The 54082-nt window shown below is 64.7% G+C and carries 56 protein-coding genes, 1 tRNA gene and 2 pseudogenes (1 of these 59 cut by a window edge); 31 read left to right on the top strand and 28 right to left on the bottom strand.

The window, feature by feature from the left end; genetic code table 11:
- The 5 genes from EOA49_RS06945 to EOA49_RS06925 all read right to left on the bottom strand — a co-directional run.
- Positions 1 to 1781, bottom strand: the 5' portion of a protein-coding gene (locus tag EOA49_RS06945) for an aldo/keto reductase (protein WP_127243101.1). The gene continues 247 nt to the left of window position 1, outside the view; the window shows 1781 of its 2028 coding nt (coding positions 1–1781); its start codon is at positions 1779 to 1781; its stop codon lies beyond the left edge, outside the window.
- Between the two features lie 55 nt (positions 1782 to 1836).
- Positions 1837 to 2922 carry a sn-glycerol-3-phosphate ABC transporter ATP-binding protein UgpC gene (ugpC, locus tag EOA49_RS06940; protein WP_127239930.1) on the bottom strand — a complete coding sequence of 362 codons (1086 nt, stop codon included), beginning with the start codon at positions 2920 to 2922 and terminating at the stop codon, positions 1837 to 1839.
- A 12-nt stretch (positions 2923 to 2934) separates the two neighbouring features.
- Positions 2935 to 3771: a carbohydrate ABC transporter permease gene (locus tag EOA49_RS06935; RefSeq protein WP_127239931.1), complete on the bottom strand. Its 837-nt coding sequence runs from the start codon at positions 3769 to 3771 to the stop codon at positions 2935 to 2937.
- Positions 3768 to 4628, bottom strand: coding sequence for a sugar ABC transporter permease (locus EOA49_RS06930; protein ID WP_095827377.1), 861 nt, complete (start codon positions 4626 to 4628; stop codon positions 3768 to 3770). The genes EOA49_RS06935 and EOA49_RS06930 overlap by 4 nt, the downstream gene beginning before the upstream one ends.
- Before the next feature lie 267 nt (positions 4629 to 4895).
- On the bottom strand, positions 4896 to 6164 hold the full coding sequence (locus tag EOA49_RS06925) for an extracellular solute-binding protein (RefSeq protein WP_127239932.1): 1269 nt from the start codon (positions 6162 to 6164) through the stop codon (positions 4896 to 4898).
- Positions 6165 to 6270: 106 nt separating this feature from the next.
- Here EOA49_RS06925 and EOA49_RS06920 point away from each other — a divergent pair, with 106 nt between their 5' ends.
- Positions 6271 to 7137 carry a helix-turn-helix domain-containing protein gene (locus EOA49_RS06920; RefSeq protein WP_067323547.1) on the top strand — a complete coding sequence of 289 codons (867 nt, stop codon included), beginning with the start codon at positions 6271 to 6273 and terminating at the stop codon, positions 7135 to 7137.
- Positions 7138 to 7146: 9 nt separating this feature from the next.
- Here EOA49_RS06920 and EOA49_RS06915 read toward each other — a convergent pair whose 3' ends face one another.
- From EOA49_RS06915 to EOA49_RS06905, 3 genes are read right to left on the bottom strand one after another with little or no spacing between them, the layout of a single operon-like run.
- Positions 7147 to 8526, bottom strand: coding sequence for a HAMP domain-containing sensor histidine kinase (locus EOA49_RS06915; protein WP_127239933.1), 1380 nt, complete (start codon positions 8524 to 8526; stop codon positions 7147 to 7149).
- A 4-nt stretch (positions 8527 to 8530) separates the two neighbouring features.
- On the bottom strand, positions 8531 to 8911 hold the full coding sequence (locus tag EOA49_RS06910) for a YkvA family protein (RefSeq protein ID WP_127239934.1): 381 nt from the start codon (positions 8909 to 8911) through the stop codon (positions 8531 to 8533).
- A gap of 56 nt (positions 8912 to 8967) precedes the next feature.
- Positions 8968 to 9645: a winged helix-turn-helix domain-containing protein gene (locus EOA49_RS06905; protein WP_066991553.1), complete on the bottom strand. Its 678-nt coding sequence runs from the start codon at positions 9643 to 9645 to the stop codon at positions 8968 to 8970.
- Positions 9646 to 9919: 274 nt separating this feature from the next.
- On the opposite strand from EOA49_RS06905, the gene EOA49_RS06900 reads away from it, so the two are divergent.
- Together EOA49_RS06900 and EOA49_RS06895 are read left to right on the top strand one after the other, a co-directional pair.
- Entirely contained in the window at positions 9920 to 10474 is a 555-nt protein-coding gene (locus EOA49_RS06900; RefSeq protein WP_245460557.1) for an isoprenylcysteine carboxylmethyltransferase family protein, read from the top strand.
- A gap of 119 nt (positions 10475 to 10593) precedes the next feature.
- A complete protein-coding gene (locus EOA49_RS06895) occupies positions 10594 to 10779 on the top strand; it encodes a hypothetical protein (protein WP_127239935.1) in 186 nt (61 codons plus the stop codon).
- 39 nt (positions 10780 to 10818) lie between these two features.
- Here EOA49_RS06895 and EOA49_RS06890 read toward each other — a convergent pair whose 3' ends face one another.
- Entirely contained in the window at positions 10819 to 11037 is a 219-nt protein-coding gene (locus EOA49_RS06890; RefSeq protein WP_127239936.1) for a hypothetical protein, read from the bottom strand.
- A 91-nt stretch (positions 11038 to 11128) separates the two neighbouring features.
- The gene (locus EOA49_RS06885; RefSeq protein WP_127239937.1) at positions 11129 to 11890 is read right to left on the bottom strand and encodes a COG4280 domain-containing protein; all 762 of its coding nucleotides are present in this window, start codon (positions 11888 to 11890) and stop codon (positions 11129 to 11131) included.
- 204 nt (positions 11891 to 12094) lie between these two features.
- Here EOA49_RS06885 and EOA49_RS06880 point away from each other — a divergent pair, with 204 nt between their 5' ends.
- Together EOA49_RS06880 and EOA49_RS06875 are read left to right on the top strand one after the other, a co-directional pair.
- Positions 12095 to 13588 (top strand): aldehyde dehydrogenase family protein, encoded by a 1494-nt coding sequence (locus EOA49_RS06880; RefSeq protein ID WP_127239938.1) that lies wholly within the window; start codon positions 12095 to 12097, stop codon positions 13586 to 13588.
- 167 nt (positions 13589 to 13755) lie between these two features.
- Positions 13756 to 14775, top strand: a complete 1020-nt coding sequence (locus tag EOA49_RS06875) for an LLM class flavin-dependent oxidoreductase (RefSeq protein ID WP_127239939.1) — start codon at positions 13756 to 13758, stop codon at positions 14773 to 14775.
- 100 nt (positions 14776 to 14875) lie between these two features.
- On the opposite strand, the gene EOA49_RS06870 is transcribed toward EOA49_RS06875, so the two are convergent.
- The 3 genes from EOA49_RS06870 to EOA49_RS06860 form a co-directional block, all read right to left on the bottom strand.
- Positions 14876 to 15109, bottom strand: coding sequence for a hypothetical protein (locus EOA49_RS06870; protein WP_164746687.1), 234 nt, complete (start codon positions 15107 to 15109; stop codon positions 14876 to 14878).
- 70 nt (positions 15110 to 15179) lie between these two features.
- The gene (locus tag EOA49_RS06865; RefSeq protein WP_095776734.1) at positions 15180 to 15623 is read right to left on the bottom strand and encodes a carboxymuconolactone decarboxylase family protein; all 444 of its coding nucleotides are present in this window, start codon (positions 15621 to 15623) and stop codon (positions 15180 to 15182) included.
- Positions 15624 to 15735: 112 nt separating this feature from the next.
- Positions 15736 to 16812 carry a class I SAM-dependent methyltransferase gene (locus tag EOA49_RS06860; RefSeq protein WP_095825130.1) on the bottom strand — a complete coding sequence of 359 codons (1077 nt, stop codon included), beginning with the start codon at positions 16810 to 16812 and terminating at the stop codon, positions 15736 to 15738.
- 192 nt (positions 16813 to 17004) lie between these two features.
- Here EOA49_RS06860 and EOA49_RS06855 point away from each other — a divergent pair, with 192 nt between their 5' ends.
- The 5 genes from EOA49_RS06855 to EOA49_RS06835 all read left to right on the top strand — a co-directional run bounded on the left by EOA49_RS06855 (position 17005) and on the right by EOA49_RS06835 (position 22852).
- Positions 17005 to 18096: a helix-turn-helix domain-containing protein gene (locus EOA49_RS06855; RefSeq protein ID WP_127239941.1), complete on the top strand. Its 1092-nt coding sequence runs from the start codon at positions 17005 to 17007 to the stop codon at positions 18094 to 18096.
- A gap of 145 nt (positions 18097 to 18241) precedes the next feature.
- The gene (locus EOA49_RS06850) at positions 18242 to 19213 is read left to right on the top strand and encodes a sugar ABC transporter substrate-binding protein (protein WP_095776731.1); all 972 of its coding nucleotides are present in this window, start codon (positions 18242 to 18244) and stop codon (positions 19211 to 19213) included.
- Between the two features lie 105 nt (positions 19214 to 19318).
- Positions 19319 to 20821, top strand: coding sequence for a sugar ABC transporter ATP-binding protein (locus EOA49_RS06845; RefSeq protein WP_127239942.1), 1503 nt, complete (start codon positions 19319 to 19321; stop codon positions 20819 to 20821).
- Positions 20818 to 21834: an ABC transporter permease gene (locus EOA49_RS06840; protein WP_127239943.1), complete on the top strand. Its 1017-nt coding sequence runs from the start codon at positions 20818 to 20820 to the stop codon at positions 21832 to 21834. The genes EOA49_RS06845 and EOA49_RS06840 overlap by 4 nt, the downstream gene beginning before the upstream one ends.
- A gap of 16 nt (positions 21835 to 21850) precedes the next feature.
- Positions 21851 to 22852 carry a substrate-binding domain-containing protein gene (locus tag EOA49_RS06835; RefSeq protein WP_127239944.1) on the top strand — a complete coding sequence of 334 codons (1002 nt, stop codon included), beginning with the start codon at positions 21851 to 21853 and terminating at the stop codon, positions 22850 to 22852.
- Between the two features lie 169 nt (positions 22853 to 23021).
- Here EOA49_RS06835 and EOA49_RS06830 read toward each other — a convergent pair whose 3' ends face one another.
- A complete protein-coding gene (locus EOA49_RS06830) occupies positions 23022 to 24080 on the bottom strand; it encodes an ornithine cyclodeaminase (RefSeq protein ID WP_067323575.1) in 1059 nt (352 codons plus the stop codon).
- 2 nt (positions 24081 to 24082) lie between these two features.
- Positions 24083 to 25015 (bottom strand): arginase, encoded by a 933-nt coding sequence (gene rocF / locus EOA49_RS06825; protein ID WP_127243100.1) that lies wholly within the window; start codon positions 25013 to 25015, stop codon positions 24083 to 24085.
- Positions 25016 to 25147: 132 nt separating this feature from the next.
- Here rocF and EOA49_RS06820 point away from each other — a divergent pair, with 132 nt between their 5' ends.
- Together EOA49_RS06820 and EOA49_RS06815 are read left to right on the top strand one after the other, a co-directional pair.
- Positions 25148 to 25588: an Lrp/AsnC family transcriptional regulator gene (locus EOA49_RS06820; RefSeq protein WP_095799946.1), complete on the top strand. Its 441-nt coding sequence runs from the start codon at positions 25148 to 25150 to the stop codon at positions 25586 to 25588.
- Between the two features lie 228 nt (positions 25589 to 25816).
- Positions 25817 to 26110 carry a hypothetical protein gene (locus tag EOA49_RS06815; protein ID WP_127241448.1) on the top strand — a complete coding sequence of 98 codons (294 nt, stop codon included), beginning with the start codon at positions 25817 to 25819 and terminating at the stop codon, positions 26108 to 26110.
- A 67-nt stretch (positions 26111 to 26177) separates the two neighbouring features.
- Here EOA49_RS06815 and EOA49_RS06810 read toward each other — a convergent pair.
- Positions 26178 to 26252, bottom strand: a tRNA-Gly gene (locus EOA49_RS06810).
- Between the two features lie 207 nt (positions 26253 to 26459).
- On the opposite strand from EOA49_RS06810, the gene EOA49_RS06805 reads away from it, so the two are divergent.
- The 4 genes from EOA49_RS06805 to EOA49_RS06790 all read left to right on the top strand — a co-directional run bounded on the left by EOA49_RS06805 (position 26460) and on the right by EOA49_RS06790 (position 29228).
- On the top strand, positions 26460 to 26957 hold the full coding sequence (locus EOA49_RS06805; RefSeq protein WP_066991899.1) for a prolyl-tRNA synthetase associated domain-containing protein: 498 nt from the start codon (positions 26460 to 26462) through the stop codon (positions 26955 to 26957).
- An 86-nt stretch (positions 26958 to 27043) separates the two neighbouring features.
- Positions 27044 to 28039, top strand: a complete 996-nt coding sequence (gene trxA, locus EOA49_RS06800) for a thioredoxin (RefSeq protein WP_067323585.1) — start codon at positions 27044 to 27046, stop codon at positions 28037 to 28039.
- Between the two features lie 195 nt (positions 28040 to 28234).
- Positions 28235 to 28906, top strand: a complete 672-nt coding sequence (locus EOA49_RS06795) for an LON peptidase substrate-binding domain-containing protein (protein ID WP_067323587.1) — start codon at positions 28235 to 28237, stop codon at positions 28904 to 28906.
- Between the two features lie 79 nt (positions 28907 to 28985).
- Complete coding sequence (locus EOA49_RS06790) at positions 28986 to 29228, top strand: Trm112 family protein (protein WP_067323589.1); 243 nt, start codon at positions 28986 to 28988, stop codon at positions 29226 to 29228.
- 24 nt (positions 29229 to 29252) lie between these two features.
- On the opposite strand, the gene EOA49_RS06785 is transcribed toward EOA49_RS06790, so the two are convergent.
- Genes EOA49_RS06785 through EOA49_RS33360 form a run of 3 tightly spaced genes read right to left on the bottom strand, consistent with a single transcriptional unit; the run spans position 29253 to position 35102 of the window.
- Complete coding sequence (locus tag EOA49_RS06785) at positions 29253 to 32588, bottom strand: error-prone DNA polymerase (protein ID WP_127241449.1); 3336 nt, start codon at positions 32586 to 32588, stop codon at positions 29253 to 29255.
- A complete protein-coding gene (locus EOA49_RS06780; RefSeq protein WP_095827394.1) occupies positions 32585 to 34060 on the bottom strand; it encodes a DUF6504 family protein in 1476 nt (491 codons plus the stop codon). The genes EOA49_RS06785 and EOA49_RS06780 overlap by 4 nt, the downstream gene beginning before the upstream one ends.
- The gene (locus EOA49_RS33360) at positions 34002 to 35102 is read right to left on the bottom strand and encodes a hypothetical protein (protein ID WP_127243099.1); all 1101 of its coding nucleotides are present in this window, start codon (positions 35100 to 35102) and stop codon (positions 34002 to 34004) included. The genes EOA49_RS06780 and EOA49_RS33360 overlap by 59 nt, the downstream gene beginning before the upstream one ends.
- A 182-nt stretch (positions 35103 to 35284) precedes the next feature.
- Here EOA49_RS33360 and EOA49_RS06770 point away from each other — a divergent pair, with 182 nt between their 5' ends.
- On the top strand, positions 35285 to 35722 hold the full coding sequence (locus EOA49_RS06770; RefSeq protein WP_066991616.1) for a metallopeptidase family protein: 438 nt from the start codon (positions 35285 to 35287) through the stop codon (positions 35720 to 35722).
- A gap of 25 nt (positions 35723 to 35747) precedes the next feature.
- Here EOA49_RS06770 and EOA49_RS06765 read toward each other — a convergent pair whose 3' ends face one another.
- Both EOA49_RS06765 and EOA49_RS06760 read right to left on the bottom strand, forming a co-directional pair.
- On the bottom strand, positions 35748 to 35954 hold the full coding sequence (locus tag EOA49_RS06765) for a DUF1737 domain-containing protein (RefSeq protein ID WP_095776719.1): 207 nt from the start codon (positions 35952 to 35954) through the stop codon (positions 35748 to 35750).
- A gap of 56 nt (positions 35955 to 36010) precedes the next feature.
- The gene (locus EOA49_RS06760; protein WP_164749198.1) at positions 36011 to 36892 is read right to left on the bottom strand and encodes a CoA ester lyase; all 882 of its coding nucleotides are present in this window, start codon (positions 36890 to 36892) and stop codon (positions 36011 to 36013) included.
- A gap of 638 nt (positions 36893 to 37530) precedes the next feature.
- Between EOA49_RS06760 and EOA49_RS06750 the strand changes: the two genes are divergently transcribed.
- Genes EOA49_RS06750 through EOA49_RS06740 form a run of 3 tightly spaced genes read left to right on the top strand, consistent with a single transcriptional unit; the run spans position 37531 to position 40978 of the window.
- Positions 37531 to 38229, top strand: a complete 699-nt coding sequence (locus tag EOA49_RS06750; protein ID WP_067323595.1) for a response regulator transcription factor — start codon at positions 37531 to 37533, stop codon at positions 38227 to 38229.
- Positions 38217 to 39788, top strand: coding sequence for a HAMP domain-containing sensor histidine kinase (locus EOA49_RS06745; protein ID WP_127241993.1), 1572 nt, complete (start codon positions 38217 to 38219; stop codon positions 39786 to 39788). Before EOA49_RS06750 ends, EOA49_RS06745 begins: the two co-directional genes overlap by 13 nt.
- A 23-nt stretch (positions 39789 to 39811) precedes the next feature.
- The gene (locus EOA49_RS06740; RefSeq protein WP_127215299.1) at positions 39812 to 40978 is read left to right on the top strand and encodes an FAD-binding oxidoreductase; all 1167 of its coding nucleotides are present in this window, start codon (positions 39812 to 39814) and stop codon (positions 40976 to 40978) included.
- On the opposite strand, the gene EOA49_RS06735 is transcribed toward EOA49_RS06740, so the two are convergent.
- Genes EOA49_RS06735 through EOA49_RS06720 form a run of 4 tightly spaced genes read right to left on the bottom strand, consistent with a single transcriptional unit; the run spans position 40897 to position 43038 of the window.
- Positions 40897 to 41706, bottom strand: coding sequence for a DUF72 domain-containing protein (locus EOA49_RS06735; RefSeq protein WP_127243098.1), 810 nt, complete (start codon positions 41704 to 41706; stop codon positions 40897 to 40899). The two genes, EOA49_RS06740 and EOA49_RS06735, sit on opposite strands and share 82 nt — an antisense overlap.
- A gap of 42 nt (positions 41707 to 41748) precedes the next feature.
- Complete coding sequence (locus EOA49_RS06730) at positions 41749 to 42237, bottom strand: SRPBCC domain-containing protein (RefSeq protein ID WP_127240942.1); 489 nt, start codon at positions 42235 to 42237, stop codon at positions 41749 to 41751.
- Between the two features lie 34 nt (positions 42238 to 42271).
- On the bottom strand, positions 42272 to 42721 hold the full coding sequence (locus EOA49_RS06725) for an SRPBCC family protein (protein ID WP_066991633.1): 450 nt from the start codon (positions 42719 to 42721) through the stop codon (positions 42272 to 42274).
- Positions 42718 to 43038: a metalloregulator ArsR/SmtB family transcription factor gene (locus EOA49_RS06720; protein ID WP_127240943.1), complete on the bottom strand. Its 321-nt coding sequence runs from the start codon at positions 43036 to 43038 to the stop codon at positions 42718 to 42720. The genes EOA49_RS06725 and EOA49_RS06720 overlap by 4 nt, the downstream gene beginning before the upstream one ends.
- Positions 43039 to 43206: 168 nt before the next feature.
- Between EOA49_RS06720 and EOA49_RS06715 the strand changes: the two genes are divergently transcribed.
- Positions 43207 to 43821 (top strand): hypothetical protein, encoded by a 615-nt coding sequence (locus EOA49_RS06715; RefSeq protein WP_127240944.1) that lies wholly within the window; start codon positions 43207 to 43209, stop codon positions 43819 to 43821.
- 17 nt (positions 43822 to 43838) lie between these two features.
- Here the strand turns inward: EOA49_RS06715 and EOA49_RS06710 are convergent.
- Positions 43839 to 44263, bottom strand: a pseudogene (locus EOA49_RS06710) (GNAT family N-acetyltransferase).
- A 179-nt stretch (positions 44264 to 44442) separates the two neighbouring features.
- Between EOA49_RS06710 and leuD the strand changes: the two are divergent.
- The 6 genes and pseudogenes from leuD (at position 44443) to EOA49_RS06680 (ending at position 48725) form a co-directional block, all read left to right on the top strand.
- Positions 44443 to 45048 carry a 3-isopropylmalate dehydratase small subunit gene (leuD, locus tag EOA49_RS06705; protein WP_127240946.1) on the top strand — a complete coding sequence of 202 codons (606 nt, stop codon included), beginning with the start codon at positions 44443 to 44445 and terminating at the stop codon, positions 45046 to 45048.
- Between the two features lie 73 nt (positions 45049 to 45121).
- Positions 45122 to 46053 (top strand): annotated as a pseudogene (locus tag EOA49_RS06700) (hypothetical protein).
- 126 nt (positions 46054 to 46179) lie between these two features.
- Positions 46180 to 46563, top strand: coding sequence for a RidA family protein (locus EOA49_RS06695; protein ID WP_067323608.1), 384 nt, complete (start codon positions 46180 to 46182; stop codon positions 46561 to 46563).
- A gap of 62 nt (positions 46564 to 46625) precedes the next feature.
- Positions 46626 to 46979 carry a VOC family protein gene (locus tag EOA49_RS06690; RefSeq protein ID WP_066991913.1) on the top strand — a complete coding sequence of 118 codons (354 nt, stop codon included), beginning with the start codon at positions 46626 to 46628 and terminating at the stop codon, positions 46977 to 46979.
- A gap of 139 nt (positions 46980 to 47118) precedes the next feature.
- Positions 47119 to 48222 (top strand): 3-isopropylmalate dehydrogenase, encoded by a 1104-nt coding sequence (leuB, locus tag EOA49_RS06685; RefSeq protein WP_127243097.1) that lies wholly within the window; start codon positions 47119 to 47121, stop codon positions 48220 to 48222.
- A gap of 5 nt (positions 48223 to 48227) precedes the next feature.
- Positions 48228 to 48725: a GNAT family N-acetyltransferase gene (locus EOA49_RS06680; protein ID WP_127240947.1), complete on the top strand. Its 498-nt coding sequence runs from the start codon at positions 48228 to 48230 to the stop codon at positions 48723 to 48725.
- Here EOA49_RS06680 and EOA49_RS06675 read toward each other — a convergent pair.
- On the bottom strand, positions 48715 to 49422 hold the full coding sequence (locus EOA49_RS06675; protein ID WP_127215305.1) for a DUF805 domain-containing protein: 708 nt from the start codon (positions 49420 to 49422) through the stop codon (positions 48715 to 48717). The genes EOA49_RS06680 and EOA49_RS06675 overlap by 11 nt on opposite strands.
- A gap of 147 nt (positions 49423 to 49569) precedes the next feature.
- Here EOA49_RS06675 and EOA49_RS06670 point away from each other — a divergent pair, with 147 nt between their 5' ends.
- The gene (locus tag EOA49_RS06670; RefSeq protein WP_127240948.1) at positions 49570 to 50979 is read left to right on the top strand and encodes a glycosyltransferase; all 1410 of its coding nucleotides are present in this window, start codon (positions 49570 to 49572) and stop codon (positions 50977 to 50979) included.
- Between the two features lie 285 nt (positions 50980 to 51264).
- Positions 51265 to 52299 (top strand): aspartate-semialdehyde dehydrogenase, encoded by a 1035-nt coding sequence (locus EOA49_RS06665; protein ID WP_067323616.1) that lies wholly within the window; start codon positions 51265 to 51267, stop codon positions 52297 to 52299.
- Between the two features lie 262 nt (positions 52300 to 52561).
- Here the strand turns inward: EOA49_RS06665 and EOA49_RS06660 are convergent, their stop codons facing one another.
- On the bottom strand, positions 52562 to 52969 hold the full coding sequence (locus EOA49_RS06660) for an ACT domain-containing protein (protein ID WP_127240949.1): 408 nt from the start codon (positions 52967 to 52969) through the stop codon (positions 52562 to 52564).
- 141 nt (positions 52970 to 53110) lie between these two features.
- On the opposite strand from EOA49_RS06660, the gene EOA49_RS06655 reads away from it, so the two are divergent.
- Positions 53111 to 53521 (top strand): DoxX family protein, encoded by a 411-nt coding sequence (locus EOA49_RS06655; RefSeq protein WP_127240950.1) that lies wholly within the window; start codon positions 53111 to 53113, stop codon positions 53519 to 53521.
- A 235-nt stretch (positions 53522 to 53756) separates the two neighbouring features.
- Positions 53757 to 54020, top strand: a complete 264-nt coding sequence (locus tag EOA49_RS06650) for a YMGG-like glycine zipper-containing protein (protein WP_066991674.1) — start codon at positions 53757 to 53759, stop codon at positions 54018 to 54020.
- Positions 54021 to 54082 lie beyond the last annotated feature (62 nt).

The raw sequence follows: 54082 nt of genomic DNA, 5'->3' as shown, positions 1-54082 counted from the left end.
ACCAGCTCTTCATTGTCGGTGCGGTCGCGGCCAGCGCGGTCGGTGAAGAAGCCGCGGCCCTGGCTCGACCAGGCGAAGTTGGGCATCTGCCGCGCCGTCAGCCAAGCTTTCCAATCGTCGGTGGAAGAGGTGATGCAGCCGGCCCAGATCGGCTCCAGCATCTCGGCCAGCGAAAAATTGTTGGAAAGCGCGCCGGGCTTCTGCTTGCCGGTGCGTTCGGCATAGGCGATCGCCGCGTCCATACGCTCCATCGTCCAATTGGAGCCGCCGAACAGGCCGCGGATGCGGCCGGCCTTGACCTCGCGGTCCATGGCATCGACGAACTCGCCGACCGGCACGTCCGGATTGTCGCGATGCATGAAATAGATGTCGACATGGTCGGTCCGCAGCCGGTCGAGCGACTGGGCAAGCTGCTTGCCGATCACATCGGGATAGCAGAGCGGCGTGTGCGCGCCCTTGGCGATGATGACCGACTGCTGGCGCACGCCGCGATTGCTCAGCCATTGCCCGAGCAGCGTCTCGGTGTAGCCGGCGCCATAGACGAAGCCGGTGTCGAACAGGTTGCCGCCGGCTTCGAAATAAGCGTCGAGCAGGATCGAGCCCGAGGAGAAGGTGCGGAAATCCTCGAAGCCGAGCGCCAGGCGCGAGACGGGCTTCGGCAGGCCCGGAATCGCGCGTTTGCCGATGGCTGTGCCGTTGGCGCCGATCGGCCGGCCGGAGATGGTGTTGACGCGCTTAGCCGGCCTTTCGATCTCGTATTCCAGCCCGACGGCGGCGCGCCATTTGTCGAGAACGCGCAACGTGCCCAGGCTGTCGGTCCAGCCCATGCCCGGCCAGGCGAATTCCTGGCGGCCGGCCAGGATCGCCTCGTCGGCGGCGTCAACCTCGAAGGAATAGAGGTGGCGGGTCTCGTTGACACTGATCACCTCGCGCGTGCCGCCGGACCGGATCACCTCGATCCGGCCCGGTCCGACATCGCGGTTGCCACCGGCGAACCAGAAGTCCGGCACCTCGATTTGGCCGTTGGTGCCGAAAATGCGCAGGACATTGTCCTGGTTAAGCGAGATGCTGCACGAGACCTCGGCGACGATGCCGCCGGGGAAATGGAGCAGCGCCGAGGCCCATTCATCGACGCCGGACTGGCCGAGATGGCCCGCACCGACGACCTTGTCCGGCTCGAGGAAAGGCTTTCCCGCCGCGGCGCCGGCAATCAGCCGCGCCATCGAGACCGGGTAGCCGCCGACGTCGAGGATGCCGCCGCCGGCCAGCTCGTTGGCGTAGAGCCGGTGCTCCGGCATGAAGCCCGGCATAGGGAAGCCGAAGCTCGACTTGATCATGCGGACCTCGCCGATGGCGCCCGATTTGATCAGCTCGACCAGCTGCAGCGTCTGCGGATGCAGCCGGTACATGAAAGCTTCGCCCAGGAAGGTGCCCGCTTTTCGCGCCGCATGCATCATGGCGTCGGCCTCGAAGGCGGTGAGCGCCAGCGGCTTTTCGCACAGCACATGCTTGCCGGCCTCTGCCGCCTTGATCGCCCATTCGGCATGGCCTGGATGCGGGATCGAAATATAGACCGCATCGACGTCCTCGTCGGCAAGCAGCGCGTCATAGCCGTCAAGGATGCGCGCGCCCGGAAACGTCTCGGCAAGGCCCGGCTTGCCGGGATTGCGAGCGCCGAGCGCGACCAGCTCGCCGGTGCGCGACTGTGCCAGGCCGCCGGCAAAGGATTTGGCGATGCTGCCGGGTCCGAGAATGCCCCAGCGAATTTTTCCGGATGTCATGTCGAATTCTCCATGCGGTCGCCGCCACGCCTTCGCGATCGGGCAGAAAGGAAAGTCAGCGAATCCTGGCGCCTGTCTTGTCGAAGAGCAGCGAGCGCTCGGCCTTGATCGAGACGGTGAAGTGGTCGCTGCCGGCGCGCTGGCGCCTGGCCTCGCGCTCGATGATCAGCTCCTCCGGCCCGGCATCGGCGTAGACATAGCTGACCGAGCCCAGATGCTCGGCGACGTCGGCCTTCACCGGAATGTCGCAGTCGCCCTCGCCGGCCTCGAAGAAATGCTCCGGCCTGACGCCGAGCACGACCTCCGCGCCGGGCGCCGGCAAGGGGCCGCAGAGCGGCTTGCGCAGCCTGGCGCCGCCATGATTGACGAGCTCGACGGTCGCGGCGCTGTTGGACAAATCGACGACCTTCGCCGCGATGAAATTCATCTTCGGGGAACCGATGAAACCGGCGACGAAACGGTTGGCCGGATTGTCGTAAAGGTCGAGCGGGGCGCCGATCTGCTCGACATTGCCGGCCTTGAGCACGACGATGCGGTCGGCCAGCGTCATCGCCTCGGTCTGGTCGTGCGTCACATAGATCATGGTGACGCCGAGCTCCTTGTGCAGGCGCGAGATCTCGACACGCATCTGCACCCGCAGCTCGGCGTCGAGATTCGAAAGCGGCTCGTCGAACAGGAAGACCTGCGGCTCGCGCACGATGGCGCGGCCGATGGCGACGCGCTGGCGCTGGCCGCCGGACAATTGCTTCGGCCGACGCTGCATCAGCTCGTCTATGCAAAGAATTTCGGCGGCGCGCTTGACCCGCCGTTCGGTGTCGGCCTTCGGATTGCCGTTCATGCGCAGGCCGAAGCTCAGATTCTGCTCCACCGTCATGTGCGGATAGAGCGCGTAAGACTGGAACACCATGGCGATGCCGCGGTCGGCCGGCTCGACATCGTTGACCACCTTGCCGCCGATGGCGATCTCGCCGCCGCTGATGTCCTCCAGCCCGGCGACCATGCGAAGAAGCGTGGACTTGCCGCATCCCGAGGGGCCGACGAAGACGACGAACTCGCCATCGGTAATGTCGATATTGGCGCCATGGACGACCTCGAAGGTGCCGAAACGCTTGACGACATTGGTGAGGGTGACGGCGGCCATCTCGTTCCTATCCTATTTGACCGCGCCGGCGGCGATGCCGGCGATGAAATGGCGCTGCAGCAGCACGAAGACGATCAGCATCGGCACGGTCAGCATGACGGCGCCGGCCATGATGCCGCCCCAGGACACCTTGGTCAGGCCGATCAGGGTGCCGAGCGCCACCGGCGCCGTCATCGCGCCGGGCTGGCTGTTGATCAAAAGCGGCCAGAGATAGTTATTCCACGAGGCGAGGAAGAGGATGATGGCGAGGGCCGCCAGCATCGGCCGCGCCAAAGGCAGCGCCACGAACAGAAAGATGCGCCATTCCTTCACGCCTTCGACCCTCGCCGCGTCGAACAGCTCGGCCGGCATCATCGAAAAGGCCTGGCGCATGAAGAGCACGCCGATCGAATTGAACAGCGGCGGCACGATCAGCGCGATCCAGGTGTTGGCGAGCTGGAAGTCGCGCGCCACCATGATGAATTGCGGGATCAGCACCACGGCGTAGGGAAGCGTGATGGTGCCGAAGATGATCGCCACCACCATGCCCTTGCCGAGGAAGTCGTAGCGCGCCAGCGCCCAACCGGCCATCGAGGTGAGCAGCACCGAAAGAAAGGTGTAGGTCACAGCCACCGAGACCGAGATGCCGATCGCGCCAACGAAATTGGTGTCGCGCTGCAGATTGTTGAAATTGTCGAGGAAGCCGTCATGCGGCAGAAGCACGATGCCGGGGCTGAAGATGCCGTTGTCGGGCATGGTGGAGAACACCACCATCATCCACAGCGGGAACAGCCAGATCAGCGCCAGCGGCGTCAGGACGAGATGCAGCAGGATGCTGCGTCCGAGCCGCCTTTGCGAGCGCGAGGTCATTTCGGCTCCCTCGTCAGCCAGAGCTGCACTAGCGTGATGGCGATGGCGAGGCCCGCCATGGTGTAGGCGATCGCCGAGGCATAGCCGAAATTGAGCGAGCGGAAGCCCTGGCGGTAAAGCAAGAGGCCAAGGGTTTCGGTGCCGCCGCCCGGCCCGCCGCGTTCGGTGATCAGGAAGGGCTCGGTGAAGAGCTGCATGGTGCCGATGATCGACAGCACGGCGCAAAAGACGATGACCGGCTTCAACAGCGGCAGGGTGATGTAAAAGAACTGCTTCACCTTGCTGACGCGGTCGAGCGTGGCGGCCTCGTAGACGTCATCGGGAATGGATTGCAGGCCGGCAAGAATGATGATGGCGTTGTAGCCGGCCCAGCGCCAGGTCACCGCGATCATGATCAGTGCCATGGCCGGCGTGACGTTGGAGAACCAGTCGATCTTCTCCAGGCCGACGCTGCTCAACAGCTTGTTGACGATGCCGAAATCGAGGCTGAACATCAGCCGGAACACCGCCGAATAGGCGACCTCGCCGACCACGACGGGGGCGAAGAACGCAAAGCGGTAGAGGCCGCGCGCCTTGAGCAGCGGCGAATTCAAAAGCACCGCCATCACGACCGCCAGCGAGATCATCACCGGAACCTGGATGACGAGGATAAGCAGCGTGTTCTTCAGCGCGTTGAAGAAGGCGGGGTCGCCGATCAGGCGGCCCCAGTTGAAGGTCGGCGCGAAGCGCCACGGCACGGTGCGGGTCGCCTGGAAGGAGATCAGGAAGGAGCTGATGATCGGCCAGATCCAGAAGATGGCGAAGATCAGGAGATAAGGCGTGAGGAAGCGATACGCGGCGGCGTTGCGGTAGCGCATCGTGTTCCTCCTCCTTCCAGTTTCGGGTCGCGCCTTCCTAGCGGGCGCGGTGTTGATCATGTGTTGAATTGCTGGAGCAGTGCCAATGGTCGATGCAGGCGCTGCCCTGTCTTGCCTTCTCCCCTTGTGGGAGAGGGTGGCCGCGAAGCGGCCGGATGAGGGGTGTTCCAGCTTGGCAACGACGGCAATCCGTCCAACACCCCTCATCCGTCTTGGCGCTACGCGCCAATCCACCTTCTCCCACAAGGGGAGAAGGAAAAGCGACGCTCACTTGACCGGCAGGCCCGTCGCAGAGGCGATCTGGCTGGCGGCGTCGTCGAGTGCGGCCTTGGCATCGGGATAGCCGCCGGCAAGATACTTGGTCTGCACGGCCCGCACGATGATCTCGGCATCGCTCTGGAACTGCGTGCCGCGGCTCGGCACGACCTTCGGCAGCGTGGCGAGGATATCCTTCCAGACCGCCTGGCCGCCCCAATAGGGCTGGCCCTGCGCGACGTAAGAATCGTCGAGCGCGGAAATCAGCGACGGCACCAGGCCGAAATCCTTCAGCATGGTGATCTGACCTTCATTGGTCTCCAGCGTGTATTTCAGATAGGCGTAGGCCGCTTCCTTGTTCTTGCTGGCCGAGGTGATGGCCAAAGAGGAGCCGCCGAGATTGGCGGCGCGCGGGCCGTCGGCGGTCAGGCTCGGCATCAGGTAGACGCCCCATTTGCCGCTTTCCTTCGGCGATTCGGTTCGAATCGTGCCCTCATACCAGCCGCCATAGACCTGGGTGGCGACCGTGCCGGCGGTGTTGTTGGTGATCTTGGTCGACCAGTCGGCGGAAGAAACGATGCCGGCGTCCTTCATTTCCTTGACCTTGGTCATGGCGTCGACGCATTTCGGCTGGTTGACCGTGATCGACTGGCCGTCCTCGGCGAAATAGGCGCAGCCCTGCTCGTTGGAGATCATGCGGAAGAATTCGGTATCGCCGTTGAAGTCGGCGTTGGTCATTATGACGCCGGGGTTGGCGGCCTGGATCTTCTTGCCGGCGGCGATGAAATCATCCCAGGTCTTGATCGATGCGGGGTCGACACCGGCCTTCTCGTAGAAGTCGCGGCGGTAGAAGACGGCGACCGGGCCGGAATCCCAGGGCATCGCATAGGCCTTGTCGCCGACCTCGAGCTCGGTGCGCTTGAAATCGGGGAATTTCTTCTGGTCTTCCGCGCTGTAGCCCAGCGTGTGCAGGTCGACGAAGCAGTCCGGGAACTGGCTCCAGTAATTCTCGGCCTCGCCGTTCTCGATCGAGACGATGTCGGGCAGACCGACGCCACCGGCGGCGCAGCCGGCGATCGACTTGTCATAGGTCGGCTGGTTGCCGAGGTCCTGAACGGTGACCTTGATGTCGGGGTACTTCTTGTTGAAGCCCTCGACGGTGGCCTTCAGCGACGAAGCGGCGATGTTCCAGCTCCAGATCGTGAGTTCGCCGGATTGCGCCAAAGCGGGGCCGGAGCCCAGGGCAAGCAAAAGCGCGGCGCAGGTCAGTGTGGTGCGCATTGAAATCCTCCCATTTCGTTTGCTCTCTCACCGTGAGCCTGGCTAGATTATGCGGCGCGGAAGGCTTGTCCCCGACAAAGGGAATAAGAAATTGGCGGAAAGTAAGATGCCGGAGCGTCCGTTCTACCAGCCAGGCGCGAGCAGCGTCGAAGGCCTGCCGCTGGCCTTGCAGATGTTCCACAACCAGCCGTTGGTGATGCTGAAGCCGCATTGGCACGCCCAGGTCGAGGTCAACTTCATCGTGCGCGGCAGCGTGCACTACCGCATGGCCGAGCATGAGATCGCGCTCTCTGCCGGTGAGATGTGCCTGTTCTGGGGCGGGCTGCCGCACCAGATGGATGATCTCACCGATGACGCCATCTATGCCGGCGCGCATCTGCCGCTGGTGCATTTCTTCAGGCTGCATCTGCCGGCCGATGTCCGGCATCGGCTGATGACGGGCGCGACGCTGGTGACGAATGCCACCGACCAGTCCGACAACGACAATTTCAAGCGGTGGAACGAGTATGCGCGCTCGGGCGATGCGGCCAAGGCCGAACACGCCGTCAACGAGCTGCTCTTGCGGTTGGAGCGCGTGCGCTTCGAGCCGTACCGGCTGGTGCCGGCAACCGCGTCCGGACACGGCGCCGGCAGCGCCTTCGACCAGCAGTCCTCGCGAAATGTCGGGCGCATGTGCGATTTCATCGCCGAGAATTTCCTCTACGACATCGACTGCGTGAACATCGCGGCGGCGGCCGACATCCATCCGAAATACGCCATGAGCCTGTTCAAGAAATCGACCGGCATGACGCTCAACGAATATGTCAATCTGCTGCGGCTGAGCTATGCCCAGGCGCTTTTGATGCATGAGGGCGCCAATGTGCTGAAGGTCGCCATGGACTCGGGCTTCGGCTCGCTCAGCGCCTTCAACAAGTCGTTCCGCAAGCTTGCCGGCATGTCGCCCTCCGATTTTCGCAGGGCGGGCGTGCGCTGAAGCCCGCCGTCAGGCGGCCGGCTCCCTCACCGCGGGGAAGTCGACGATGACGGCAAGCCCTGGATGGTTGTCCTCCAGCGTGATCGACGCGCCATGCAGGTCGGCGACCGCCTTGACGAGGCTTAGGCCGAGGCCGCTGCCCGGCGTCGTGCGGCTGGAATCCAGCCGGTAAAGCCGCTGAAAGACCTTTTCGCGCTCGCCGGCCGGAATGCCGGGCCCATCGTCGCGGACATGGACGAGGACACGCTCGCCCTGCTTTGTCACCGACAGCTCGATCGCTGTGCCGGGGGGACAGTGCCTGAGCGCGTTCTCGACTAGGTTGGCGAGCATCTGCATCAGCAGGTCGCGGTCCCCGTGGACGTACCATTTGGTGTCCGGAACGAGCGTCGTCGACAACGATTTTCCGTCATCCTCGGCGACGTCGGCATAGACCTCGCCGATGGTGTCGACGACACTGCCGACGTCGAGATCGACAAAGCGGGCCTTGCGCGCGCCGGCCTCGATCTGAGCGATGCGCAGCAGCGCATCGAAGGTGTCGTTGATCTGCCGGCTTTCGCTGCGCGCATCGGCCAGCTCGGCTGAAACGGTCTCGCCGGAGGCGGTCTTGTCGGCAGCCTGCTCCAGGATCATCTGCAGGCGGTTGAGCGGCGTCTTCAGGTCGTGCGCGATGTTGGCGCTCACCTCCCGCATGCCGTCGACCAGGCCCGACAAGCGGTCGAGGGCTGCGTTCACCTGGGTGGACACGGCGTCGATGTCGTCGCCATTTCCGGTCAACGGGATGCGCGCGTCGAGCCGTCCGTGCGAGACGTCGACCATGGTGGCGGCAATGCCGTCGAGCCGCCGCTGGACGCGCGAGGCGAGCAGGGCGCCGCCGGCAATGGCGAGCCCGGTGATAAACAGCGTGCCCCAGCCGAAGCTCATCAGCACGATGGTCTTCAACTCGTCCGTCTCGGCAAGCGAGAAGGCAACCGTCAGATTGTTGCCGCCGACCTCGCCGGTATAGGCGCGGTACATCGTGTCGGGCGGCACGCCCGGCAATCTGGCGGCGAACATCGAGAAACCGTCGGGCAGGCCGGAGGCGGTGAAATCGCCTGCCAGACGGTTGCCGGCGGGGTCGGTCAGCGAGAAAAGCTGGTCCTTGTCGGGGCTGAGGTCGGCGTTGTTGTTGACCGAGGCGACAAGATCCTCCTTGTCGTTGGCGGCATAGGTCAGGGCAACGACCGAATAGGTCTCCTTGATGGACTTATCGAGCCGCCTCGCCAGATCGGCGCTCATCAGCTGATAGACGACCGCGCCGGACAGGATGAAGGCGAGCACGAAAAGGAAGGCAAAGGTCAGTGCCAGGCGGAACGGCGTGCTGCGCAGCAGGCTGGGGCGTGCTTCCTTCATCGTTTCAGGCGGGGCTCGGCCAGAACAGCCATAGCAGGGCCAGGGCCGCCACGATCCAGACGGCAATCATGAAGATCAGACCGGTCAGGCTGACCGGCCGGGTGCTGCGCGTGGCGGTGTTGCGGAATTCCCGCATGAGCCCGGCCGGAACCAGCTTTACCGCAAGCAGGATGCCGAGCGGAACGATTACAAGATCGTCCAGATAGCCGATGATCGGAATGAAATCCGGAATGAGGTCGACGGGGCTCAGCGCATAGGCCGCGACCGCGCCGGCCACGACCTTTGCGTACCAGGGGACGCGTGGATCGCGGGCGGCAAGCCAGAGCGCCACGACGTCTCGCTTCATGCGAAGCGCCCATTGCCTTGTGGAGTCCAGCATCGCCATGTCGCTTATATACGGACAGCCGGCCGGAGGCGCGAGATGCGATCAGGCATGGATCGTCAACCCTGCGCGTGCAGGCTGTAGCCGGTGTTGCGCACGGTATGGATGAGCGGCACGTCGAACGGCCTGTCGACCTTGGCCCTGAGCCGGCTGATATGGGTTTCGACGACGCTGGTCTTGGGGTCGAAATGGAAGTCCCAGACGCGCTCCAGAAGCATGGTGCGGGTAATCACCCGGCCCTCGCCGCGCATCAGCACTTCGAGCAGGCTGAACTCCCGGGGCTGCAGGTCGATGGTCCTGCCCTGCCTGGTCACGCGCCGCATGATCAGGTCCATTTCGAGGTCGGCAACACGAAGGCTGGTCTTCTGCTCCTGCGCCGCCGGCCTCCGGCCGAGCGCGTTGATGCGGGCAAGCAGTTCGGAAAAGGCGAAGGGCTTGACCAGATAGTCGTCGCCGCCGGCCTCCAGCCCTTCCACCCGGTCGTCGACGCCGCCGATCGAGGTCAGGAATATCGCCGGCGTCTTGATGCCCGCCGCTCGCACCGCCTTGATCATCGACAGGCCGTCGAGACCGGGGACCATACGGTCGGCAACGATGACGTCATAGGCATTGCGGGTTGCCGCGGCGAGCGCTTCGTGGCCATTGCGCAGGAGATCGCAGGCGTGCCCGGCCTCGCTCAGTCCCCTGACGATGTAGTCGGCAGTCCTTGGGTCATCCTCAACCAGCAGCAGTCGCATCTTGGCCTATCGTCCGGTGTCGAGTTCAAGCGGCACGGTAGCATCGGCGAGGCCCCATTCCCACAAGCCGGACTTACGCAGGCCTGTCCGGGTCCTTACAAATTCGTAAGAATGATCGAAAATAATGGGAAGACCTCGCCGCCGGGCGCGAGAAAGGTTAGGGGAGCGCTGGCCCGGCCGGAGTGACTCAAATCGAATGGCTTACACATCGCTCAAGTAAGCGCCAAAGGCCTTCGACCAGCACAAGCGCCTGATCGTCGTCCAGGTCGCCGCAGTGACGGCCATCGTCTTGCTGCTGTTTGCCAAGCCGTTCCTCAGCGAGGGCTCGAGCGGACACGAGCTGATGGAGACGGCCGGCTTCGGCTTCGTGCTCGTCTGCTTTCTCGGCCGGCTGTGGAGCATTCTTTATGTCGGCGGCAGGAAGAACGACGAGCTGGTCGTCTCCGGTCCGTTCTCGATGAGCCGCAATCCGCTCTATTTCTTCTCGATCATCGGAGCGGTGGGTATCGGGCTGATGTTCGGATCGGTGCTGGCCGCGGCGATGCTTGGGCTTGCAAGCTTCCTCGTCTTCCGGTTCACCGCCGGCCGGGAGGCCGAGTTCCTGTCCGGCAAGTTCGGCGCCGCCTACACGGCCTATGCCGAGCGGACGCCGCGTTTCTGGCCGAATCCGATGCTCTACCGCGACGAGGACCACTGGGTCTTTTCCACCAGCGCGCTGAAAAGCACGTTCCGGGACGGCCTATATTTTCTGGCCTTCTTTCCGCTTATCGAGGCGGTCGAGCATTTTCGTATGATCGGCATGCTGCCGACCTTGTTCACAATCTACTGATTGCGATTGGGCGCTTTAAAAAGCCCAGCGATTGCACCCAAAAGAAGTCAGGGGCAATGCCTTGAGTCCGAGCTGGCGAAGCATATACCTCTTTATGACTTGGGCTGTTGGGCTGCGTGATGGAAATTCGCACGTCGAAACACGATACGCTCGGACGGTTGTCGGTGTTTGAACTCGACGCGTTGCGGGAAGCTTTCAAGCGATCGGTTCGCGAGAACAACGTCACAGAAATCCAGTGGGCCGAGCACGCCGAGCTTTTCGTCAAAAGCGCGATCGGCGAGGAAAGTCGCACACTGCGAGTCTAAAGCGCGGCGCGTTTCGCCCGCGCCACCCATCAGGCCGGCTTAGCCTTTGTCTCCGCCGCGCGTGCCGCGCCTCGTGCTTTCCCAAAGGATCGCCAGGCAGCCGATCAGGATCAGGGCGCCGCCGACGACCGGCGGCAGCGCCAGAAGCTTCACGGCGCCGGCGACCAAAGCGATCAGAAGCAGTGCCAGAAGCGCAAGGCTGCCGTCGTCGACGAACATGCCGACGAGCTCCTTCAGGACGAGGCGGACGATTTTCATCGGGCAATTCCCTTCGAGCGGTCACCATTTCCGGGGCAACGGCAAACCGCTCTGTTTCTTCCTTGACCGCAATTCCGCACGGGAAACCGCTTCACGCTTTTCCTGGAATTGCTTTGGCAGCAGCCGCGTAGACGTTGCGCAGCCAGCGCACCATGGCGAAGGATGCCGCGGCGATGACGACGAAAATGGCAAGCAGCGCAAAATCCTCGCCCGGCCATTCGGCGCCGAGGCCTTCGCCTGTCCAGAACACGCCGAAACTGGTCAGCATCAGGCCGACGACGAATTTGAGCGCATTTTCCGGCACACGCGCCAGCGGCCGGTGCATGGCGAGGCCGATCAGCATTACAAGCACGAATGCGGCCAGCGCTCCGAGACCGGCATAGAGCGTCTGGCCATGCGCGGTCCCGACCGCAATGACGATGAACACCACCTCGACCCCTTCGAGCAGCACCGCCTTGAATGCCGCCACGCCGGCCAGATAGCCGGCGCGACGGTCGTTGGCCTGGCGGGTCAGCGCGTCGGTTTCCCTGGAAAAGGCTGCCTCTTCGTCGCGGAGCGCGATGATCCCGGCGCTGCGCAGGATCGCCTTGCGCAGCCAGCGCATGCCGAACAGGATAAGAAGCACGCCGACCACGAATTGCAGGAGCGTGATCGGGATCAGCTGCAGCAGCGGTCCGAAAGCCAGCACCAGCGCCGCCAGCACGGCGAGCGCCGAGACGGCGCCTGTCAGCGCCGGCCGCCAGCCGCGCGTCACGCCGACGGCCAGCACGATGGTGAAGGCTTCGACCACCTCGACAAAGGACGCCAGGAACGAAGCGGCCACGGTGGAGAGAACGGGGGTCAGTTCATGCATGAATGGGCACCGAGGTCTGTGTTTCGCCGCCCTTTTGGGAAGGCGGTGCCGGTTCAGCCTTGTTCAACAGGCGATGACGCACAAAGTATGGCGGATGGACAAATCAGCCGTCGCCGGCTGCACATTCTCGACCGCGGCGGCGAACTTGCGCCCGTGCGCAGGCCGGTGGCATAAGGCCATGCTCATCAGAGGAAGCGGCTTCAGATGACGTTATCGGTGAGAGACCTTCCCCTGCGCACGCCGATCGACGGCCGGCACCGGCAGATGATGATCGACGGTGAGTGGCGCGATTCGGCGAGCGGCCGGACATTCGAGACGCGCAACCCCGCCACGGGCGCGGTGCTGGGCACCGTGCCGCTTGCGGATTCCGAGGACATCGACCTGGCGGTGGCCGCCGCGCGGCGCGCCTTCGAGGGACCGTGGAGCCGCTTCAAGCCCTATGAGCGCCAGCTGCTGCTGTTGAAGATCGCCGATCTCATGGAACGGCATTGGGAAGAGTTGGCGCTTTCCGACACCACCGACATGGGGATGCCGATCACCCGCACTTTGGCCAACAAGAACCGCGTGCTCGGCATGCTGCGCTTCTATGCCGGCATGGCGACGTCGATCCACGGCCAGACGATCGGCAATTCGCTGCCCGGCGAGATCGTCTCCTACACGCGCAAGGAGCCGGTCGGCGTGGTCGGCGCGATCATTCCGTGGAATGCGCCCACCGCCGCCTCGATCTGGAAGATCGGCCCAGCCCTGGCCACCGGCTGCACCATCGTGCTGAAACCGTCGGAAGAGGCACCGCTGACGCCGCTTCTGATCGCCGACCTGATGCAGGAGGCCGGCGTGCCGCCGGGCGTCGTCAACGTCGTGACCGGCACGGGCGCGGAAGCCGGTGCGCCGCTCGCGGCGCATATGGATGTCGACAAGGTGGTCTTCACCGGCTCGACCGCCACCGGCCAGGCGATTCTGCGCGCCTCGGCCGCCAACATGAAGCGCGTGTCGCTGGAGCTAGGCGGCAAATCGCCGGTGATCGTGCTCGCCGATGCCGACATCGAGCGCGCCGTGCCGGTGGCGGCCATGTCGGTCTTCGCGAATTCCGGCCAGGTCTGCATCGCCGGCTCCCGGCTCTTCGTCGAACGGCCGATCTATGACGAATTCGTGGAACGCGTCGCGGCCTTCGCGGCAAAGCTGCGGATCGGCGACGGCGCCGACCCCGAGACCGAGATCGGACCGCTGATCTCGCCAAGACAGCTCGAGCGCGTGACGGGCTTCATCGCGGACGGCGCGCGCGAGGGCGCGCGGCTGGTGACAGGTGGTGAGCGCATCACCAAGGGCGCGCTGGCCGCAGGCAATTTCATGACGCCCGGCGTGTTTTCCGGCGTCACGGACGGCATGCGCATCGCGCGCGAGGAAATCTTCGGGCCGATCATCTCGGCGCTGCCCTTCGACACGCTGGACGAAGCGGTGCGGCGCGGCAACGACACGCCCTACGGTCTCGGCGCCGGCGTGTTCACCAAGGATGTCGGCAAGGCGCACCAGCTCGCCAACCGGCTGCGCGCCGGCTCGGTCTGGGTCAACACGTATCACGCGATCGACCCGGCCGTGCCGTTCGGAGGCTACAAGATGAGCGGTTACGGCCGCGAGGGCGGCGCCGAGCATCTCGACGAATATCTCAACACCAAGGGCGTCTGGATCCGGATCGATTGACGGTCTGTATCCGGTCGCGTTTCGTTGAATAGCCGCACGGCTTCAACTATTTGCGTTGCATTGCGCAATTCCGCGGCGGAACGCCGTCGCACGTTTTCCTGGTATTGCGCTGGAGCAACACAAGACCACGAGCGGTTGAGCGGGCCGCCCGACGCGGAACGGAGCGCATGAAGAAGATCGGATTTCTGTCGTTCGGGCACTGGTCGCCCGCCCCGCAATCGGGCACGCGCTCGGGCGCCGACGCGTTGCTGCAGTCGATCGACCTTGCAGTCGCGGCCGAGGAGCTCGGCGCCGACGGCGCCTATTTCCGCGTCCACCATTTCGCCCGCCAGCTCGCCTCGCCGTTTCCGCTGCTTGCCGCGGCCGGCGCGAAGACCAAGCGTATCGAGCTCGGCACCGCCGTCATCGACATGCGCTACGAGAACCCGCTCTACATGGCCGAAGATGCGGGTGCGGCCGACCTCATCGCCGGCGGCCGGCTGCAGCTCGGTATCAGCCGCGGCTCGCCCGAGCAGGTGATCGATGGCTGGCGCTATTTCGGCTACGTGCCGGAAGAGGGCAAGACCGATGCCGACATGGCGCGCCGCCACGCCGAGATCCTCCTCGATCTGTTGCGCGGCGAAGGCTTCGCCCAGCCCAATCCGCGGCCGATGTTTCCCAATCCCCCTGGGCTGCTCAGGCTCGAGCCGTTCTCGGCCGGCCTGCGCGAACGCATCTGGTGGGGCGCGGCCACCAACGCCACCGCCGAATGGGCGGCCAAGCTCGGCATGAACCTGCAGAGCTCGACGCTGAAATTCGACGAGGGCGGCCAGCCGCTGCACATCCAGCAGGCTGAGCAGATAAGAGCCTTCCGCGCAGCCTGGAAGGAAGCCGGCCATGCGCGCGAGCCGCGCGTGTCGGTGAGCCGCAGCATCTTCGCCTTGGTCAACGACATGGACCGCGCCTATTTCGGCGGCAGCGACGGCGAGGATCATTTTGGCTATATCGAGCCGGAAAAGCGCGCCGTTTTCGGCCGTACCTACGCCGCCGAGCCGGATCTGCTGGTTGAGCAGCTCAGGCAAGACGAGGCGATCGCCGAGGCCGACACGCTGCTTCTCACCGTGCCCAACCAGCTCGGCGTCGACTACAACGCCCATGTCATCGAGGCGATCCTGAAGCACGTCGCGCCGGCACTCGGCTGGCGGTGATCAATCGAGCGATTCGACGGCCGCGAGGCGAGACCAAACTCGATTTCGGGGCCATGATCGAATCGGCGCACCCGATGCTTTGAGGCACTGCCACCGGCAATCAGCTCGCTGCGCCAGTGTACCGCTCGCGCACGATCCGGGTGATGTGGACCACGTTCAGGCCGATGAAGAAGACGTTCCATGCCACGACGTTCAACATCGGGACGGGCTGGCAGTAGAAGTATACTGCCAGGCAGGTTGCCGCCGTCAGGGTGAGCATTCGCAGGCGCAGCATGTCCATTGTGAAGTAGGCAATCACGTAAAGAATGTTCGCCGCGTTGATGAGCAGTTCCATGAGAGTTCCCATGTGGTAGGGCGTGCAGGAAGGGGCGGTGCCCGGTTGAAACGCCGGGCACCGCCTGCCGTCAGTCGCCGCCAAATTCGGTCTTGAAGGTTTCGAAGTCGATCTGCAGGCCATTCAGCACGGCGCTCCAGTGCCGGACGTAGCCGGCATGGGCCACGGCTTCGGCGACCTCCTCGTCGGTGGCGCCGCGGTCCTTGGCCATCTTGGTTTCCAGCCAGATGCAGTAACGGCACGGAATCTGCGCCGCCACCGCGACGTTGATGAGCGACTTTACCTTCGGTTCGAGAGCGTTGTTCTTGGGTTGAAGCTCGAGACCCTTGAACATCGCCCAAGCGCCGGCGACTGCCGACTTTGGATAGGCCTTGATATGGCTCGGCACGATGCCGAGCGTCGCCTCGATTTCCTTGTAGGTCTGCTCGGCCGCCGGCAGTTCCTGCGCAACGGCGAGCGGTGCGGCAAGTACGGTAGCGATGGCGAAGCCTATGCCTGTGAGAATGTTTTTCATGATCAGTCTCCTGTTTGTTGGGATCGAAGGGATTGCCGCCCGCCCCGCGCCCCCTTTGCGCCGCGAGGCCGGAAGTCGTCCGCTGCGACCGACCGGTGTTAGCTTTCGAAGGTCAGAGCCGGGCCTCGAGGACCAAGTTGAACGGCGTCTCGAAGGCACGACGGAAACGGGTGAACCCGGCCTTGCGGAACACTTCCGCCAGCCGTGCCTCGCCGGCCTGGGCGCCCAGCACGAGGCGGCCGCCGTCCGAAATAGCGTGGGCGCAGCAGATGGTGGTGGAGGCCGCGTAATACATTCTCGCCACCGGCGAGATGTTGTCCTCGACCCGGTCATTGGCGAAAGGCTCGACCAGCATCACCGTCCCGTCCGGCGCCAGCGCCTTTGATGCATGCACTGCCGCGGCGACAGGATCGCCCATGTCATGCAGAGCATCAAAGAAGCAGATCAGATCGTAGCCGCTGCCCGGGTAGTCGTCGGCCCGCGCCTTTTCGAACGCCACGCGCCCTTCCAAGCTCTGCTTGGCGGCGCCGCGACGGGCCTCCACCAGCGAGTCTTCGTGATTGTCGAAGCCATGGAAGCGGGAAGCCGGAAAGGCCTTTGCCATGAGCGCCGTCGAATGGCCGTGACCGCACCCGATGTCGGCGACAAGCGCACCAGTCCTGAGCTTCTCGACGACGCCCTCCAGGGATGGCAGCCATTCGCTCACGAGACTGGCCTTGTAGCCGTTCCGGTAAAAGGCGGCCACGCCGCAGGCCAGGCGTCCGTCATGATCTCCCCAGGCGATGCCCTTGCCGGTGCGGAAAGCCTCTACGGCCTTCTCTTCGTCGGCCCACATCGAAGCGGGCACCGCCCAAGCGTTGGGAATGAAGACGGCGCTGTCCTCGTCGGCGAGCACGACTTCCTGTTCGGGTGTCAACTCGTAGGTGTCGCTGACCGGGTGGTAAACGATATAGCCGCCCGCCACTTGGGAATTGAGCCATTCGCGTACGTAACGTTCGGCACAGCCGGCGCGCCCCGCGAGCGCGCGGGCACTGAGGGGTCCGAGGCCCGCCATGGCCTTGTAAAGACCGAGACGGTGGCCGAGGCTGATCATGACTCCGCCGTAGCCGGCCGAAATATCACCGATCGCTCGCGCGACGAGCGCATCGAGTTTTGCCGGATCGATCTTATGGTTGTGGGTATGCTCCATGTCCAAGTCTCCTGTCCAAGCGCTCGGGCAATCCCGAGGCAGCGGCTGAATCGCAGGAACAGGGAAGAAACGGGAGAGCGCGACTCTCCAGAATCGGGCCATTTGTGCCACTGGCCCGTCGTCAGGAGAGAAACTGGCGGCCGCGCGCGCCGGGCGCTATGGTTGCGGCACCTGCGACATGGATTAGCCGACATGCATCGTCACTTCACCACTGCCGCATCCGAGCCGCTTCACGTGAGTCTGGTGGCCATTCCAGAGGCCGTGGTGTCCACGTTGTCGGGCATCTTCGACGTGATGAATGCCTTCAAAATAATGCCGCTGCCGGGCAGCGAGCCGCGCCAGGCTCCGCCCTTCGAGATTGAGATCGTCGGCCTAGAAACGGGCGCTCTGGAACTGGCCAGCCGCGTGCCGGTCATGGTTCAGCGAAGTGTGGCGGAGGTGGATATGACCGACATCGTCATTGTTCCTTCGATCCTGCTTGGGCCGAACGGCTGGCGAAAGGACCTGCATCCGGAACTGATCGAGTGGTTCCGCGCCATGCATGGCCGCGGCGCGCTCTTGTGCTCGGCGTGCTCAGGCATCTTCCTGCTTGCCGAAACCGGTCTGTTCGATGGCGTGGACGCGACCGTGCATTATGGCTACGCCGGCGACTTCGGCCGGACGTTTCCACAAGTGCCTGTCCACCCGGATCGTGTGCTGGTGGTGTCGGGCAAGCGAGAGGAGCTCATCTCCTCGGGTGCTTCCATGACCTGGCATGATCTGGTGTTGTACCTGATCGCCCGACACGCCGGCGCGACCGCAGCCCAGGCCGTGGCGCGCTCATTCGCGCTGCAGTGGCATCAGGACGGTCTTGCGCCCTACATCATCTTTGAGGGTCGCAAGGATCATGGCGATCTTGCCGTTCAGGCGGCGCAGGACTTGATCGCCACCCGATTTTCGGTCGCCAATCCCATAGAAGAGATGATCCGCTGCGCCCAGCTCACGGAGCGCACCTTCAAACGCCGTTTCACGAGTGCGACCGGCCTGAGCCCGATCGCCTATGTACAGCGCTTGAGGATCGAGGACGCCAAGCGCCGACTGGAGCGCACCGACGCGTCAATCGACGACGTCAGCTGGCAGGTCGGGTACGAAGAGCCTGCGTTCTTCCGTCGCTTGTTCAAACGTGTGACGGGGCTGGCGCCCGGCGCATACCGCAAGCGGTTCAAGATCCCCGCCTATGCGCAAAGGCATTTGCCCGACGAGAGCGTCGAACTCCGGCTGGGAAATAGCCAGCGGCAGACCTAAGCCGGGCCGACGCTGCGATATCCGCCCGGCAGGCCGCTCGGGGTACGCTTCCTCCGCGAGCGTGTTGACATCCGACGAAGACAAGCAGTAGTTTTTTGCGTAATCGGTTACGTAACCGATTACGCCCATTCAGGAGGAGGAAAGTATGAGCAAGGTTTCAAATACCCGCGGGCTCGACCTGGGATCGTTCTCGCGTCGTCGGTTCCTCAAGACAAGCGCGCTGGCGGCCGGCGCGCTTGCGCTGCCGTTCGGTCCGGCGTTTGCGGCCGACAAGCCGAAGGTAGGCTTGGTCATGAAGTCTTTGGCCAACGAGTTCTTCAAGCAGATGCAGGCCGGCGCGGAGGACTATGCGGCCAAGAACAAGGACAAGTTCGATTTCGCCGCCGTCGGCATGAAGGACGAGCGCGATTTCGCCGCGCAAGTCGATGCGATCGAGAACTTCATCACCCAGAACTACAACATCATCGTCGTGGCGCCGGCCGATTCGAAGGCGATGGTCACGCCGATCGCCAAGGCGCTGAAGGCCGGCATCAAGGTCATCAACATCGACGTCGCGCTCGACGATGAGGCCAAGAAGAAGGCCGGCATCGACCTTGCCTTCTTCGGGCCGGACAACCGCGCCGGCGCCAAGCTCGCCGGCGACGCGCTCGGCAAGGCGCTGGGCAAGGGCGGCAAGGTCGTCATCCTCGAAGGCAATCCGGAAGCCGACAACGCCAAGCAGCGCAAGCTCGGCTTCGACGATTCGGTGAAGGAGCACGGCCTCGACCTGCTCGATTCGAAGACCGCGCATTGGGAGACCGAGGAAGCCAACACGCTGATGACCAACTTCCTCACCCAGCACCCGGACATCCAGGGCGTGATGGCGGCGAACGACTCGATGGCGCTCGGCGTGGTCAAGGCGATCGACGCAGCCGGCAAGTCGGGTCAGATCAAGGTGGTCGGCTTCGACAACATTCCGGCCGTCGGCCCGCTGCTCAAGGAAGGCAAGATGCTCGCCACGGTCGAGCAGTATGGCGCGCAGATGGCGGCCATGGGCATCGACTACGGCCTGCGCGAGCTTGCCGGCGAGAAGTTCTCGGGCTGGGTCAAGACCGACGTCAAGCTGATCACCGCCTGAGGCGAGCACAGGCGCCGGGACTCCCTCTGGCGCCATCCATTCGCTTGTCTCATCATCGCCGCCGGCAAGCAGCCGGCGGCGATGAGCGCCATTCAGGATTGCTGCATGGACGATGGGGTTCTTTCCCTTGAAGGGGTAGGAAAAATCTTTCCCGGCGTGGTCGCGCTGAGCGACGTCTCGCTGTCGATCGCGCGCGGCGAGACGCATATCGTCCTCGGCGAGAACGGCGCCGGCAAATCGACGCTGATCAAGCTCTTGGCCGGCATTTACCAGCCGGACAGCGGGACGATCGCCTTCAACGGCCAGCCCTATCAGCCGAAGACGCCGCATGACGCGCAGCTAAGCGGCATCCGCATCGTGCACCAGGAGCTGAACCTACTGCCCTATCTCAGCATCGCCGAGAACCTGATGCTGGAAAACCTGCCGCGCCGCGCCTTCGGCATCGTCGACCGCAAGGCGCTCAACCGGCGCGCCGTCGCGCTGCTCAAGGAAGTCGGGCTCGATGTCGATCCGAGGACGCGGGTCGAAGCGCTTGGCGTCGCGCAGATGCAGCTGGTCGAGATCGCCAAGGCGCTGAGCTACGACAGCAAGCTGCTGGTGCTCGACGAGCCGACGGCGACGCTGACGCCGCCGGAGATCGGGCGGCTGTTCGCTATCATCAAGCGGCTGAAGGCCAGGGGCGTCACCATCATCTACATCTCGCACCGGCTGCACGAGGTGTTCGAGATCGGCGACCGGGTGACAATCTTGCGCAACGGCAGGCTGGTCGCGACCCGCGACCTCCACGGCCTCAGCGTGCCGGATGTCGTGCGCATGATGATCGGCCGCGACATCGCCGACGAATTCGGCTTCGACGCCTCGATCGTGCCGGGCAAGGTCGCGCTCAGCGTCACCAATCTGAAGCGCAGCGCCGTGACGCCCGAAATTTCCTTCAACGTCCGCCACGGCGAGATCTTGGGCGTGGCCGGTCTGGTCGGCAGCGGCCGGACCGAAGCCATGCGGGCCCTGTTCGGCGCCGATCCGAGGCTCGACGGCGTCGTCGAGATCGACGGCAAGCCGGTGGCGATCACGGCGCCCAAGGATGCCGTGCGGCATGGGCTCAGCCTGCTTACCGAGGATCGCAAAGGCCAGGGCCTGCTGCTCGATCTGGCCGTGGACAAGAACATCACCATCACCGATCTCGGCAAGGTGTCGCGCCACGGGCTGGTCAACCGCCGGGCCGAAGCCGCGGCAGCGAACGATCTCATCGGCCAGCTGCGCGTCAAGGCAAGCTCGATCGAGCAGGCGGTGCGCAACCTCTCGGGCGGCAACCAGCAGAAGGTGGTACTGGCCAAGTGGCTGTTCCGCGGCACCTCGACGCTGATCCTCGACGAGCCGACGCGCGGCGTCGACATCGGCGCGCGGCGCGAGATCTACCAGCTTCTGTGGATGCTGGCGGCGGCTCAAAAAGGCATCATCATGGTGTCTTCCGACCTGCCCGAGCTGATGGGCATGTGCCATCGCATCATCGTCTTTTCCAAGAACAAGATCGTCGGCGAGGTGCCGCGAGCCGAATTCGACCAGGAGCGCATCCTGTCGCTCGCCTACCAGGAGTATGTGCGACCATGAGCGAGGCGTCCGAAACCCTCGTGTCGGCGCCTGTTTCTCCCGGCAAGGCGAAGTTCCTGCGCGTCCTGATCCGCGACGCCGGCGTGCTTCTGGCGCTGGTGCTGATCACGCTGTTCTTCTCGCTCACAGCGCCTTACTTCGCCACGCCCGGCAACGCGCTGAAGATCTTCGTGCAGATCGCCATAAACACCGTGCTCGCCGCCGGCATGACCTTCGTCATTCTCACCGGCGGCATCGACCTTTCGGTCGGCTCGGTGCTGGCGCTCTGCACCGTGGTCGGCGCCACCGTCATGATTGACGAAAGCCTGTCGCCGGCCGTCGCGATCACGTTGGCGCTGCTCGCCTGCATGGCGACCGGTGCTGCCTGCGGCTTCCTCAACGGCTGGATCTCGACGCGCTGGAAGATCCCTTCCTTCATCGTCACGCTCGGCATGCTCAACATGGCGGCGGGCGCCGCTCGCGTGGTCAGCGACAATTCGACCATCACCGGCCTGCCGCAGAGTTTCGTCGATTTCGGCAATCTGATCATCGGCGGCTTCCTGCCGTCGATCTTCCTGGTCGCGGTGCTGGTGATCGCGGCCGGCTGGTTCGTGCTGCGCTTCACCGTGTTCGGCCGCATGATCTTCGCCGTCGGCACCAATGACGAGGCGGTGCGCCTCTCCGGCCACAATCCGGATTTCTACAAGGTCGCGGCCTTCACCATCAGCGGGCTGACGGCCGGCATCGCGGCCATGGTCTATCTGCTGCGCTTGAACATCGGCAGCCCGATCGCTGGCGTCGGCTACGAGCTCAATGCAATCGCCGCCGTCATCATCGGCGGCACCAGCCTCAGTGGCGGCAAGGGCTCGATCATCGGCACGCTGGTCGGCGCCTGCATCCTGCAGGTGCTCAGCACCGGGCTGCAGCTGCTCGGCGTCGGCGACAATTTCAAACCGATCGTGATTGGCCTTGTCATCGTGCTCGCCGTCATCCTAGACGCTTATCGGGAGAGGCTGTTGCGGAGGATCCGCTAGAGGGTCAGAGGGAACCATGACCACAATTGCCGATGTCGCGCGCTATGCGGGGGTGTCCGTCGCAACGGTCTCGCATGTGATGAACCGCACGCGTCATGTCGAGCCCGAGACGGCCGAGCGCGTGCGCGCGGCGATCACCGCCCTGCGCTACAGCCCGAACTCGCTGGCGCGGAGCCTGAGGCGCGGTGAGACCAAGACCATCGGCCTGCTGCTCCCGGACAATTCCAACCCGTTCTTCGCCAGCGTGGCGCGCCAGATCGAGGATGCCGGCTTCGTGGCCGGCTATACGGTGATCCTGTGCAACTCGGATGGCAGCGCCGAGAAGGAAGAGCGCTATCTGTCGGTGTTGATGGCAAAGCAGATCGACGGGCTGATCTTCGCCGGTTCGTCCGACCATGCGCGGGTGTTCTCGCACCTGTCCGCCGCCCTGCCGGCGGTGCTGCTCGACCGCGAGATCCATTCTGTCCATGTCGATTCCGTGCTGGTCGACCACGATCACGGCGGCTATCTCGCCGGGCGCCATCTGGTCGGGCTCGGCCACAGCAAAATCGGCGTCATCGGCGGTCCGCGCGATTCGAGCTCCAGCCCGGCCCGCCTGCGCGGTTTTACCCGGGCACTCGCGGAGGCAGGTATCGACCTGCCCGCTTCGTCGGTGGTCGATTCCGACTATCATTTCGCCGGCGGACGCCTGGCGATGGAGCGGCTGATGACGCAGGCGCCGGAGATCACGGCGGTGTTCGCCTGCAACGATTTGATGGCCATGGGCGCCATCACCGCGTTGCGCACGCGCGGCTTGCGGGTGCCCGACGACATGTCGCTGATCGGTTTCGACGACATCCCCTATGCGGTCACCACATGGCCGCCGCTGACGACGATCGCGCAGCCGGTCGAAAAGATCGGAACGCGGGCGGTCAGCCTGCTGCTCGAGCGCGTCGGCGAGCCCGAGGCGCCGTCGCGCCGCGAGGTGCTGGCGCCAGTGCTGGTGGAGAGGGAAAGCTGCGCGGCGGTGCAGAAGTAGCGTGTAATCTCCCCCCTTGAGGGGGAGATGTCGCCGAAGGCGACAGAGGGGTCGGTCCGACTGGGCTCGGCCTGCTGCGGCAGATGGAGGTTGGCGCTCCACGCGAGGCGACCCCCTCTGGCCTGCCGGCCATCTCCCCCGCAAGGGGGGAGATCACGCGCTCATTCCCTCACGCGGCAGGTTGCATGGCGGCCCTCAGCAGCATGCCGAATAGGTCGCGCGGCTCGTCGGGGTCGGCGAGCAGGTCGAGCTCCTCGTAGAGGCCGGTCGCCTGGAGCTGGTCGCGGACATAGCGCAGCGCGGAAAAATCCTCCGTTGCAAAGCCGACGGAATCGAACAGCGTGATCTGCTCCTTCGTCTTGCGGCCCTCGGCCTGGCCGGTCATGACCTGCCACAGCTCGGTGACCGGATGATCGGCGTCGAGCTGCTGGATCTCGCCCTCGATGCGCGTCTGCGGCGGAAACTCGACGAAGATGTCGGAGCGCAAAAGGATATCGCGGTGCAGCTCGGTCTTGCCGGGACAGTCGCCGCCGACGGCGTTGATGTGGACTCCGGAACCGACCATGTTGTCGGTGAGGATGGTGGCGTACTGCTTGTCGGCGGTCACCGTGGTGATGATGTCGACGCCTTCCACCGCGTCCTGCCCGGTCGAACAGATGGTGATGTCGAAGCCCTTGCCGGCGAGGTTGCGGGCGCATTTTTCGGAAGCAGAGCGGTCGATGTCGTAGAGCCGCAGCCGGTCGATGCCGAGCAGCGCCTTGAACGCGACGGCCTGGAACTCGGACTGGGCGCCGTTGCCGATGATGGCCATGGCGCGCGACCCTTTCGGTGCCAGATATTTGGCGGCAACCGCCGAGGTCGCGGCGGTGCGCAGCGCCGTCAGGATCGTCATCTCGGTCAAGAGCATCGGATAGCCGGAGCCGACATCGGCGAGCACGCCGAAGGCGGTGACGGTCTGGCGGCCTTCGCGCATGTTCTTCGGGTGGCCGTTGACATATTTGAAGCCGTAGAGGCGGCCGTCGCTGGTCGGCATCAGCTCGATGACGCCGTCATGGCTGTGCGAGGCGACGCGCGGCGTCTTGTCGAACAGCTCCCAGCGGCGGAAATCCTCCTCGATATAGCCGGCAAGCTCGGTGAGGAAGCGCTCGAGGCCGATGGCGAGCACAAGCTTCATCATGCGGTCGACGCTGACGAAGGGGACGATGGCAAGGCGGGACGGCTGGGTCATGATCAGAGGCTTCCGGAATGGCTGCGGGTCGGGCGGTCCATGATGCGGCGGCCCATCAGGCTGGCGGTAAGGTCGACCATCAGGGTCGCGGTACGGCCGCGTTCGTCGAGGAACGGGTTCAGTTCGACCAGGTCGAGGCTGGAGACCAGGCCGCTGTCGGAGAGCATCTCCATCACCAGATGCGCCTCGCGGAAGGTGGCGCCGCCGGGAACCGTGGTGCCGACGGCCGGCGCGATCGAGGGGTCGAGGAAGTCGACGTCGAGGCTGACATGCAGCAGCCCGTTTGCCTCTTCGATCCTGGCCAGGAAAGCGCGCAGCAGCGGGGCGATGCCGTGCTCGTCGATGGCGCGCATGTCGTGCACGGTCACGCCCGCTTCCTTCAGCGCGCGGCGCTCGGCAGAATCGACGCTGCGCAGGCCCATGGTGCAGACGCGGGCCGGGTCGACTGCGGCGGGCAGGTCGGGGAAATAGCCGTTGAAGCCGGGACGGCCGCTGGCATAGGCGAGCGGCACGCCGTGCAGATTGCCGCTGGTGGTGGTGTCGAGCGTGTGGAAATCCGGGTGGGCGTCGAGCCACAGCACGAAGAGCGGCCGGCCGCGGTCGGCGGCGCGGCGCGCCACGCCGGAGACCGTGCCGGCGGAGATCGAGTGGTCGCCGCCGAGGAAGATCGGCATGGCATCCTTCGACGCGGCGTAGGCGGTCTCGGAAATCGCCGCCGTCCAGGCGGAGATTTCGGGCAGCGCCTTCAGGGCGAGATTGCCATGAGCGACAGGGCGCGCCGCCGCCTTCTCAACCGCGCCCCAGTCCTCGACCTCATGGCCAAGCTCCGACAGCACCGCGACAAGACCTGCGGTGCGCAGCGCGCTCGGCCCCATCTCGCATCCCATCCGGCCCGCGCCGTCCTGCACCGGCGCGCCAACGATCCTGCAGCGCATCACTTCTTTCCGCTTTTGCGTTTGATTTGCCGGAGTGAACCACCGCTGCCTGGCGGTTTGAATAGGGTAAATTGGCATTTCGAAAAGGCCGATCTATCATAGTGGGCATATCGGCTGTTCGAAATGGTCAACATGGACGCGCTCGACGAGAGACTGGTGACGCTTCTGAGGCACGATGCGCGGCGCAGCGTCTCCGATCTCGCGCTCGATCTCGGCGTCTCGCGCGCGACGGTCAGGGCGCGGATGGAGCGGCTGGAAAAGTCCGGCGAGATCATCGGCTACACGGTGGTGCTGCGCGCCGACACGGTTGACCAGAGGATACGCGGCGTGATGATGATCGAGATCGAGGGCCATGCCGCGGACCGCGTGATCAGGGCGCTCGGCGGCTTTCCCGAGGTGTCGACCATCCACACCACCAACGGCCGCTGGGACCTGGTGGTCGAACTCGGCACCGCCTCACTCACGGACTTCGACGCCGTGCTGCGTCGCATCCGGCTGATCCCCGGGATCACCGGCAGCGAGACGAGCCTGCTGTTGGCGACGCCGAGGACGACGAGGGCGAGGCTTGGGTAGAGCGGTTCGTTTTATGGAAACGCCGAACCGCTCGACTTCCTTTTTTGCGCAATTCCGGACTGAAGGCTTCGGCGAGGAGGAAGAGCCGTTAGGGACTTTCCTGGAATTGTTCCAGCAAAGGCGCCAAACCGTCAGGAGTGGGCGGCAGGGCGCTTCCTTTCCGTCGCGACGTTCCTCTATTTTGCCCGGCCAGCATGGGCCGAGCCACAGATCGCGGAGAGCAGCGTCATGCTGAAGACAATCGCGGCCGGCGCCGGCCTGGGCCTTGTCGGGTTCCTCATCGCGCTTTTAACGATGGGCGCAGGGCACGGAACGAACGTTCCCGGTTTCGTCGTGGTCCCCTGGATGATGCTGCTGATGATGGCGGGCGCTGGCGCTTTGCCTGGGCTGCTCGCGGCATGCGCCCAATTCACGATCTATATCCTTCTGATCCGCTCCAAGCCGTTGCTGGCGCTGCCGATCGGGATCGTTCACTGCGTCGCCACAGTATGGGGGACGGCGCGCAACGGAATCTTGTTCTGAAGGCTACAAACGCGAAAAAGCCGCGGCGAACCGCGGCTTTTCGTTTGCTTGATTCCCTGAAGGAAACTGGAGCGGGTGAGGCGATTCGAACGCCCGACCCCAACCTTGGCAAGGTTGTGCTCTACCCCTGAGCTACACCCGCTCGCGCGGCCTTGGGCCGCAAGCCGCGCCTATATGGCCGAAGAGCGCGGCGATTGCAACAGGGAAATGACGGTCTTTGGAGCTAGCTCTTCATAAAGCGAGGGGTGCGTTTCGACCAGGCGAATTCGGTTGGCTCAACCGGGCGATCTTGCCCCAAGGGCATCGTTGGCCGTAAACGGCACAAGCTTTCCAGATGATGCGAGGACCGATGCCGAAGACCGAAGCCGAGCTTTACGCATTTCTTGCCGATCTCGGCATTTCCGTCTCTACGGTGCGCCACCCGCCCTTGTTCACGGTCGCCGATTCGCAGGCGCTGCGCGGAGAGATCCCGGGCGGCCACACCAAGAACCTCTTCCTCAAGGACAAGAAGGACAATTACTTTCTCGTCACCGTCGGCGAGGAGGCCGTGGTGGACCTCAAGCAGATCCACCACCTGATCGGCGCCGCCAGCCGCGTCTCCTTCGGCAAGCCGGAAATGCTGATGGAGCTGCTCGGCGTCATTCCCGGCGCGGTTACCATCTTCGGCCTGATCAACGACACGGCCGGGCGGATCAAGGTGGTTCTGGACCAGGAATTGATGAGCCACGAGGTCATCAACGGCCATCCGCTGACCAATGAAGCGACGACGGCCATCGCCGCTGCCGATCTCGTCAAATTCGTCGAGGCAACCGGCCACGATCCTGTTATCTTGAAAGTCTCGGGCTGATCGCCACATGGATGGCGAAACCGAAATCCGACAATAACGCGCCGCACCCCCGAAGCCGGCGACGACGCGACCGAAAGGGCGACGACATGAGTGACAACAATCCGTTCAGCGGCTCATTTGGCGGCAATGCCGGCCAGTACGCCCAATCCGTGCAATATGGCGGGGCGGACCGCGGCAAGGTCTCGCTCGGCGAGGCGCCTGCGGCCACGGATCTCGTCAAGGACACGACGACCGCGACGTTCGCAGCCGACGTCATCCAGGAATCGCGCCGCCAGCCGGTGCTGGTCGACTTCTGGGCGCCCTGGTGCGGCCCGTGCAAGCAGCTGACGCCGCAGCTCGAAAAGGCGGTCAAGGCTGCCGGCGGCAAGGTCAAGCTGGTCAAGATGAACATCGACGACCATCCCTCGGTCGCCGGCCAGCTCGGCATCCAGTCGATTCCCGCGGTCATCGCCTTCAAGGACGGCCAGCCGGTCGACGGCTTCATGGGCGCCATTCCGGAAAGCCAGATCACGCAGTTCATCCAGAAGGTCGGCGGCAAGGGCGGAGGCGGCGCGCCGCAGATCACCGAAGCGCTGGCCGCGGCCGCCGAGGCGCGCGAGGCGGGCGACACCCAGACCGCGGCCGACATCTATGATGCGATCCTCGAGCAGTCGCCCGAAACCATCGAGGCCATCGCCGGGCTCGGCGAGATCCTGTTCGAGGCCGGCGACAGCCAAGGCGCCGAGGCGGTGCTTGCCAGGGCGCCGGAGGACAAGAAGGACGCGCCGGCGTTTGCCGCGCTGCGCGCCAAGATGACGCTCGCGGCGGAAGCCGCCGCGCTCGGCAATCCGGCCGAGTTCGAACGCCGGCTCGCCGCCAATCCGAACGATCACCAGGCGCGGTTCGACCTGGCGATGGTGCAGAATGCGCGCGGCGAGCGGATGCAGGCCGCCGACAACCTGCTGGCGATCGTCAGGGCCGACCGGACGTGGAACGACGATGGCGCGCGTGCGCAGCTCTTGAAGTTCTTCGAGGCATGGGGGATGACCGACGAGGCGACGCTGTCGGCGCGGCGCAAGCTGTCGTCGCTGTTGTTCTCCTGAGCTTTTTGCCGGCTTTGCTGCTGGCCCCTTTTGCCAGGAGGTCTTGCGCAAGGCGCCAACTGCGCCAGATAGGCGGCAGCGGCTTGCCCCTGCCGGTTGAGGGTTTAAACAGGCTGGGTTGCGTAAGAGGAGATCGCAGATTGATACGCTGCCCGGCGACGCTTTCGAGAGTTGAAGCGCAGGCGGAGGGTTGAGGTGCAGGTCGGAAACGCCCGCTACCGGCTCGCGAGGGATCTGCCGTCGAGGATCCCGGTGTTTCCGCTCGCCGGGGCGCTGCTGCTGCCCGGCGGCCGCATGCCGCTCAACATTTTCGAGCCGCGCTACCTGGAGATGATCGATGAGGCGATGGCCGGGCCGCGGTTGATCGGCATGATCCAGCCCAGCCTCGACGGCGCGTTGCGCCACGACGGCGAGCCCGAGCTTTGCAGCGTCGGCTGTGCCGGGCGCATCATCTCGCTTGCCGAGACCGGCGACGGGCGCTACTTGATCTCGCTGCAAGGCGTCTGCCGCTTCCGCGTCACGGATGAGCTGGCGGTCAAGACGCCGTTCCGGCAATGCCGGATGGCACCCTTCCTCGCCGATCTCGAGGAGGATCCGGCCGGTGCCGAGGTCGACCGCCCTGCCCTGCTCAAGGCGTTCCGCGCCTATCTGCAGGCCAACGACCTCGAGGCCGACTGGGAAAGCGTGAGCCGCGCGGAGAACGCCATGCTGGTCAACGCGCTGTCGATGATGGCGCCCTATGGGCCGGCCGAGAAGCAGGCCCTGCTCGAGGCGGCGGACCTGAAGACGCGCGCCGAGACGCTGATCGCCATCACCGAAATTACGCTGGCGCGCGAGGATGAGGATTTTGGCTCGAGCCTGCAGTAAGCGCAATGATTCAGGTGAAATCGGCCTGACCTGAATCTCAACACTTAGGCCGGCGGCAGTTGGACAATGGAAAAGCGAGATGGCGGACGGACGTGACGGGCGCAAAGCCACGGTCGACCCGAAATTGCTGGAACTGCTCGCCTGCCCGCTGACCAAAGGACCGTTGACCTGGGACGCCGAGCGCAGCGAACTGATCTCGCGCGTGGCGAAGCTTGCCTATCCGGTGCGTGACGGCATCCCGATCATGCTGCCTTCGGAAGCGCGCACGATCTCGGCCGAAGACGCGCTCAAGCCGCCGCCGCGGCTCGGCGGTCCGTCGTGAATCGCGCCGGCGGGCCGGTTGCCGCTACTGGAAATTGCGCCCCTTGGGCATGACCCGTTGCGCCGCGCCCGACAGGGCGTCGACATCCTGCCGCTCCACCGGCAGGCTGCGGTTCGCGGAGCGCTCCGGTCCATTCGATGACCCGGCGGGCTGATGCTCGATGGTGGGCGGCTCCTGCAGGAGGACGCTCAGCCAGGGCGTCAAATCCTCGATCCTGTCGGCGACGATGTGGATGACATCCGATTCCTGCTGCAGCTTGCCGGTGACGCGGATGAAGCGTGCGCCCATCACGATAGAGCGGAAGCGGTCGAAGACGCGCGGCCAGATGATGACATTGGCGATCGCCTTTTCGTCCTCCAGCGTTAGGAAGATCGCATTGCCCTTGCCGGGGCGCTGGCGCACCAGCACCAGGCCGGCGACGGTGACGCGGCGGCCGTCGCGCACCGACGGCAGGCGGACATTAGGGGTGATGCCGGCGCGGTCAAGCCGCTCGCGCAGGAAGGCGACGGGATGTTCCTTCAGCGACAGGCCGAGCGAGCGATAGTCGTGGACGACATGCTCGCCGAGCGGCATTTTCGGCAGCTTCGTCTCGGGCTCCAGCTCGCGCAGGCGGAGCGTGGGCTGGTCGAACAGCGGCAGTTTCTCGGCTGCGCTCCTGCCGTCCAGCGCGCGCACCTCCCAGAGCGCCGCGCGGCGGTCGAGGCCGAGCGAGCGGAAGGCGTCTGCCTGGGCCAGCCTTTCGATCTCGCCAACATCGAGGCCCGAACGCAGCCAGACATCCCTGACCGATCGATAGCCGTCGCCGCGCCGGGCGACGGCGGCCTCCATCCCTTCCTCCGAAAGCCCCTTGATCTGACGGAAGCCAAGCCGCACCGCATGAGCCGTCTCGATGACGCCGCGCATCGAGGCATGGCGTTCGAGGATGCGCGAAGGATCGAAACCGGCCTCCTCCAGCCTGCAATCCCAGACGGAATGGTTGATATCGACCTCGCGCACCTCCACGCCATGGTCGCGCGCGTCGCGAACCAGCTGGGCGGGCTGATAGAACCCCATCGGCTGCGAGTTCAAAATCGCGGCGCAGAAGACGTCGGGATAGAAGGTCTTGAACCAGCAGGAGGCATAGACCAGCAGCGCGAAGGAGGCGGCATGGCTTTCCGGAAAGCCATATTCGCCAAAGCCTTCGATCTGCTTGAAGCAACGTTCGGCGAATTCCTTTTGGTAGCCCTTGTCGACCATGCCGTCGATCATGCGCTGGCGGTAGTTGCCGATCGTGCCGGTGCGCTTGAAGGTGGCCATGGCGCGCCGCAGCTCATCGGCCTCGCCCGGCTGGAAGCCGCCGGCAACGATGGCGATCTTCATCGCCTGCTCCTGGAACAGCGGCACGCCCAGCGTCTTGCCGAGAATCTCCTTCAATTCCGGCTTCGGGTATTCGGCTTTCTCTTTGCCCTGCCGTCTACGCAGATAGGGGTGCACCATGTCGCCCTGGATCGGGCCGGGCCGCACGATAGCCACCTCGATGACGAGATCGTAGAATTCACGCGGTTTAAGCCGCGGCAGCATCGACATCTGGGCGCGTGACTCGATCTGGAAGACGCCCAGCGTGTCGGCCCGGCAGATCATGTCGTAGACGCGAGGGTTCTCCGGTGGCAGCGAGCTCAACTGATGCGGCCGGCCGTATTTGTCACGCGCCTGCGGATAATGATGCGTGAGCAAGGTCAGGGCTCGCTTCAGGCAGGTCAGCATGCCGAGCGCCAGCACATCCACCTTGAGGATCTTCACCGCGTCGAGATCGTCCTTGTCCCACTCGACCATCTTGCGCTCTTCCATCGCCGTCTTGACGATGGGCACGACCTCGTCGAGCCGGTCGCGGGTGATGACGAAGCCGCCGACATGCTGGGAGAGATGGCGGGGGAAGCCGATGATCTCGTTGGCGCGTTCCAGCACCTGCCGCGACAGCGGATCGGCGCGGTCGAGGCCGCCGGCATTGGCTTCCCTTTCGCCGAGCTCCGAGGTCGACCAGCCCCAGATGGTGCTCGACAGGGCGCTCCGGACGTCTTCGGACAAGCCCATGGCCTTCGCCACCTCGCGCAGGGCGGAGCGGCCGCGATAGCTGATGACGGCGGCGGCCAGCGCCGTGCGCTTGGCGCTGTATTTCTCGTAAATATAAGCGATGACCTCGTCGCGCCGTTCATGCTCGAAGTCGACGTCGATGTCGGGAGGCTCGTTACGTTTCTCGGAGATGAAGCGCTCGAAGAGGGCATCGATCCGGTCAGGGCCGATCTCGGTGATGCCGATGCAGAAGCAAATGACCGAATTGGCGGCCGAGCCGCGCCCCTGGCAAAGGATGCCCTTGCTGCGGGCGAATTTCACGATGTCATAGACGGTCAGGAAATAGCGCGCATAGTTCAGCCGCTCGATCAAAGCGAGCTCGCTGCCGATGCGCCGCAGCACTTCTTCCGGGATTCCGGCCGGATAGCGCACGGCCGCTCCTTCCCGCGCCAGGCGTTCGAGCTCGGCCTGCGGTCCGAGCCCGGATTCCGTCGGCTCGTCCGGATAATTGTATTCGAGGTCGCTGAGCGAGAAGGTGAGCTCGTCGGCGAAGCGCAGCGTCTCCGCCAGCGCTTCAGGGTGTCGGCGGAAAAGCCGCGCCATCTCCAGCGGCGTCTTCAGATGACGCTCGGCATTTGCCGTCAGCTCCAGCCCGACCTCGGAAACCGGCGTGTTGAGGCGGATCGCGGTCAGCACGTCCTGCAGCGGGCGGCGGTCGGCGGCATGATAGAGCACGTCGTTGGTCGCCATCAGCGGGATGTGCAGATGTTGGGCCATCGCCGCCGCCTGCTCGATACGGAAGCGGTCGTTGCCGCCGTAATCAGGCGCCACGGCAAGCCGAAGCGCGGCGCCGAAACGATCCTTAAGCCGGCTAATGAGCGTCAGATTGTCTTCCGCGCCTCCCGACAGGTTGGGCAGGATCGCCAGCGACATCAGATCGCCCCATTCGAGAAGGTCGTTGAGTTCGAGCAGCGTCGCGCCCTTCTCGTTCTCGTCGCGCAGATTGGCCTGCGTCAGCATGCGGCAGAGATGTCCCCAGCCCTTGCGGTCGCGGGGGTAAGCCAGAATGTCCGGCGTGCCGTCGCAAAAAACCAGGCGGCAACCGGGATGATAGGGCAGCTTCTCGACCCTGGCCTGCTGCCAGGCCCGCACGACGCCGGCGACCGTGTTGCGGTCGGCAAGGCCGATCGAGGAAAAGCCGTGGAATTTCGCCGTGACCACCAGCTCCTCGGGCTTGGAGGCGCCGCGCAGGAAGGAAAAGTTCGACTGGATGCCGAACTCGGCATAGGGGATGGCGGTCAGCGCGTTCATGCGAAGACGCCGTGCATGAACCAGCGCGGCGCGGCATGCGAGGCGCTGCTGTAGAGGCCCTGGCGGTAGAGCCAGTAGCGGCGCCCTTCGCTGTCCTCGATGCGGTAATAGTCGCGCGTCGGCGCCTCTTCCTCACCGGGCAGCTGCCGCCACCATTCGGCGGCGATGCGCTCCGGCCCTTCGGCGCGGGCGACGCGATAAAGCGCGCGCCGCCAGCGGAAATTCATCGGCGGGCCCTCGGGGATCTCGGTCGCCGGCACCTCGATCGGCTCGGGCGAGCGGAACAGCCGTACCGGCCGCTCCGGCGGGAAGATGGTCATCGGCGGTGCTGTCCGGTCGGGCTTCGGCGGCCTGCGCCTTTGCGGCGCCTCCGCGAAAGGAACCGTGGTAACGGCGCGCTCCGGCAGGTGGCTATCGACGACGACCGGCTTCAGCACGGCGGCTTCGCCGAGACGGGCACGCACGCGGTCGGCGAATAAAGCGATGTCGGCGTCATCGTCGCTTGTCTCGCCGGCAAGGTCGCCCTGCAGCATGTCGAAGGCGGCGACCGAAAGCACCGACAGCCGCACGAGGTCGAAGCCGAAGCCGGCATCGATGGTCTGTTCCAGCGCGGTCAGCCGTTCGTGAAACAGCTTTCGGATCAGCTGCGGCTCGCGCATGGGCCGCGAGGTGCCGACCGCGATGCGGCTGACGGCGCCGTCGACGCGGAAGAGGAGAAGGGCGAGCGCCCGCGCGCCTTCGCCGCGGCGCTCGAGGTCGGCCTTCAAGGCAACGGCAAGCCGGCTCACCAGCCGCTCGATGTCGTCGGTGAGCACGATCGGCTCGGCAAGATGGCGCTCGACCGAGAGCGGCGCCACGGGAAGGCGCGGCGACACCGCCTCGTCGAGCCGGCCGAGCGCCTGGTCGAGGCGCAGAAGCAAGGTGGCGCCGAAGCGGCGGGCGAGCGGCGCGCGGGGTGCGGCCATCACCGCCCCCGCCGTGCGCAGGCCGACGCTTTCCAGGCTGGCGCGGGTTTCCGGCGCGATGCGCAGCGCCGAAAGCGGCAGGGGCGAAAGCAGCGCCGCCTCCTCGCCGCCGGCAACGATGCGGTCGCCGTGGAAGCGCGCCGCCGCCCAGGCGGCGCCCGGCGTCGAGGCGAGGCCGGCGCGAACATCGAAACCCTGCTGGAAGAAACGGGTGAGGATCTCGTCCTGCATGGCCCGCTCGCCACCAAACAGGTGCGTGCAGCCGGTGACGTCGAGAAACAGCCCGTCCTCGCCGTCGATCGCCACCAGCGGCGTGTAGCGGTCGCACCAGTCGGCGAGGCCTTCGAGCAGGCGGCGGTCGGCCTCCGGGTCGGCCTCCACCACATCGATCGACGGATGCATGGCGCGCGCGTCGGCAATGCCCATGCCGCGCTTCAGCTTCAGCGCCTCAGCCCGCTCGTCGAGGGCTGCGATGCGCTGGGCGTTGCTGTCGCGATGGCTGATCACAAGCGGTGGGCAAGATGGGGGCAGGTGATGCGAGGGCCGGGAACGCCAGGACCGCCCCAGACGCTGGCGCAGGATCCGCTCCGCGCAAAGATAGGGGAACCACAGCGACAGAATTCGCTGCCCGCTCTTCCTCGGGCCTTCTTTCGGCAAAAGCGTGCTCATCGGGGTTCCACTCCAGTGTGAATTGTCCGGGCAGGGCCGTGCGGCTCTTGCCGATATCGACGGTGAAGGCGGGGCGGCCGATCGAGCCGGCCAGCGCGCCGGCGAGCGTTTCGCGGCTCGCCGCGGGCGCTGCCGAAACAATGAGGCGCACGGGCGCCGCGGTGGGCTCGGCCTGGCCGGCCTGACGCAGCAAAAACACCGGCCGGCCGGCGCTCTGGGCGCGGGCGTGCAGCCGCCGCGTCGCGGTAAGGTCGAGAAGCCGCGGGCTGCCGCGGATCTCGAGGAGGACGGCGGCGAAGGCCGTCATGCGGGCGGCCTCCTCGGCGATCCACAGCGCGTCGACCAGTTTCGGCGCTTCGGAAAACAGCAATTGTTCGGGCTCGATGCCGAAGAAGGCGTGGAGGCCCCTGGCATAGGGAAAGCCGGCCTCGCGGAAAATCTCCGCCGTTCCGATCCAGAGGACCGGCAGGCCCTGCTTCTGTTTGAGGATCAGGCTGGCGAGCGACAGCGCAAAGCCGGCCACGGCGCCGGCATCGCGGGTCTCCAACCCATGGATTTCACTGAGCGCCGCCTTGGGCACGCCGCCGCCGAGGGCAGTGTCGAGGCGTTCTATGCCGGTATGCAGGAAGGCATCCGGCGAGGCCACAGCGAGGCCGCGCCGGACGATGGTGATTTCGGGGGTGACATCCGATCCCGCGGCATCGCCAGCTATTTGTTTTTTTGCAAGTCCGGACGGAAAACCGCTTCGCACTGTTCCTGGAATCGCTTTTGGCGCGCCGGAAGCCGGCGCTTCCAGGCGCTCGGGCAGCGTTCCCTCGATCTTCGCGATCTGGCGGCGCAGGGCAAAAACAGTTTCCCGCGCCACGACGCTTATCGCCATGACGTTCACTTCCGGCAGTAGTTGTTCCTGTTATGTTCTTATAGATTCCAGAGGGGCCTGGAAGAGTCAAGCGGAGTCGCAAGGAATTTATTCCTTCTGCTTTTCAGCTTCCAAGATCCAGCCGCCGGCCCATTTGCCTCGACAGGCGCGAAAGCCTATATGCCGAGGTCAAAGGAAACCTCATGGCCCGCATCTACAAGACCCGCATCTGGCATGACCAACTCTCGCCATCGATGGATGAGATGGAACTTCTGGCGCTGGAGGCCTACGCCCATCTGCCGGAGGAGTTCCGCAAGCTCACCGGCGAGATCATCATCCAGATCGCCGATTTTCCGACCGACGAGATCATGGACGACCTGTCGCTGGAGACGCCCTTCGATCTGCTTGGCCTGTTCGAGGGGCGCGGCATCGCCGAGCGCTGGAACCCGCAAACCGGCGAGGGGCCGAACCGCATCACGCTCTACCGCCGCGCCATCCTCGACTATTGGGCCGAGAACGAGGAGACGCTGGGCGACATCGTCACCCACGTGCTGATCCACGAAATCGGCCACCATTTCGGCCTGTCGGACGACGACATGGAGCGGATCGAGGAAGCGGCCGAGCAGGCAGCGGCGGGGTGACGAATGAGAGGGCTGCCGTCCTTTCCTACCAATCGCTGAGCTTGGTGTCCGAGGTGTATTCCTGGCCCTCGATATCCTTCACCACGGCCTGGCCGCAGCGCATCGACTTGGTCGTCTTGTCATAGGCATAGGTCGGCGAGCCGAACAGGTGCCAGCCTTTGTTCAGGGCCGCCGTCACCTTATGGCAGAAAGTGGAATCGTCCGGACCGGACAGAAAGCGGTAGAGTTTCATTTTCGACCCTGTCGTGACCAATGCTTGTCTATCTTTCCTGGAATCGCTCGAGCGCATCATGCGCCGATGATTGCGGCCTTCGCCAGAAGTTTCTCGGCATCCGCCAGATGCAGCCGCTCGACCATGCGGCCGTCCAGCGCAATGACGCTTTTGCCGGCATTTTCGGGCCGTGAGAACGCCTCCCTGATCGCCCGCGCCCTGGCCAGCGCCTCCGGCGCGGGCGCAAAGGCGCGGTTCGCGGGCTCGATCTGGGCGGGGTGGATCAGCGATTTGCCGTCAAAACCCATGGCGGCCGCCTCGGCGCATTCCCGCGCGAGGGCGTCGAGGTCGCGAAAATCGTTGGCGACGCCGTCGATCACGTCGAGGCCGCCGGCGCGGGCGGCGAGCACAAGCTGCAGCAGCCAGGGCGTGAGATAGCGCCGGTCGGGCGTTGCCGAAATGCCAGTTGCCTTCACCAGATCGTTCGTTCCGGCGACGAAACAAGCGAGGCGGGAAGAGGGATCGCGGCCAAGCTCGGCGATGGCGCCGACGTTGAGCAGCGCCTTGGGCGTCTCGATCATCGCCCAGAGTTTCACGGTATCTGGGGCGAAATTGTCGTCGAGCAGGTCGCCGGCCTCGAGGATGTCGCGCGGCGTGCCGATCTTGGGCAAAAGAATGCCGTCGGGCTCTGCCTTGGCGACGGTCAACAGGTCGTCGATGCCCCATTCACTGCCGAGCGGATTGATGCGCACCACCATCTCGCAGCGGCGCGCCGGCCGCGCGGCGAGGATGCCGGTAAGCTTGTCGCGGGCGGAAACCTTGTCGGCCAGCGCCACGCCATCCTCGAGGTCGATGATGACGGTATCGCAGGCGAGCGAGGCGATCTTGGCCAGCGCCTTGTCGTTTGAGGCGGGCACGTAGAGCACGGAGCGGCGCGGGCGGTAGGTGTCAGAGGTCATGGCCGATCTATGCCGGCTTGCAGCGGGCGAGGCAAGGCGCGGCACCATAGAACTCATTTGCGTTCTGGCTAATTGTCGAAGCCGGCGCCGCCCCTCATTGCCCTGCCGGGCATTTCTCCCCGTATAGTGACGGGGAGAAAGGGCCTGGCCGCGATGTCGGCTCCTGCAATGCTGGCGATTGGCGAAGCCGGCGATGGCAGCGCCCCTCTCCCCGTCACTATACGGGGAGAGGATGCCGGCAGGCAGGTGAGAGGCGGCGCCAGCCTGAAACGACTTTGCTCCTGCACGAAATCTGCAAATCCTTGCGGAAAACCTCCTCCAATCCGCCGCGCGCTTTCCGCAGCCGCCGGCGAAACAGGCGGCATGCGAACACATCACAGATCCCGCTGGTCCCTGCCCCGGCGCCTCCGCAACGAAGGCTGGTGGTTGGTCGAGCCGCAGAGGCCGCGCATAACGGCGGTCATGCTTCCTTTCATCCCAAGATCACGGCTGCGACATGCCATGCGAGCGGCGGCGCTCGGGACGGTTCGGTCTTGACGCCAGCTTTCACGACTGGCGGCCTTTGCGCGCTCTCGACAAGCACGGCCCGCTTGCTAATCCTGTCATGACAAAACCGTATTCAGCGAGCTGCCGATTCCATGCCGCACAACATCCTCGTCGCCGACGACGATCCGCATATCCGCGAGATCATCTGCTTCGCGCTGGAAAAGGCCGGCATGAAGACGGCCGCCGTCGCCGACGGCGCCGCCGCGCTGCAAGCGGTCGAACGCCGCGCGCCCGACCTCATCGTGCTCGACATCGGCATGCCGGAGATGGACGGGCTGGAGGTCTGCCGCAGGCTGCGGCAGCGCTCCGACGTGCCGGTGCTGTTCCTGTCGGCCCGCGATGAAGAAATCGACCGTATCCTCGGCCTTGAAATGGGCGGCGACGACTATGTGACGAAACCGTTCAGCCCACGCGAGCTGGTTGCCCGCGTCAACGTCATCCTGCGGCGGGCGCGCCCGGCGGTGGTGGAGGAAGACGCCGACGACCGTCAGTTCGCGCATGGCAAGCTCGTGCTGGTTCCGGCAAGTCATGCTGCGAGCTTTGAAGGCAAGCCGCTCACCCTAACAGCGATCGAGTTCGCGATTCTGAAAGGTTTTCTTGGCCGCCCGCAGCATGTGCTTGGCCGCGATGCGGTGATGGCCAATGCCTACCAATCCAACATCCATGTCTCGGAACGCACGGTCGACAGCCATATCCGCAACATCCGCGCCAAGTTGGCGGCGGTCGGCTGTTCGGATGCGATCGCGACCGTGCATGGCGTCGGCTTCCGGCTCGGCCGATGCGGTGGCTGAGCAAGGAGAAATGGCGGCCCAGGCTCGCCACCGTGGTCGTCGCCATCCTGATCGTGGTGATGGCGCTGCCGCTGGTCGGCCTGTTCTTCTTCCGGCTCTATGAAAACCAGCTGATCCGCCAGACCGAGGGCGAGCTCATCGCACAGGGCGCGGTGATTGCCGCCGTCTATGCCGATGCGGTGCGCGCGGCCGGCATTGCACCGGAACGGTTGGGAACGCCGATCTCGGCGGATCCGGCAAGGGACAATAATTACCCCTATCAGCCGATCGAGCCGCAGCTCGACCTTGCCTCCGACAATGTCATGCCGTCGCGACCGGCGGCCGTTCCCGCCACCGCCGATCCGGACTTCGCGGCCATAGGCGCAAAGCTCGACGGCATTCTGGACGAGGCGCAGAAGACAACGCTTGCCGGCTTCCGGCTGCTCGATCCGCATGGCGTGGTGATTGCCGGCGGCGGTGAGGTCGGACAGTCTTTCGTTGCGGTCGAGGAGGTGCGGCAGGCGCTCGCAGGCGCCTATGCAAGCGAGCTTCGCCTGCGGATCCCCGACCAGCCGCCGCCGCCGCTCTATTCGGTGAGTCGCGGCACCAAGGTGCGCGTCTTCGTCGCCTTGCCGGTCGAGCTCGACGGCAGGGTCGCCGGCGTGGTCTATATGTCGCGGACGCCGAACAACATCGTGAAACATCTCTATGGCGAGCGCGGCAAGGTCACGCTCGCGGCGATCGCGATTCTCGGCGGCACGCTGCTGATCGCGCTGGTGTTCATCCGCACCGTCAGCCGGCCGATCTACGCGCTGATCGAGCGCACCAAACGCATCGCCGCCGGCGACCGCGAGGCAATGCGGCCGCTCGCCCATCACGGCACGCGCGAGATGGCGGCGCTGTCGGCCGCCTTCCTCGACATGGCGCAAAAACTCCAGGCGCGCTCCGACAGCATCCAGACCTTCGCCACCCATGTCTCGCATGAGCTGAAATCGCCGCTGACGGCGATCCAGGGCGCGGCCGAGCTGCTCAGGGATTCCGGCGGGACGATGGACGAGGACGAGCGACGGCGTTTTTCCAACAACATCGTCACCGATGCCGGGAGGCTCAATCTCTTGGTGCGCCGGCTGCTCGAACTGGCGCGCGCGGAAAACCTGGCGCCGAGCGGCGAAAGCACGACAATCGGCGCGGCGCTGGCGCTGCTGCCGGTCGAGGCCAGGCTGGAGGTACGCGTCGAATCGGGCAGCGATATCGGCCTCGGCATCTCGGGCGAGAATCTCGCGATCGTGCTCGCCAACCTCGTCGACAATTCCGCACGGCACGGCGCGAAGCAGGTGACGGTCGGCGCCGAAAAGGCGGGCGAAAGGGTGGCCCTCCACGTCGACGACGACGGCGGCGGCATTTCGGCGGCCAATCGCGCAAGAATATTCGAGCCGTTCTTCACCACAAGACGCGAGGCCGGCGGCACCGGCATGGGCCTCGGCATCGTGCTGGCCCTCCTGAAAGCGCATGATGGCACGATAACGCTGGTTGACTCCGAACGCGGCGCGCGCTTCGAGATCAATTTGCCGGTCGCGTGAGGACCGGTGAATCGGAGAACAAAGTGCGTTACGACATCGTCATCATCGGCGGCGCCATCGTCGGGTCCTCGGTCGCCTACTATCTGCGCGAAGAAGGTTTTACCGGCTCCATCGCGCTGATCGAGCGCGATCCGCAATTCTCGCAAGCGGCGACGACGCTGTCCCTGGCCTCGATCCGCCAGCAATTTTCCATTCCTGAAAACATCCGCCTGTCGCAATTCACGCTGAAGCTGTTCCGGCGACTGAAAGAGACTTTCGGCGCCGATGCCGATATCGGCTTTCGCGAGGGCGGCTATCTGATCCTCGCCGGCGAGGCGGGGCTGCCGATCCTCAAGGCCAATCACGAGGCGCAGATCGCCGAAGGCGCCGATATCGTGCTGGAGGATGCAGGCCAGCTCGCCCGCCGCTTCTCCTGGCTTTCAACCGAAGGCATTTCCGCGGGCGCCTATGGCCGCGGCGGCGAGGGCTGGTTCGACGCGCATGCGCTGCTGATGCTGTTCCGTAAGGCGCTGCGCGAGAGGAGGATCGACTTTATCACCGCGTCGGTCACCGGTATCGCGCGCGAGGGCAGTCGCGTCACCGGCGTCGCCCTCGACAATGGCGAGACGCTGGAGGCGGGTATCATCGTCAATGCCGCCGGTCCGAACGCCGGCAAGGTGGCCGCCCTTGCGGGGCTCGCGCTGCCGGTCGAGCCGCGCAAGCGCAACGTCTTCGTCTTCGAGGCACGGGAAAAATATGCCGACATGCCGCTGCTGGTCGATCCCTCCGGCATCTATGTGCGGCCGGAAGGCTCGGTCTATCTCACCGGCGGCGCCGAGCCGGAGGAAGGCGACCATGCACCCGATCCAAACGATTTCGAGGTCGAGTGGCCGCTGTTCGAGGACGTGATCTGGCCGACTTTAGCCACCCGCGTCCCAGCCTTCGAGGCGATCAAGCCGACGCGCGCCTGGGTCGGGCATTATGATTACAACACGCTCGACCAGAACGCGGTTATCGGGCCGCATCCGGAGGTGGAAAACTTCCTCTTCGCCAACGGCTTCTCCGGCCATGGCCTGCAGCAGGCGCCGGCGGTGGGCAAGGCGCTCTCGGAACTCATCGTGCATGGCGGCTATCGGACGATCGATTGCACGGCGTTCGGATATGAGCGCGTCGCGGCGGGGCGGGCGTTCAGGGAATTGAACGTCATCTGACGCATAATCGCATCGACCGCCAGCGCGTTGCCGAGCGCATGCCCGCGCGCCGTATTGTCGAAAATGCACCACACCTCGGTGGCTGAGGCGCCCGCGTCGGCGAGCTGGGCGCTGATTTCCAGCAGCCGGCCGGCGTCGTAGTCCGAAAAATAGACATGCGGCGCGCCGTGAAAGCGGAAATAGGCGAGCTCATGCCAGCCGCCGGGCGCGGAAGCGGCGGGAACTGAGGCAGGGTCCGCCGCCACGCGCCCGACGCGGAGGCGGCTCAGCAAAGCGTCTGCTCCCGGCTCGAACCAACTGGCGTGACGCGGTTCGCAGACCAAGCGGCAGTCGGTCTTGTCGTGCAACAAAGCGAAGAACTTTTTGGCTATCTGCCTGTCGAATTGCAGACTGGGCGGCAGCTGGACCAAGAGGGCGGACAGCTTCTCACCGAGACCTCCGACCTCGCCCATGAAAGCATCCAGAAGATCACGGCAATCTATGAGGCGGCGCTCATGAGTCGCGGCTTTGGGCACTTTAACGGAGAACCGAAAATGATCCGGGACCGAGCACGCCCAGCGCTCATAGGTTTCGCGCTGATGCGGTTTGTAGAAGGAGGAGTTGATCTCCACGACAGGAAGACGCGAAGCGTAACGCTCCAATTGCGAGCCCGTCGCCGGAACAGAGGACCTGTGCGCTGCCGGTATGGTCCATCCGGCTGTTCCGACAAAAGGTTTGTTTTCGGCCATGTCGACAATCTGGACAGGCGCGCCTGCAGGTCAAGGTGGGGCTCAGGCGGCGAGGCGGCAGCCCAGATGTGCCTGTAGCCAGCCGAGCACGCGCGCCCAGCCTTCGGCGTGCTCCGCCGCGGCGTCCGGGAAGCCGGCGAAGCCGCCATGGCAGACGGTGAGCCGCGTGCCGGCAGAGGTCGGTTCCAGCAGATAGGCAACTGTCGTTTCGTGACGGCCGAGCGTCGGGTGATCCCAATCGTAGCGCCTCGTCTGCACGACCCTGCGCCCCGTCTCGATCTCGAGGAAGCTGCCGCTGGCGGGCAGGGTCCTGCCGTCGGCCGTCCTCGCGATGACGCGCCACGATCCGCCGACGCGCAGATCGGCGGCCCAGCCGATCACCCGGTAGGTCTCGGCCGACCCCCACCAGCGCTCGACGTCGCTGGTGAGAAGCGCGGTGACGACTTGTTGCGGCGAAGCGGGAAGTTCCGCCGAAGCCATGACCGTCTCGGTGTTCGCCATGGCGCGCGGCCAGCCATGCGGCAGTATCATTGCCAACCTCCTCCGCGGCCGTTCAATACCTGATTCAGACCTTCGATGGCGGGCGCTCGAAACCCTTGCCGGTCTCCAGCAGGCTCTTGAGGCTCGCCAGCACCAGCGGCCAGCCCTTGGACACGTTCGGAATCAGCCGGTGCGGGCCGTCGGCCTCGTGGGTGACGGCAAGCTTCATCAGCTCGCCGTCCTTTTCGATGGTGAAGGTACAGCGCGTGTAGCCGTCTTCCTTCACCTCGGGCAGCCATTCGTTGCGCCATTTGATGACCAGACGCCGGGGCGGATCGATCTCGAGGATCTCGCCCGAGTCGGCCACGCGGCCGTCCGGGAAGATCAGCTTCCAGCTCGAACCCACCTTCCAGTCGCTCTCCTGGTAGGAGCAGAGGAAGAACTGCCGGTTGAACTCCGGATCGGTCAGCGCCGTCCAAAGCTTTTCGGGCGTGGTGCGGATGTAGGTGACGTAGACGAAAGTGTTGTCGCTCACGGCTCTTCCCTTTCAAGTCGTTTCTTCAGGTCGCTCAAGGCATCCAGCCGATGGCGCTCGAATTTGCCGATCCAGCGCTCGGCGATCTCGTTGATCGGCACGGGGTTGAGGTAATGCTCCTTCTCGCGGCCGCGGCGAACGGTGGCGACAAGGTTCGCCTCCTCGAGAATTGCCAGGTGTTTGGTCACCGCCTGGCGCGTCATGTCCATGTGCTCGCAGAGCGCGTTCAGCGTCTGTCCGTTCCTGGCATAGAGGCTGTCCAGCAATTGGCGGCGGGTCGGGTCGGCCAAAGCGCGAAAGACGGCATCCATGGTCATGGCCTTAATAGGCAACCATTTGGTTGCATGTCAAGCTGCAAAGTTTATTCGACGAGAAAGACGGTGCAGGCACCCCGGCCTGCTTGCCGACGATGCATTGCGACTGCTACTGAAATTCATCTTCTGAATAATAGACGGTATGGTTCTTGCAATGAAAGGTTGGATCGGATGCCTCTCATTTACGACTATGACTTTCAGTCCATTTTCCCTTTAGCTGTATACAAGGACGACACGTGCCAGCGACTCTTGGCGCGGGCCGGCATTGCTCACAACATTAAGGGTAATTACGTCGCGCTGTTTCGCGATCCGGTTACGGTTGCCGCACTTTGGGCGGCGCCGGACACTGTCAAGGCGGCCGTTTTGAAGTCGGATTTCGGCATCCTGCTGTTCGAAGGCGAATCCGATTCGACCCGCGATAAAGCCGAGTTCATCAAAAAGACTCTGCTCGAACATGCCGCACAGAGCATCAGCGCCAATTGGGATGACCGAACGGTCAAGATGGCCGTCTTCAAGCTTCACATGTTCTGCAAATCGATCACTAAGGGAGAATTGGTGGACGAAAGGGGCAAGATTCGGTGCTCAAACTGGGTTGAGCAGCAAGTCAGGGCGGCCGGGGTCACCGAACCGTTTGACGTCAGCCAGGCCTTGGATGCGATGATCAGTGACGTAGTAGGCCGCACTGCTGGGGGGCGGCCGACGCCGCCGACACAGACAGCGAGACCTACGCCGGCTCCTGCGCCGAGAATATCGTTGCGTTCGATTTTCGGGCGCTGGCGTCAATAGCGGTTGACATCAGCGCGTCAGCGCTTGCGGGAGAACCAGAAGGCGTCGGTCATGCGTGTCATGCCGATGCGCTCGTAGAAGCCGACGGCATCGGGCATCGAGATCAGGCTGATGGCGACCGAAGGGCCGAGCTGGCGGCGCGCCTCGTCCATCAGGCCTTTGCCGATGCCGAGCCCTTGCGCCGAGGCGGACACGGCGAGCTCGGAGATATAGCAGACCCAGGAGAAGTCAGTCACCCCGCGCGCAACGCCGACAAGCGGCTTGCCCTCGCTGTCGAGACGCGCCGTCAGCACCAGGTTGGCATTACTGAGCATCGTCTTCAGGCGCGCCTCGTCATCGATCGGGCGCGTTTCGCCGAGGCCGGATTCGACCAGCACGCGGCGGAATTCGGCGACATTGAGGGCGGCTCGCTGGCGTAGAGGACTTTGGAAGGACGGGCCATGGTCGCAGACTGCACCGGCCGCACAGAATTTCGAAGCCGTTTTTTGAGGTGTTCCAGTTCCGTCCACCCTGCCCGCCTTTGGCCCAAGGGCAGTGCACGAACAGTTGCCTTTCATTTGCCGCCGGCTTTGTGTAAAGCCGTGCGCAAAATTCCCCGCAGAGAGAAGACGGGTAAGGACCATGGACAAATTCACCAAGCTCACCGGCGTCGCGGCGCCCATGCCGATCGTTAACGTCGATACCGACATGATCATCCCGAAGGATTATCTGAAGACGATCAAGCGCACCGGGCTTGGCACCGGCCTGTTCGCCGAGATGCGCTACAAGGACGACGGCTCGGAGAACTCGGATTTCGTGCTCAACAAGCCGGCCTATCGCAAGGCGCAGATCCTGGTCGCCGGCGACAATTTCGGCTGCGGCTCGAGCCGCGAGCACGCGCCCTGGGCGCTGCTCGATTTCGGCATTCGCTGCGTCATCTCGACGTCGTTCGCCGATATTTTCTACAACAACTGCTTCAAGAACGGCATCCTGCCGATCACGGTCAGCCCGGAAGACCTGGACAAGCTGATGGACGACGCCTCGCGCGGTTCCAACGCCACGCTGTCGATCGACCTCGAAGCCAAGGAGATCCGCGGCCCGGATGGCGGCGTGGTCAAGTTCGATCTCGACGACTTCAAGCGTCACTGCCTCTTGAACGGCCTCGACGATATCGGGCTGACCATGGAGAAGGCCGGCGCCATCGCGTCCTTCGAGAAGAAGAACGCCGAGCTGCGCCCCTGGGCCTGAACGGCTGAGGCACTTGTGATAGATAGCCCGGCCGCAAGCGGCCGGGTTCGTGTGGCTGAACGGAGGGACAGTCATGACACGCCCGCTTCTGGCCGGCGCCTGCGCCTTGGCGGCGATCCTTCTGGCGGTGTCCAGGGCGACCGCGGCGCCGCAGGCGCCCGCGCCTTCCGACCAGCCCGCCGCCGATCAAGGGGCGGCCGATCAAGGCGCATCGAGCACTTCTGACGCCGCTCCCGCCGACACCGACAAACAGGCGCCGATCCCGTTCGAGGACGGCCAGCTCACCATCACGCAGCCGGAGCAGGACGGCGAGAAGATGCTCGCCTATGACGGCAAGCAGCTGGCCAGCAATTACGACGTCTCCTTCGACAGGATCGTCAAGATCGGCGACGTCAACGTGGCGCTGGTCGATGTCGGCGACGGCGGCAACCAGTGCGGCCCGGCCAAGGTCATCGTCTGGAAACCGAAGGACGGCGAGATCCGGACCACGACGGTCGAGCAGGACGAATGCGGCGCGCCGCCGGCCGCGGTTTCCGACGACGCCATCTATTTTGTGCCTTTCCTGCTGCCCGGAGCAACCAAGCCGGCCTTGCAATGGTCGCCGACCGAGGGGCTGACGACCTCCGGAAACCTGACCTACACGCCGGAACCCGGCACCGACTGGAAGGACGTCGATGCGTCGAAATACGACAACATCATCGACGCGTTCCATAACGAAGCGGTCTACAAGGCGGCGCAGGCGCTGCTGGGCGACGATATGCCCGACATGGCGACCAGCCTGCTGGTCGGCGGCGGCACCGAAAAGACCGCTTCCGGCGCCTTCTATGCCACCGGCTGCGTGCCGCATGACTGCGGCGGCAATGACGGCTTCATGGCGGTCGACCCGGTCAAGCACAAGGTCTATTCGCCCGCCGCGGCGACAATGGGGAGCCGAATGCCTGGCCGCCGGTGAAGGACTGGCCGGCGGATATCAAGAAGGCGTATGACGACACGCAGGGGAATTAGCCCGAGCGTCAATTGCCAGCTTGCGTCCTTCGCGCCTCCCCTCTGTCCCGCCAGCATCGCGTTGTCTGGCTCACGACTGGGCTGTGGATGCGTTTCAGAATGACCTAACAAATCCTGCGAGGCCCCATGCGCAAGCTGATCTCCACCGGTTCCCCCTTCGAGAAAACCGCCGGCTATTCGCGCGCGGTGGTGCAGGGCGACTGGTGTTTCGTCTCCGGAACGACCGGCTACGACTATGCCACGATGACGATGCCCGACACGGTCGAGGCGCAGACGCGCAATTGTCTTGCCACCATCGCCAAGGCCCTTGCCGACGGCGGCTTCGACATGGCCGATGTGGTGCGGGCGCATTACTATATTACCGACCAGGCCTATGTTGACGTGGTCTTCCCGATACTCGGCGAGGCGTTCGGGGACATCCGCCCGGCGGCGACGATGATCGTCTGCCAGCTCAACAAGCCGGAGATGAAGATCGAGATCGAGGTGACGGCGCTCAGGCGCACTGTCTGATGCCTGTCGCCCAGGCTGCGAAGCGGCTGGGCACAACGACGGCGTGGAGCGAGGAGCGGCCCATGGTCAAGGTCAGACGCATCGTCGCGAATATCGAAACGCCCGACATTGCGGCGGCAAAGCGCTTCTATCAGGGCGTGCTTGGCCTCGATCAGCTCATGGATATGGGCTGGATTGCCACGTACGGCTCCCAGCAGACCATGGCCGTCCAGATCAGCTTCATGTCGCAAGGCGGGTCGGGCACGCCGGTGCCGGACCTCTCGATCGAGGTCGACGATGTCGATGATGCGCTGGACCGCATGCGCAAGGCTGGCTTTGCCGTCGAATACGGCCCGGCCGACGAGCCCTGGGGCGTGCGGCGCTTCTATGTGCGCGATCCGTTCGGGCGGCTGGTGAATATCCTGTCGCATCGGTGATGGCGCGCCTACCGGCCTCTTGCGAGATGCTGGCAGGGCAGAGGGGGGTGTGAAGGAACTCGAGGCTCGTCCCCTTGCGCGCAGCCCGCCCGGCGTTTAGCAAGACCGCGGTTCAATTCTCTCCCCAGGACGGTTCTCCATGGCTTCGAAAAATCTCTTCCTGCTCGCCGGCGACGGCATCGGCCCCGAGGCCATGGCCGAAGTGAAGAAGTTGATCGCGGCCATGAACGCGAAGCTCGGCAGCGGGTTTGCCACCGACGAGGGGCTGGTCGGCGGATGCGCTTACGACGCGCATGGCGCGGCGATCTCCGATGCCGACATGGAAAAGGCTGTTGCTGCGGATGCCGTGCTGTTCGGCGCCGTCAGCGGGCCGAAATGGGACAAGGTGCCCTACGAGGTGCGCCCCGAGGCCGGCCTGCTGCGCCTGCGCAAGGACATGGAGCTGTTCGCCAACCTGCGTCCGGCGATCTGCTATCCGGCTTTGGCCGCCTCCTCCTCGCTCAAGCAGGAGGTGGTCGAGGGCCTCGACATATTGATCGTGCGCGAGCTGACCGGCGGCGTCTATTTCGGCGAGCCGAAGCAGATCATCGACCTCGGCAACGGCCAGAAGCGCGGCATCGACACCCAGGTCTACGACACGTTCGAGATCGAGCGTATCTCCGGCGTCGCTTTCGAGCTGGCACGCACGCGCAAGAACCATGTCACCTCGATGGAAAAGCGCAACGTCATGAAGTCGGGCGTGCTGTGGAACGAGGTGGTCACCCAGACGCATCAGGCGAAATATGCCGACGTCAAGCTCGACCACATGCTGGCCGATGCCGGCGGCATGCAGCTGGTGCGCTGGCCAAAACAGTTCGACGTCATCGTCACCGACAATCTGTTCGGCGACATGCTCTCGGACATCGCCGCCATGCTCACCGGCTCGATCGGCATGCTGCCGTCGGCCTCGCTCGGCGCGCCGGACGTCAAGACCAAGAAGCGCAAGGCGCTCTACGAGCCGGTGCACGGCTCGGCGCCCGACATCGCCGGCAAGGGCGTCGCCAATCCGATCGCCATGATCGCCTCCTTCGCCATGTGCCTGCGCTATTCCTTCGGCATGACGGTGGAAGCCGACAAGCTCGAAGCGGCGATCGCCGCCGTGCTCGACGACGGCCTGCGCACCAAGGACATCATGTCCGAGGGCATGACCGAGGTCGGCACCACCGAAATGGGCGATGCCATCATCGCCAAGTTCCTGGGCTGATCCCCATGGCAGAGGCGGCGGTCGACGTCCGCTGGGCGACGACCGAGGACGCCGAGGCGCTCGCCACCGTGCTTTGCGCAATGGCGGCGCACTATCGGCAGTCGCCGCTCGACCACGCCCGGGCGACGGCCACGGCAAGGCGGTGGCTCGGCGAGGAAAGCCCGGGCTATCCGCATTTCGCGCTGGCCTTCGCGGGTGGCGAGGTGGCCGGCCTGGCTTCGGTCGCGATCGTGCATCCCGGCATCGATCTCGAGCGGCTGATGTTCTTGAAAGACTTGTTCGTGCGTCAAGAGGCTCGAAACGCGGGAGTGGGTGAGGCACTGATCGGCTTTCTCGCCGGCTATTGCCTCGACAAGCGCATTGGCCGCATCGACCTCACCGCCGAGGACTGGAACGAGGGTGCGCTGCGCTTCTACGAGCGGCTCGGCGCCGAACGCCACGGCCAGAAGATCTTCCTCAGGCTGTCGGGCGAGGCACTAAGGACGGCGGCCGCTAGAATCTGACTCCGCTCGGCACCGGCCCCCACTTGTTGTCGCCGGCCTGGGTCGGGATCAGGCCGAACACCAGGGTGGCGAGCCAGCCGACATAAGGCACGAAGCAGAGGATGGCGAGCCAGCCGGTCAGGCCGAGATCATGCAAGCGGCGCACGACGAGCGCGACCCACGGCAGGAACGTGAGCAGGACGTAAAGACCGAGCAGGCCGAACATGACGACCGGCTCATCGCCGCCGCCCTCGACGTTGCCGCGCGACAGGTCTGCGGAGAAGCCGACGCCGATGGCGACGACAAGACCGATCGTCCAGAACAGGCAAAAGCCCCAGAGCTCCTTGCGCCGGGCGCGGCCGGAGAAGTTGACGTAGTTCGTCGTCACGCCACGCCAGAAATAGCTCCAGAGGCCGGTCGATTCCACCGTTTCGGCCTCGGCGTTGCGGCCGAAATGCGGCTGCCCCGCAGGCGAGCTGCCCGGCAGCGGACGGGCAGGAACTGGAACGGCGTTGTCAACCGGATCGATCATCCGGCCGCGGACCGAGAAGACATTGCCGGCACGTTCGCCGTTCGGCTGGAACTCGACCTGGGCTCCCCTGGCAAGCGTTGTCTCGCGACGCAGGTCCTCGCGCGCGAAACTGTAGCGCCTGCCGTCGGCGCCGCTGATGAAGCCGAAGCCCTGGTGCTCGTCATAGTGAAGAACTTCGCCACGCATCAGATCCCCCCGAGTGTCGAATTCTTTCCCTTTGCTCGATTTGACATGAGCGCCGGCCGGCGGGCAAGAGCGATGGCGTTCAGCCGGCTATCGCAGAGGCGGCAAATCGGGATAGAAGCCGCAAGTCGCCTAATAGACCGCGAAGCAATGGCCCAGAAGGACTCGACACTGCTGCCAGAAGCGGCCGACGCTCCCCGCGGCCAAAGACGGAAAATCTGCATCGACGCCACCGGCCTGCTCGCCTGGCGCGGCGCGCTGGCCGGCATCCAGCGGCTGGAAGACTTCATGGTCAGGGCAGCGCTCGCCGATCCCGACCCGGATGTCGAGGTGGTGACGCTCGATCTCTCCAGCCATCGTTTCCGGGCGCTCGAAAAATTCGAGATGGAGCAGTTGGGTGTCAGCGAGATCGCGCCGTTCCGGCAGCGGCCGCGACCGCAAGCCGCTGCCGCGTTGCGGCAGGGGTTCCAATCGGTGCGGCGCCATCCAATGGCCAAGAGTGAAGCCGATCGCCAGCTTGCGGGAATGGTGACGAACGGCCGTCCCGGCTTCACCTTCACGGTGTCGAAGCTGTTGCTGCGGGCCTATCGCTTCTCTAGGCGAGCCGGTCTCCGGGCGGGTTTGCTTCGGGGCGATGCGGCGCAGCCGACGAAGAATGTCGATCGTCGAACGGTGCTGATCAGCAATCAGCTGCTGGTCGGCGAAAAGTTAGCGGCGGTTTGCCCCGGCCCCGACAACATAGCCTTTCTTTGCCACGACATGATCCCGACCATGCGGCCCGACCTTGTCGCAAAGAACAGATGGCAGGCCGCCTTCGGGCCCAATCTCGAACGGCTGGTGCGGTCCGGCGCGGCGGCCTTCTGCACCTCCGAGACCGCGGCGACGATGCTAGGCGATCACATGCGCAAGGCCGGAATAGATCTGCCGGTCGTCCATCGCTTCCCAATGCCGTCGCTGCTGCATGAGAGGGCCGCGCGGCTGAGGATGACGTCGCGGCTCGAGGCCGGCGAGCCCTACATCCTTTATTGCTCGACCATAGAGATCCGGAAGAACCACATCATGCTCGCCCGCATCTGGCAGCAGGCGCTCGACGAAGGCGTTCGGCTGCCGAAGCTCGTCTGCGTCGGCCGCTGGGGCTGGATGGTCGAGGAGCTCAGCGCCTATCTCAAGGCTCATCCGGGGCTGAAAGAAAAGATCATCTTCGCGGGTCCGGTCAGCGACGAGGAGCTTATCGGCTATTATCGAAGTGCCACCTTCGGCGTTTTCCCCTCGCATATCGAGGGCTGGGGCTATGCCGCTTCGGAGTGTCTGGATTTCGGGGTCCCGGTCATCGTCTCGACCACGCCGTCGCTGATCGAAGCGACCGGCGGCCTGATGCCCGCTGTCGGTTCGACCGACCAGATCGGCTGGTATGGCGCAATCCGACGGATGACAGACGACGGTGCCTGGCGCGATTTGCTGGCCGGCCGTATCGCCGAAGAGCACAGGCCGACATCGCCTGCCGAAAGCTGGGCGGCGATAAAGGCCGGGCTCAAGGCGGCAGCAGCCTGCGCCAATTGACTCTTTACGCAAAGCGCGTAAAAGCCGGCAGCGAACGGGATCGTCTTCAATGCGCGGCCATTTGGCTCTTCTGGCATTCGATGCCCCCAGCCACGATGCACAGCATCGGGCCGGGCGTTTCGACGCGTCCGTCCGTTCTCGCAAAACTACGGCCAAAACCACCACCAAAACGGTGTGATTCCCTTGGCCTAACCACCCTCTCCCGGGTTCGGCCTGGGGGACAGAACCCGCATGAGGCCGGCGGGTTTTCTCCAACAGCCAAGCGGGGAGGGACAGGAGATTTCGATGAGTTTCAAGGTTGCGGTAGTCGGCGCCACGGGCAATGTGGGCCGCGAAATGCTCAACATTCTGGACGAGCGCGGCTTCCCGGCGAGCGAAGTGGTGGCATTGGCCTCGCGGCGCAGCCAGGGCACCGAAGTGTCCTTCGGCGACCGCACGCTGAAGGTCAAGGCGCTCGACACCTACGATTTTTCCGACACCGACATCTGCGTCATGTCGGCCGGCGGCAATGTCTCCAAGGAGTGGTCGCCCAAGATCGGCAAGCAGGGCTGCGTCGTCATCGATAATTCGTCGGCCTTCCGCTACGACCCTGACGTGCCGCTGATCGTGCCGGAAGTGAATCCGGACGCGGTCGAACTCTTCTCGCGCAAGAACATCATCGCCAATCCGAACTGCTCGACGGCGCAGCTCGTCGTGGCGCTGAAGCCGCTGCACGATGTCGCCACCATCAAGCGCGTCGTCGTCGCCACCTACCAGTCGGTCTCCGGCGCCGGCAAGGAAGGCATGGACGAGCTGTTCACGCAAACCCGCGCGGTCTTCGTCGCCGACCAGGTCGACGTCAAGAAGTTCACCAAGCGCATCGCCTTCAACGTCATCCCGCATATCGACGTCTTCCTCGACGACGGCTTCACCAAGGAAGAGTGGAAGATGGTCGCCGAGACCAAGAAGATGCTCGATCCCAAGATCAAGCTGACGGCGACCTGCGTGCGCGTGCCGGTGTTCATCGGCCACTCGGAAGCCGTCAACATCGAGTTCGAGAAGCCGATCACCGCCGACGAGGCGCGCGAGATCCTGCGCGAGGCTCCCGGCTGCCAGGTCTTGGACAAACGCGAGAACGGCGGCTACATCACGCCGCTTGAGTCGGCCGGCGAGGACGCCACCTTCATCTCGCGCATCCGCGAGGATTCGACCGTCGATAACGGCCTGTCGATGTGGGTCGTCTCCGACAATCTGCGCAAGGGCGCGGCGCTCAACGCCGTCCAGATCGCCGAGCTGTTGGTCGAGCGGGGCCTGATCCAGCCGAAGAAGAAGGCGGCTTAGTTCCGCTCACGGGCCGCACCGCCGCTTCGCGGCTGGCCCTCCGCGAGGGCGCCGGACGACCGGCGGCCCGCGGTCGCGGGCTCGGCCTTCGGCCGTTGGGTTCTCGCTCACGGGCCGCGCGTCAGGGGCTCGGCCTTCGGCCGATAGCTCTCTTTCCCGTTCACGGGAAAAGTCGCGGCAGGAGGATGAGGGTGGCGCCGGTATTTCCAGGTGTGACGAGCGATGCGCGCTGCTTGCCTGATATTCTCCATGTGCTGAGGCGCTAACCACTGCTCTCCGCAGCCAGTTGCCGCAGGAGGCCGAGCGCCTCTTCCGCCCGCTCCGCCGGGACGAACAGATGGTCGTGATAAAAGGCCGAGACCGGATTGACGCCCATGCCGGCAGCGGCGAGCCGCGTCGTGATTGCGGCCAGAAAGCCGACGGCGTCGAGCGACGAATGGATGTCGAGCGTGATCATCCGGCAGCGGAACGTGCCGGCGAGGCCGGCTACCTTCGCTTGGTCCTCCGACACGATCAACGTCAGACCTTCCCGCTCGCGAAACTGCATGACCGGATCAAGACCGTCCGGTACGGCTGTACCGGGCGCCAGCGTCGCGAAAACATGGACATCGGGAAGCAGTTTCGGCGTCATCGACGCCAGTAGTCTTTGGAGATTGGTCTCGCCGGTCATTCTCTCTCCTTCGGTCATGCATTCTCACTCAATCATGCGTTCGAAAAAAGCGCACCGGCCCTTGTCGGATCGCCGCCCCGCCCCCCGTCCTTGGCTCGAAGCTGGCAAAACAGCCAGGCTCCAGCCAAGGAGGGAACACCAATGAGCATTTCAGAAGCCGCTCCTGTCTCAAATGGCGCCTTGTGGACCGGGCGCGTGCTTAGCGCCATTGTCATCCTTTTCATGATCTTCGACGGCGTCATCAAGCTGCCGCCGCTGCAGATCGTCACCGAGACGATGACACAGCTCGGCTGGCCGGATGACCCCAACATCGCGCGGCTGCTCGGCATCGTCGGTCTGATCTCGACTGTGCTTTATGCGCTGCCGCGCACGTCCGTCCTCGGCGCCATCCTGCTCACCGCCTATATGGGCGGCGCGATTTCCACGCATGTGCGCATCGGCAACCCGCTGCTTTCGCACACGCTGTTCGGCGTCTATCTCGCTGTTGTCCTGTGGGGCGGGCTCTATCTGCGCGACCCCAGAGTGCGCGCGCTGATCCCGTTCAGCCGCTGAGCCGGTTCGTTCTGGTGATTCCACCGGCTGCGGCGACCGCAAGGCTTCGAAGCCGGGTTGCCAAGCTGCGTTACCGAACGCTAATTCGTGAGCACTCTCAATGCTGTCGAGGCCGGTTGGCGCAACCCGCGCCTGCCTTCGAAACAGCAATATTCGTTCGCTTCGGGATCAAATTAGCCGTTTGCGAGTTAAAGCTTGGCGGCGAGGACGGCGATCCCGTGAGAGAGGAACTGAAATGAAGAAAGCGATTACCATTCTGGTGCTGACGGTGGCGCTGGGCGCCTGTTCGCAGACGGAAAAAGGAGCGGCGATCGGCGGCTTGGGCGGTGCTGCGGTCGGAGCGGCCGTCGCCAATGACCCGGTCGAGGGCGCAGTGGTCGGTGGCGCTGTCGGCGCCGTGGCAGGCGCGTTGATCGGCCGTGCCAGCGAAAGCGGCAAGTGCCGTTATCGGGACCGCTACGGGCGCGTTTATATTGCTCGTTGCCCGTCGGGATATTGAGATATCGACGGGCCTGACCAAAAGAACGGCGGGGGTGGGCCGCCGTTGTTTTTTCCTGTTTT

Source organism: Mesorhizobium sp. M1A.F.Ca.IN.020.04.1.1, from assembly GCF_003997315.1.
GTDB lineage: Bacteria > Pseudomonadota > Alphaproteobacteria > Rhizobiales > Rhizobiaceae > Mesorhizobium.
The sequence above is the reverse complement of the archived record's forward strand: the minus strand, read 5'-3'. Positions and strand labels throughout refer to the sequence as shown.

What these genes read in the sequence shown, in the direction of transcription:
- ugpC (WP_127239930.1), bottom strand. Translation starts at nt 2,922, where the DNA reads ATGGCCGCCGTCACCCTCACCAATGTCGTCAAGCGTTTCGGCACCTTC.
- EOA49_RS06935 (WP_127239931.1), bottom strand. Translation starts at nt 3,771, where the DNA reads ATGACCTCGCGCTCGCAAAGGCGGCTCGGACGCAGCATCCTGCTGCAT.
- EOA49_RS06930 (WP_095827377.1), bottom strand. Translation starts at nt 4,628, where the DNA reads ATGCGCTACCGCAACGCCGCCGCGTATCGCTTCCTCACGCCTTATCTC.
- EOA49_RS06925 (WP_127239932.1), bottom strand. Translation starts at nt 6,164, where the DNA reads ATGCGCACCACACTGACCTGCGCCGCGCTTTTGCTTGCCCTGGGCTCC.
- EOA49_RS06920 (WP_067323547.1), top strand. Translation starts at nt 6,271, where the DNA reads ATGCCGGAGCGTCCGTTCTACCAGCCAGGCGCGAGCAGCGTCGAAGGC.
- EOA49_RS06915 (WP_127239933.1), bottom strand. Translation starts at nt 8,526, where the DNA reads ATGAAGGAAGCACGCCCCAGCCTGCTGCGCAGCACGCCGTTCCGCCTG.
- EOA49_RS06910 (WP_127239934.1), bottom strand. Translation starts at nt 8,911, where the DNA reads ATGGCGATGCTGGACTCCACAAGGCAATGGGCGCTTCGCATGAAGCGA.
- EOA49_RS06905 (WP_066991553.1), bottom strand. Translation starts at nt 9,645, where the DNA reads ATGCGACTGCTGCTGGTTGAGGATGACCCAAGGACTGCCGACTACATC.
- EOA49_RS06895 (WP_127239935.1), top strand. Translation starts at nt 10,594, where the DNA reads ATGGAAATTCGCACGTCGAAACACGATACGCTCGGACGGTTGTCGGTG.
- EOA49_RS06890 (WP_127239936.1), bottom strand. Translation starts at nt 11,037, where the DNA reads ATGAAAATCGTCCGCCTCGTCCTGAAGGAGCTCGTCGGCATGTTCGTC.
- EOA49_RS06885 (WP_127239937.1), bottom strand. Translation starts at nt 11,890, where the DNA reads ATGCATGAACTGACCCCCGTTCTCTCCACCGTGGCCGCTTCGTTCCTG.
- EOA49_RS06880 (WP_127239938.1), top strand. Translation starts at nt 12,095, where the DNA reads ATGACGTTATCGGTGAGAGACCTTCCCCTGCGCACGCCGATCGACGGC.
- EOA49_RS06875 (WP_127239939.1), top strand. Translation starts at nt 13,756, where the DNA reads ATGAAGAAGATCGGATTTCTGTCGTTCGGGCACTGGTCGCCCGCCCCG.
- EOA49_RS06870 (WP_164746687.1), bottom strand. Translation starts at nt 15,109, where the DNA reads ATGGAACTGCTCATCAACGCGGCGAACATTCTTTACGTGATTGCCTAC.
- EOA49_RS06865 (WP_095776734.1), bottom strand. Translation starts at nt 15,623, where the DNA reads ATGAAAAACATTCTCACAGGCATAGGCTTCGCCATCGCTACCGTACTT.
- EOA49_RS06860 (WP_095825130.1), bottom strand. Translation starts at nt 16,812, where the DNA reads ATGGAGCATACCCACAACCATAAGATCGATCCGGCAAAACTCGATGCG.
- EOA49_RS06855 (WP_127239941.1), top strand. Translation starts at nt 17,005, where the DNA reads ATGCATCGTCACTTCACCACTGCCGCATCCGAGCCGCTTCACGTGAGT.
- EOA49_RS06850 (WP_095776731.1), top strand. Translation starts at nt 18,242, where the DNA reads ATGAGCAAGGTTTCAAATACCCGCGGGCTCGACCTGGGATCGTTCTCG.
- EOA49_RS06845 (WP_127239942.1), top strand. Translation starts at nt 19,319, where the DNA reads ATGGACGATGGGGTTCTTTCCCTTGAAGGGGTAGGAAAAATCTTTCCC.
- EOA49_RS06840 (WP_127239943.1), top strand. Translation starts at nt 20,818, where the DNA reads ATGAGCGAGGCGTCCGAAACCCTCGTGTCGGCGCCTGTTTCTCCCGGC.
- EOA49_RS06835 (WP_127239944.1), top strand. Translation starts at nt 21,851, where the DNA reads ATGACCACAATTGCCGATGTCGCGCGCTATGCGGGGGTGTCCGTCGCA.
- EOA49_RS06830 (WP_067323575.1), bottom strand. Translation starts at nt 24,080, where the DNA reads ATGACCCAGCCGTCCCGCCTTGCCATCGTCCCCTTCGTCAGCGTCGAC.
- rocF (WP_127243100.1), bottom strand. Translation starts at nt 25,015, where the DNA reads ATGCGCTGCAGGATCGTTGGCGCGCCGGTGCAGGACGGCGCGGGCCGG.
- EOA49_RS06820 (WP_095799946.1), top strand. Translation starts at nt 25,148, where the DNA reads ATGGACGCGCTCGACGAGAGACTGGTGACGCTTCTGAGGCACGATGCG.
- EOA49_RS06815 (WP_127241448.1), top strand. Translation starts at nt 25,817, where the DNA reads ATGCTGAAGACAATCGCGGCCGGCGCCGGCCTGGGCCTTGTCGGGTTC.
- EOA49_RS06805 (WP_066991899.1), top strand. Translation starts at nt 26,460, where the DNA reads ATGCCGAAGACCGAAGCCGAGCTTTACGCATTTCTTGCCGATCTCGGC.
- trxA (WP_067323585.1), top strand. Translation starts at nt 27,044, where the DNA reads ATGAGTGACAACAATCCGTTCAGCGGCTCATTTGGCGGCAATGCCGGC.
- EOA49_RS06790 (WP_067323589.1), top strand. Translation starts at nt 28,986, where the DNA reads ATGGCGGACGGACGTGACGGGCGCAAAGCCACGGTCGACCCGAAATTG.
- EOA49_RS06785 (WP_127241449.1), bottom strand. Translation starts at nt 32,588, where the DNA reads ATGAACGCGCTGACCGCCATCCCCTATGCCGAGTTCGGCATCCAGTCG.
- EOA49_RS33360 (WP_127243099.1), bottom strand. Translation starts at nt 35,102, where the DNA reads ATGGCGATAAGCGTCGTGGCGCGGGAAACTGTTTTTGCCCTGCGCCGC.
- EOA49_RS06770 (WP_066991616.1), top strand. Translation starts at nt 35,285, where the DNA reads ATGGCCCGCATCTACAAGACCCGCATCTGGCATGACCAACTCTCGCCA.
- EOA49_RS06765 (WP_095776719.1), bottom strand. Translation starts at nt 35,954, where the DNA reads ATGAAACTCTACCGCTTTCTGTCCGGTCCGGACGATTCCACTTTCTGC.
- EOA49_RS06760 (WP_164749198.1), bottom strand. Translation starts at nt 36,892, where the DNA reads ATGACCTCTGACACCTACCGCCCGCGCCGCTCCGTGCTCTACGTGCCC.
- EOA49_RS06750 (WP_067323595.1), top strand. Translation starts at nt 37,531, where the DNA reads ATGCCGCACAACATCCTCGTCGCCGACGACGATCCGCATATCCGCGAG.
- EOA49_RS06745 (WP_127241993.1), top strand. Translation starts at nt 38,217, where the DNA reads ATGCGGTGGCTGAGCAAGGAGAAATGGCGGCCCAGGCTCGCCACCGTG.
- EOA49_RS06735 (WP_127243098.1), bottom strand. Translation starts at nt 41,706, where the DNA reads ATGGCCGAAAACAAACCTTTTGTCGGAACAGCCGGATGGACCATACCG.
- EOA49_RS06730 (WP_127240942.1), bottom strand. Translation starts at nt 42,237, where the DNA reads ATGATACTGCCGCATGGCTGGCCGCGCGCCATGGCGAACACCGAGACG.
- EOA49_RS06720 (WP_127240943.1), bottom strand. Translation starts at nt 43,038, where the DNA reads ATGACCATGGATGCCGTCTTTCGCGCTTTGGCCGACCCGACCCGCCGC.
- EOA49_RS06715 (WP_127240944.1), top strand. Translation starts at nt 43,207, where the DNA reads ATGCCTCTCATTTACGACTATGACTTTCAGTCCATTTTCCCTTTAGCT.
- leuD (WP_127240946.1), top strand. Translation starts at nt 44,443, where the DNA reads ATGGACAAATTCACCAAGCTCACCGGCGTCGCGGCGCCCATGCCGATC.
- EOA49_RS06695 (WP_067323608.1), top strand. Translation starts at nt 46,180, where the DNA reads ATGCGCAAGCTGATCTCCACCGGTTCCCCCTTCGAGAAAACCGCCGGC.
- EOA49_RS06690 (WP_066991913.1), top strand. Translation starts at nt 46,626, where the DNA reads ATGGTCAAGGTCAGACGCATCGTCGCGAATATCGAAACGCCCGACATT.
- leuB (WP_127243097.1), top strand. Translation starts at nt 47,119, where the DNA reads ATGGCTTCGAAAAATCTCTTCCTGCTCGCCGGCGACGGCATCGGCCCC.
- EOA49_RS06680 (WP_127240947.1), top strand. Translation starts at nt 48,228, where the DNA reads ATGGCAGAGGCGGCGGTCGACGTCCGCTGGGCGACGACCGAGGACGCC.
- EOA49_RS06675 (WP_127215305.1), bottom strand. Translation starts at nt 49,422, where the DNA reads ATGCGTGGCGAAGTTCTTCACTATGACGAGCACCAGGGCTTCGGCTTC.
- EOA49_RS06670 (WP_127240948.1), top strand. Translation starts at nt 49,570, where the DNA reads ATGGCCCAGAAGGACTCGACACTGCTGCCAGAAGCGGCCGACGCTCCC.
- EOA49_RS06665 (WP_067323616.1), top strand. Translation starts at nt 51,265, where the DNA reads ATGAGTTTCAAGGTTGCGGTAGTCGGCGCCACGGGCAATGTGGGCCGC.
- EOA49_RS06660 (WP_127240949.1), bottom strand. Translation starts at nt 52,969, where the DNA reads ATGACCGGCGAGACCAATCTCCAAAGACTACTGGCGTCGATGACGCCG.
- EOA49_RS06655 (WP_127240950.1), top strand. Translation starts at nt 53,111, where the DNA reads ATGAGCATTTCAGAAGCCGCTCCTGTCTCAAATGGCGCCTTGTGGACC.
- EOA49_RS06650 (WP_066991674.1), top strand. Translation starts at nt 53,757, where the DNA reads ATGAAGAAAGCGATTACCATTCTGGTGCTGACGGTGGCGCTGGGCGCC.